Source organism: Nonomuraea sp. NPDC059194 (genome assembly GCF_042754765.1).
Lineage (GTDB): Bacteria > Actinomycetota > Actinomycetes > Streptosporangiales > Streptosporangiaceae > Nonomuraea.
Window position 1 is genome coordinate 172,134 of record NZ_JBHZBH010000002.1, and the last position, 55,043, is coordinate 227,176.

General features: G+C 71.2%; 54 protein-coding genes and 1 riboswitch (2 of these 55 cut by a window edge). Of the genes, 23 read left to right on the plus strand and 31 right to left on the minus strand.

Translation table 11 applies throughout. The features are described from left to right. From ACFXJ8_RS03495 to ACFXJ8_RS03525, 7 genes are all read left to right on the plus strand, one after another. A protein-coding gene (locus ACFXJ8_RS03495) for an amino acid permease (RefSeq protein ID WP_379642202.1) crosses the window boundary here: on the plus strand, window positions 1-903 show its 3' portion. 495 nt of this gene lie to the left of the window's left edge; only the last 903 of its 1,398 coding nucleotides appear in the window; the start codon falls outside the window, past its left edge; its stop codon occupies window positions 901-903. A 14-nt stretch (window positions 904-917) separates the two neighbouring features. Further along, on the plus strand, window positions 918-2,147 hold the full coding sequence (locus tag ACFXJ8_RS03500) for an arginine deiminase (RefSeq protein WP_379642203.1): 1,230 nt from the start codon (window positions 918-920) through the stop codon (window positions 2,145-2,147). 2 nt (window positions 2,148-2,149) lie between these two features. Then, complete coding sequence (gene argF, locus ACFXJ8_RS03505; RefSeq protein WP_379642204.1) at window positions 2,150-3,154, plus strand: ornithine carbamoyltransferase; 1,005 nt, start codon at window positions 2,150-2,152, stop codon at window positions 3,152-3,154. A gap of 74 nt (window positions 3,155-3,228) precedes the next feature. Next, complete coding sequence (arcC, locus tag ACFXJ8_RS03510) at window positions 3,229-4,164, plus strand: carbamate kinase (protein ID WP_379642205.1); 936 nt, start codon at window positions 3,229-3,231, stop codon at window positions 4,162-4,164. Between the two features lie 10 nt (window positions 4,165-4,174). Beyond that, the gene (locus ACFXJ8_RS03515; protein ID WP_379642206.1) at window positions 4,175-5,599 is read left to right on the plus strand and encodes an amino acid permease; all 1,425 of its coding nucleotides are present in this window, start codon (window positions 4,175-4,177) and stop codon (window positions 5,597-5,599) included. Next, complete coding sequence (locus tag ACFXJ8_RS03520; protein WP_379642207.1) at window positions 5,596-6,480, plus strand: universal stress protein; 885 nt, start codon at window positions 5,596-5,598, stop codon at window positions 6,478-6,480. The genes ACFXJ8_RS03515 and ACFXJ8_RS03520 overlap by 4 nt, the downstream gene beginning before the upstream one ends. Window positions 6,481-6,746: 266 nt before the next feature. Next, window positions 6,747-7,241 (plus strand): transcriptional regulator, encoded by a 495-nt coding sequence (locus tag ACFXJ8_RS03525; RefSeq protein WP_026214021.1) that lies wholly within the window; start codon window positions 6,747-6,749, stop codon window positions 7,239-7,241. A 290-nt stretch (window positions 7,242-7,531) separates the two neighbouring features. Here ACFXJ8_RS03525 and ACFXJ8_RS03530 read toward each other — a convergent pair whose 3' ends face one another. Continuing rightward, on the minus strand, window positions 7,532-8,311 hold the full coding sequence (locus ACFXJ8_RS03530) for an MBL fold metallo-hydrolase (RefSeq protein WP_379642208.1): 780 nt from the start codon (window positions 8,309-8,311) through the stop codon (window positions 7,532-7,534). 83 nt (window positions 8,312-8,394) lie between these two features. Between ACFXJ8_RS03530 and ACFXJ8_RS03535 the strand changes: the two genes are divergently transcribed. After that, on the plus strand, window positions 8,395-8,814 hold the full coding sequence (locus ACFXJ8_RS03535; RefSeq protein WP_379642209.1) for a MerR family transcriptional regulator: 420 nt from the start codon (window positions 8,395-8,397) through the stop codon (window positions 8,812-8,814). Between the two features lie 65 nt (window positions 8,815-8,879). Here ACFXJ8_RS03535 and ACFXJ8_RS03540 read toward each other — a convergent pair whose 3' ends face one another. From ACFXJ8_RS03540 to ACFXJ8_RS03555, 4 genes are all read right to left on the minus strand, one after another. Beyond that, window positions 8,880-9,680 carry a phosphotransferase gene (locus ACFXJ8_RS03540; RefSeq protein ID WP_379642210.1) on the minus strand — a complete coding sequence of 267 codons (801 nt, stop codon included), beginning with the start codon at window positions 9,678-9,680 and terminating at the stop codon, window positions 8,880-8,882. A gap of 768 nt (window positions 9,681-10,448) precedes the next feature. After that, on the minus strand, window positions 10,449-10,895 hold the full coding sequence (locus ACFXJ8_RS03545) for an SAV_6107 family HEPN domain-containing protein (protein WP_379642211.1): 447 nt from the start codon (window positions 10,893-10,895) through the stop codon (window positions 10,449-10,451). A 489-nt stretch (window positions 10,896-11,384) separates the two neighbouring features. After that, window positions 11,385-11,588, minus strand: a complete 204-nt coding sequence (locus ACFXJ8_RS03550) for a ferredoxin (RefSeq protein WP_379642212.1) — start codon at window positions 11,586-11,588, stop codon at window positions 11,385-11,387. Next, window positions 11,585-12,748: a cytochrome P450 gene (locus ACFXJ8_RS03555; RefSeq protein WP_379642213.1), complete on the minus strand. Its 1,164-nt coding sequence runs from the start codon at window positions 12,746-12,748 to the stop codon at window positions 11,585-11,587. Before ACFXJ8_RS03555 ends, ACFXJ8_RS03550 begins: the two co-directional genes overlap by 4 nt. Window positions 12,749-12,831: 83 nt before the next feature. Between ACFXJ8_RS03555 and ACFXJ8_RS03560 the strand changes: the two genes are divergently transcribed. After that, window positions 12,832-13,458 carry a TetR/AcrR family transcriptional regulator gene (locus tag ACFXJ8_RS03560; RefSeq protein ID WP_379642214.1) on the plus strand — a complete coding sequence of 209 codons (627 nt, stop codon included), beginning with the start codon at window positions 12,832-12,834 and terminating at the stop codon, window positions 13,456-13,458. Window positions 13,459-13,689: 231 nt separating this feature from the next. On the opposite strand, the gene bioD is transcribed toward ACFXJ8_RS03560, so the two are convergent. From bioD to bioB, 3 genes are read right to left on the minus strand one after another with little or no spacing between them, the layout of a single operon-like run. Continuing rightward, window positions 13,690-14,529: an ATP-dependent dethiobiotin synthetase BioD gene (bioD, locus tag ACFXJ8_RS03565; RefSeq protein WP_379642215.1), complete on the minus strand. Its 840-nt coding sequence runs from the start codon at window positions 14,527-14,529 to the stop codon at window positions 13,690-13,692. 19 nt (window positions 14,530-14,548) lie between these two features. Further along, on the minus strand, window positions 14,549-15,844 hold the full coding sequence (locus ACFXJ8_RS03570; RefSeq protein WP_379642216.1) for an adenosylmethionine--8-amino-7-oxononanoate transaminase: 1,296 nt from the start codon (window positions 15,842-15,844) through the stop codon (window positions 14,549-14,551). Further along, on the minus strand, window positions 15,837-16,910 hold the full coding sequence (bioB, locus tag ACFXJ8_RS03575; protein WP_379642217.1) for a biotin synthase BioB: 1,074 nt from the start codon (window positions 16,908-16,910) through the stop codon (window positions 15,837-15,839). Before bioB ends, ACFXJ8_RS03570 begins: the two co-directional genes overlap by 8 nt. A 122-nt stretch (window positions 16,911-17,032) precedes the next feature. Here bioB and ACFXJ8_RS03580 point away from each other — a divergent pair, with 122 nt between their 5' ends. After that, window positions 17,033-18,190, plus strand: a complete 1,158-nt coding sequence (locus tag ACFXJ8_RS03580) for an 8-amino-7-oxononanoate synthase (RefSeq protein ID WP_379642218.1) — start codon at window positions 17,033-17,035, stop codon at window positions 18,188-18,190. Between the two features lie 9 nt (window positions 18,191-18,199). Here ACFXJ8_RS03580 and ACFXJ8_RS03585 read toward each other — a convergent pair whose 3' ends face one another. Beyond that, a complete protein-coding gene (locus tag ACFXJ8_RS03585) occupies window positions 18,200-19,021 on the minus strand; it encodes a peptidoglycan-binding protein (RefSeq protein WP_379642219.1) in 822 nt (273 codons plus the stop codon). Window positions 19,022-19,119: 98 nt separating this feature from the next. Between ACFXJ8_RS03585 and ACFXJ8_RS03590 the strand changes: the two genes are divergently transcribed. Together ACFXJ8_RS03590 and ACFXJ8_RS03595 are read left to right on the plus strand one after the other, a co-directional pair. Next, window positions 19,120-19,599 carry a YbaK/EbsC family protein gene (locus ACFXJ8_RS03590; protein WP_379642220.1) on the plus strand — a complete coding sequence of 160 codons (480 nt, stop codon included), beginning with the start codon at window positions 19,120-19,122 and terminating at the stop codon, window positions 19,597-19,599. Continuing rightward, window positions 19,596-20,141: a GNAT family N-acetyltransferase gene (locus ACFXJ8_RS03595; RefSeq protein ID WP_379642221.1), complete on the plus strand. Its 546-nt coding sequence runs from the start codon at window positions 19,596-19,598 to the stop codon at window positions 20,139-20,141. The genes ACFXJ8_RS03590 and ACFXJ8_RS03595 overlap by 4 nt, the downstream gene beginning before the upstream one ends. A 139-nt stretch (window positions 20,142-20,280) precedes the next feature. On the opposite strand, the gene metF is transcribed toward ACFXJ8_RS03595, so the two are convergent. Further along, the gene (gene metF, locus ACFXJ8_RS03600) at window positions 20,281-21,201 is read right to left on the minus strand and encodes a methylenetetrahydrofolate reductase [NAD(P)H] (protein ID WP_379642222.1); all 921 of its coding nucleotides are present in this window, start codon (window positions 21,199-21,201) and stop codon (window positions 20,281-20,283) included. 99 nt (window positions 21,202-21,300) lie between these two features. Here metF and ACFXJ8_RS03605 point away from each other — a divergent pair, with 99 nt between their 5' ends. Continuing rightward, window positions 21,301-22,347 (plus strand): polyprenyl synthetase family protein, encoded by a 1,047-nt coding sequence (locus ACFXJ8_RS03605; RefSeq protein ID WP_379642223.1) that lies wholly within the window; start codon window positions 21,301-21,303, stop codon window positions 22,345-22,347. Window positions 22,348-22,387: 40 nt separating this feature from the next. Here the strand turns inward: ACFXJ8_RS03605 and thiE are convergent, their stop codons facing one another. Genes thiE through ACFXJ8_RS03620 form a run of 3 tightly spaced genes read right to left on the minus strand, consistent with a single transcriptional unit; the run spans window position 22,388 to window position 24,569 of the window. Beyond that, window positions 22,388-23,017 carry a thiamine phosphate synthase gene (gene thiE / locus ACFXJ8_RS03610; protein WP_379642224.1) on the minus strand — a complete coding sequence of 210 codons (630 nt, stop codon included), beginning with the start codon at window positions 23,015-23,017 and terminating at the stop codon, window positions 22,388-22,390. Beyond that, entirely contained in the window at window positions 22,995-23,369 is a 375-nt protein-coding gene (locus ACFXJ8_RS03615; RefSeq protein ID WP_379642225.1) for an Rv2175c family DNA-binding protein, read from the minus strand. Before ACFXJ8_RS03615 ends, thiE begins: the two co-directional genes overlap by 23 nt. A 30-nt stretch (window positions 23,370-23,399) precedes the next feature. Beyond that, the gene (locus tag ACFXJ8_RS03620; protein ID WP_379642226.1) at window positions 23,400-24,569 is read right to left on the minus strand and encodes an NAD(P)/FAD-dependent oxidoreductase; all 1,170 of its coding nucleotides are present in this window, start codon (window positions 24,567-24,569) and stop codon (window positions 23,400-23,402) included. Window positions 24,570-24,626: 57 nt separating this feature from the next. Then, a riboswitch (TPP riboswitch) is annotated at window positions 24,627-24,742 on the plus strand. Between ACFXJ8_RS03620 and thiO the strand changes: the two genes are divergently transcribed. The 6 genes from thiO to ACFXJ8_RS03650 all read left to right on the plus strand — a co-directional run bounded on the left by thiO (window position 24,731) and on the right by ACFXJ8_RS03650 (window position 31,515). Beyond that, on the plus strand, window positions 24,731-25,867 hold the full coding sequence (gene thiO / locus ACFXJ8_RS03625; RefSeq protein ID WP_379642227.1) for a glycine oxidase ThiO: 1,137 nt from the start codon (window positions 24,731-24,733) through the stop codon (window positions 25,865-25,867). It overlaps the preceding riboswitch by 12 nt. Continuing rightward, the gene (gene thiS, locus ACFXJ8_RS03630; protein ID WP_379642228.1) at window positions 25,867-26,067 is read left to right on the plus strand and encodes a sulfur carrier protein ThiS; all 201 of its coding nucleotides are present in this window, start codon (window positions 25,867-25,869) and stop codon (window positions 26,065-26,067) included. The genes thiO and thiS overlap by 1 nt, the downstream gene beginning before the upstream one ends. After that, complete coding sequence (locus ACFXJ8_RS03635) at window positions 26,060-26,815, plus strand: thiazole synthase (RefSeq protein WP_379642229.1); 756 nt, start codon at window positions 26,060-26,062, stop codon at window positions 26,813-26,815. The genes thiS and ACFXJ8_RS03635 overlap by 8 nt, the downstream gene beginning before the upstream one ends. 276 nt (window positions 26,816-27,091) lie before the next feature. Then, window positions 27,092-29,050: a Stk1 family PASTA domain-containing Ser/Thr kinase gene (gene pknB, locus ACFXJ8_RS03640; RefSeq protein ID WP_379642230.1), complete on the plus strand. Its 1,959-nt coding sequence runs from the start codon at window positions 27,092-27,094 to the stop codon at window positions 29,048-29,050. Between the two features lie 40 nt (window positions 29,051-29,090). Further along, window positions 29,091-30,344, plus strand: coding sequence for a hypothetical protein (locus tag ACFXJ8_RS03645; protein ID WP_379642231.1), 1,254 nt, complete (start codon window positions 29,091-29,093; stop codon window positions 30,342-30,344). Window positions 30,345-30,624: 280 nt separating this feature from the next. Continuing rightward, window positions 30,625-31,515, plus strand: coding sequence for a CAP domain-containing protein (locus tag ACFXJ8_RS03650; RefSeq protein ID WP_379642232.1), 891 nt, complete (start codon window positions 30,625-30,627; stop codon window positions 31,513-31,515). A 227-nt stretch (window positions 31,516-31,742) separates the two neighbouring features. On the opposite strand, the gene alc is transcribed toward ACFXJ8_RS03650, so the two are convergent. The 7 genes from alc to ACFXJ8_RS03685 all read right to left on the minus strand — a co-directional run bounded on the left by alc (window position 31,743) and on the right by ACFXJ8_RS03685 (window position 39,030). Beyond that, window positions 31,743-32,690, minus strand: a complete 948-nt coding sequence (gene alc / locus ACFXJ8_RS03655) for an allantoicase (protein WP_379642233.1) — start codon at window positions 32,688-32,690, stop codon at window positions 31,743-31,745. A 117-nt stretch (window positions 32,691-32,807) separates the two neighbouring features. Continuing rightward, window positions 32,808-34,112, minus strand: a complete 1,305-nt coding sequence (gene allB, locus ACFXJ8_RS03660) for an allantoinase AllB (RefSeq protein ID WP_379642234.1) — start codon at window positions 34,110-34,112, stop codon at window positions 32,808-32,810. Window positions 34,113-34,125: 13 nt separating this feature from the next. Then, window positions 34,126-35,289 carry a glycerate kinase gene (locus tag ACFXJ8_RS03665; protein ID WP_379642235.1) on the minus strand — a complete coding sequence of 388 codons (1,164 nt, stop codon included), beginning with the start codon at window positions 35,287-35,289 and terminating at the stop codon, window positions 34,126-34,128. Between the two features lie 93 nt (window positions 35,290-35,382). Next, entirely contained in the window at window positions 35,383-37,080 is a 1,698-nt protein-coding gene (gene gcl / locus ACFXJ8_RS03670) for a glyoxylate carboligase (protein WP_379642554.1), read from the minus strand. A gap of 2 nt (window positions 37,081-37,082) precedes the next feature. After that, window positions 37,083-37,907 carry an NAD(P)-dependent oxidoreductase gene (locus ACFXJ8_RS03675; protein WP_379642236.1) on the minus strand — a complete coding sequence of 275 codons (825 nt, stop codon included), beginning with the start codon at window positions 37,905-37,907 and terminating at the stop codon, window positions 37,083-37,085. After that, the gene (locus tag ACFXJ8_RS03680) at window positions 37,904-38,671 is read right to left on the minus strand and encodes a hydroxypyruvate isomerase family protein (RefSeq protein WP_379642237.1); all 768 of its coding nucleotides are present in this window, start codon (window positions 38,669-38,671) and stop codon (window positions 37,904-37,906) included. The genes ACFXJ8_RS03675 and ACFXJ8_RS03680 overlap by 4 nt, the downstream gene beginning before the upstream one ends. Continuing rightward, window positions 38,668-39,030 (minus strand): gamma-glutamylcyclotransferase, encoded by a 363-nt coding sequence (locus tag ACFXJ8_RS03685; protein WP_358123664.1) that lies wholly within the window; start codon window positions 39,028-39,030, stop codon window positions 38,668-38,670. The genes ACFXJ8_RS03680 and ACFXJ8_RS03685 overlap by 4 nt, the downstream gene beginning before the upstream one ends. A gap of 175 nt (window positions 39,031-39,205) precedes the next feature. Here ACFXJ8_RS03685 and ACFXJ8_RS03690 point away from each other — a divergent pair, with 175 nt between their 5' ends. Continuing rightward, window positions 39,206-39,547 (plus strand): hypothetical protein, encoded by a 342-nt coding sequence (locus tag ACFXJ8_RS03690; RefSeq protein ID WP_379642238.1) that lies wholly within the window; start codon window positions 39,206-39,208, stop codon window positions 39,545-39,547. A 297-nt stretch (window positions 39,548-39,844) separates the two neighbouring features. Here the strand turns inward: ACFXJ8_RS03690 and ACFXJ8_RS03695 are convergent, their stop codons facing one another. The 9 genes from ACFXJ8_RS03695 to uraD all read right to left on the minus strand — a co-directional run bounded on the left by ACFXJ8_RS03695 (window position 39,845) and on the right by uraD (window position 49,111). Further along, window positions 39,845-40,945 (minus strand): XdhC family protein, encoded by a 1,101-nt coding sequence (locus tag ACFXJ8_RS03695; RefSeq protein WP_379642239.1) that lies wholly within the window; start codon window positions 40,943-40,945, stop codon window positions 39,845-39,847. Further along, window positions 40,945-42,342: an NCS2 family permease gene (locus tag ACFXJ8_RS03700; RefSeq protein WP_379642240.1), complete on the minus strand. Its 1,398-nt coding sequence runs from the start codon at window positions 42,340-42,342 to the stop codon at window positions 40,945-40,947. Before ACFXJ8_RS03700 ends, ACFXJ8_RS03695 begins: the two co-directional genes overlap by 1 nt. Before the next feature lie 107 nt (window positions 42,343-42,449). Then, complete coding sequence (locus tag ACFXJ8_RS03705) at window positions 42,450-44,771, minus strand: xanthine dehydrogenase family protein molybdopterin-binding subunit (protein ID WP_379642241.1); 2,322 nt, start codon at window positions 44,769-44,771, stop codon at window positions 42,450-42,452. Beyond that, window positions 44,768-46,138, minus strand: a complete 1,371-nt coding sequence (locus ACFXJ8_RS03710; RefSeq protein ID WP_379642555.1) for an 8-oxoguanine deaminase — start codon at window positions 46,136-46,138, stop codon at window positions 44,768-44,770. Before ACFXJ8_RS03710 ends, ACFXJ8_RS03705 begins: the two co-directional genes overlap by 4 nt. Window positions 46,139-46,140: 2 nt before the next feature. Further along, a complete protein-coding gene (locus tag ACFXJ8_RS03715; RefSeq protein WP_379642556.1) occupies window positions 46,141-46,614 on the minus strand; it encodes a (2Fe-2S)-binding protein in 474 nt (157 codons plus the stop codon). Then, a complete protein-coding gene (locus tag ACFXJ8_RS03720) occupies window positions 46,614-47,474 on the minus strand; it encodes an FAD binding domain-containing protein (RefSeq protein WP_379642242.1) in 861 nt (286 codons plus the stop codon). The genes ACFXJ8_RS03715 and ACFXJ8_RS03720 overlap by 1 nt, the downstream gene beginning before the upstream one ends. Before the next feature lie 3 nt (window positions 47,475-47,477). Beyond that, window positions 47,478-48,341, minus strand: a complete 864-nt coding sequence (gene pucL, locus ACFXJ8_RS03725; RefSeq protein WP_379642243.1) for a factor-independent urate hydroxylase — start codon at window positions 48,339-48,341, stop codon at window positions 47,478-47,480. Then, window positions 48,342-48,641, minus strand: a complete 300-nt coding sequence (gene uraH, locus ACFXJ8_RS03730; protein ID WP_379642244.1) for a hydroxyisourate hydrolase — start codon at window positions 48,639-48,641, stop codon at window positions 48,342-48,344. Then, window positions 48,638-49,111, minus strand: coding sequence for a 2-oxo-4-hydroxy-4-carboxy-5-ureidoimidazoline decarboxylase (uraD, locus tag ACFXJ8_RS03735; protein WP_379642245.1), 474 nt, complete (start codon window positions 49,109-49,111; stop codon window positions 48,638-48,640). The genes uraH and uraD overlap by 4 nt, the downstream gene beginning before the upstream one ends. Window positions 49,112-49,205: 94 nt before the next feature. On the opposite strand from uraD, the gene ACFXJ8_RS03740 reads away from it, so the two are divergent. From ACFXJ8_RS03740 to ACFXJ8_RS03750, 3 genes are read left to right on the plus strand one after another with little or no spacing between them, the layout of a single operon-like run. Continuing rightward, window positions 49,206-50,768, plus strand: a complete 1,563-nt coding sequence (locus ACFXJ8_RS03740) for a PucR family transcriptional regulator (RefSeq protein ID WP_379642246.1) — start codon at window positions 49,206-49,208, stop codon at window positions 50,766-50,768. Window positions 50,769-50,806: 38 nt separating this feature from the next. Further along, on the plus strand, window positions 50,807-52,291 hold the full coding sequence (locus tag ACFXJ8_RS03745) for a beta-N-acetylhexosaminidase (protein WP_379642247.1): 1,485 nt from the start codon (window positions 50,807-50,809) through the stop codon (window positions 52,289-52,291). A gap of 45 nt (window positions 52,292-52,336) precedes the next feature. Beyond that, window positions 52,337-53,176: a deoxyribonuclease IV gene (locus ACFXJ8_RS03750; RefSeq protein ID WP_379642248.1), complete on the plus strand. Its 840-nt coding sequence runs from the start codon at window positions 52,337-52,339 to the stop codon at window positions 53,174-53,176. Window positions 53,177-53,521: 345 nt separating this feature from the next. Here the strand turns inward: ACFXJ8_RS03750 and ACFXJ8_RS03755 are convergent, their stop codons facing one another. Together ACFXJ8_RS03755 and ACFXJ8_RS03760 are read right to left on the minus strand one after the other, a co-directional pair. After that, on the minus strand, window positions 53,522-55,033 hold the full coding sequence (locus tag ACFXJ8_RS03755) for a cation acetate symporter (RefSeq protein ID WP_379642249.1): 1,512 nt from the start codon (window positions 55,031-55,033) through the stop codon (window positions 53,522-53,524). Next, window positions 55,030-55,043: the 3' portion of a hypothetical protein gene (locus ACFXJ8_RS03760; RefSeq protein WP_379642250.1), read on the minus strand. 277 nt of this gene lie beyond the right edge of the window; the window shows 14 of its 291 coding nt (coding positions 278-291); its start codon lies off the right edge, out of view — the gene reads right to left on this strand; the stop codon is at window positions 55,030-55,032. Before ACFXJ8_RS03760 ends, ACFXJ8_RS03755 begins: the two co-directional genes overlap by 4 nt.

The window sequence follows — 55,043 nt, forward strand, 5'->3', positions numbered from 1 at the left end:
CTGAGGGGCGCCAGGAACATGGCCGCCTTCCAGGTCGTCACCACCGTCCTGAAGTTCGCGCCGCTGCTGTTCGTGGCGGTCGTCGGCCTGTTCTTCGTCCAGGGCGCCAACTTCGGCCCCTTCAACGCCACCGGCGGCAACCTCGTCGCCGCCGTCTCCCTGGCGGGCGCGGTGGCCCTGTTCATCTACTCGGGTGTGGAGAGCGTCTCCATCGCCGCCGAGAAGGTCAAGGACCCGGTCCGCAACATCGGGCGGGCCAGCGTCATCGGCGTGCTCGCCTGCGCCGTGCTCTACATGCTGAGCACGGTGGCGGTCATGGGCACCGTGCCGTACGCCAGGCTGACGGAGTCGTCGGCCCCGTTCGCCGACGCGATCAACAACATGTTCGGCGGCTCGGCGGGCGGGGTCGCCATGGCCGCCTGCGCCATAGTCTCCGGCATCGGCGCGCTCAACGGGTGGACCATGCTGGTCGCCGAGATGCCCAAGGCCGCGGCCCAGGACGGGATGTTCCCCGACTTCTTCGCCAGGGAGTCGCCGCGCGGCGCGCCCGTCGTCGGCATCCTCGTCGGCAGCATCCTGACCTCGCTCATGCTGCTGGTGGCCTACTCGTCGAAGAACGCCTTCAACACGATCGTGCTGCTGGCCTCCTTCACCACCGTCATCCCGTACTTCTTCTCCGCGTGCGCCCAGCTGTTCTGGCTGGTGACGGGCGAGCGCGAGGTGCGCAGGGGACGCCTGGCCCGCGACCTGGTCATCACCGTCGTCGCGCTGGTGTTCGCGTTCTGGATGGCGTACGGCTCGGGCGCCGAGGCCGTGCTCGGCGGCACGCTGATGCTCCTGGTGGGGGTGCCCGTCTACATCTGGGTGAAATCCAGGCGCGGCGAGTACGGGCCGAAAGTCTAGGAAGGAACCTAGGTATGACCTTTCATGTCGATTCCGAGGTGGGCAGGCTCTCCCAGGTCCTGCTCCACAAGCCCGAACTGGCGCTGAAGCGGCTCACCCCGACGAACAAGGACGACTTCCTCTTCGACGACGTGCTGTGGGTGCAGCGCGCGGTGGAGGAGCACGAGGAGTGGCAGCAGACGCTGCGCGACCGGGGCATCAAGGTCCACATGCTGGCCGACCTCCTGCGCGAGACGCTCGACATCCCCGAGGCGCGCAAGCACATCCTCGACCACGTCGTCGACGAGCGCTGGCACGGGCCGCTGGCCACCGACGCCATCCGCAACACGCTCGACGCGATGGCGTCCAGGGACCTGCAGCAGTTCCTGACCGGCGGCATCACCAAGAGCGAGATCATGGAGCGCGGGGCCGACCCCAAGAGCGTCGCCTTCCACGCGCTCGACGGCAACGACTTCGTCCTGCCCCCGCTGCCCAACCACCTGTTCACCCGCGACACCTCCTGCTGGATCTACAACGGGGTGTCGATCAACGCGATGCGCAAGAAGGCCAGGCAGGCCGAGACGATCAACTTCGAGGCCGTCTACGCCTACCATCCGATGTTCGCGTCCGAGGCGGACAGGTTCCAGGTGTGGATGCCGGGCACCAAGGTCGCGCCCGCCACCATGGAGGGCGGCGACGTGCTGGTCATCGGGCGGGGGGCGGTGCTCATCGGGATGAGCGAGCGCACCCAGCCGCAGGCCGTCGAGATGCTCGCCCGCAACCTGTTCGCCAAGGGCGCGGCCAAGAAGATCGTCGCGCTGAACATGCCGAAGGCGCGGGCGTTCATGCACCTCGACACGGTCATGACCAACGTCGACGTGGGCGTGTTCACCAAGTACGCGGGCCTGGGCATGCTGCCCTCCTACACGATCGAGCCCGGCGACAACGAGAAGGAACTCAAGGTCACCGACCACCCGGCCGAGGACATGCACAAGGCCATCGCCAGGGCGCTCGACCTCGACGACATCAAGGTCCTCACCGCCACCCAGGACGTCTACGCCGCCGAGCGCGAGCAGTGGGACGACGGGTGCAACGTGCTGGCCATCGAGCCGGGTGTGGTCGTCGCCTACGAGCGCAACACCACCACCAACAACTATCTGCGCGACAACGGCATCGAGGTCATCACCATCCGCGGCAGCGAGTTGGGCCGCGGCAGGGGCGGGCCGCGCTGCATGAGCTGCCCGCTCGAACGGGAGGGCATCTGACCATGGGCTTCAACCTGCGCAACCGCAACTTCCTCAAGGAGCTCGACTTCACTCCCGCGGAGTTCGCCTTCCTGCTCACCCTCGCCGCCGAGCTCAAGCGGGCCAAGTACGCCGGAACCGAACGGCAGCGGCTCAGGGGCAAGAACATCGCGCTGATCTTCGAGAAGACCTCGACCCGCACCCGCTGCGCCTTCGAGGTCGCCACGCACGACCAGGGCGGGCACGTCACCTACCTCGACCCGTCCGGCTCGCAGATGGGCCACAAGGAGTCGGTCAAGGACACCGCCCGCGTCCTGGGCAGGATGTTCGACGGCATCGAGTACCGGGGCTCCAAGCAGGAGTACGTCGAGGAGCTGGCCGCCTACGCGGGCGTCCCCGTCTGGAACGGCCTGACCGACGAGTGGCACCCCACCCAGATGCTCGCCGACATGCTCACCATGCGGGAGCACAGCGACAAGCCGCTGCGCGAGATCTCCTTCGCCTACCTCGGCGACGCCCGCAACAACATGGGCAACTCGCTGCTGGTGACGGGGGCGATGTTCGGCATGGACGTGCGCCTCGTGGCGCCCAGGTCGCTGCAGCCGGACGCCGACATGGTCGTCAAGCCCGCCACCGACCTGGCCAAGCAGACCGGCGCGACGGTGACGATCACCGACGACGTCGACCAGGGCGTCAAGGACGTCGACTACCTCTACACGGACGTGTGGGTCTCGATGGGCGAGCCGAAGGAGGTCTGGGACGAGCGGATCAGGCTGCTGCGGCCGTACCAGATCAACGACGAGGTGGTGGCGGCGACGGGCAACGACGGCGTCAAGGTGATGCACTGCCTGCCCGCCTTCCACAACAGGGAGACCAGGATCGGCGAGGACATCTACGAGAAGACGGGACTCGATGCGCTGGAGATCACCGAGAGCGTCTTCGAGTCGCCCCGCTCGATCGTCTTCGACCAGGCCGAGAACCGCCTGCACACCATCAAGGCCATCATGGTGGCCACCTTGGGGAGCTGACATGCCTGCCATCACCGCCCCCGGGGCGTACACCATCAAGGCACCTGCACACTTCGCCACCCTGGGGAGCTGACATGCGAGTCTTGGTGGCCTTCGGGGGGAACGCGCTCATGCGGCGCGGCGAGCGGCCCGATGCCCACACGCAGCAGGCCAACGTCGCCGTGGCCGTCAGGACGCTCGCCAAGGTCGCCGAGCGGCACGAGCTGATCATCACGCACGGCAACGGCCCGCAGGTGGGCGTGCTGGCGATGGAGAGCGCCAACGACTCCAACCTGACCAGGCCCTACCCGTTCGACGCGCTGGGCGCCGAGACGCAGGGCATGATCGGCTACTGGATGCTGCAGGCGCTGCAGAACGGCCTGCCGGGCCGCCAGGTGATCGCGCTCGTCACCCAGACCCTCGTCTCCGCCGTCGACCCCGCCTTCTCCGACCCGACCAAGTTCGTCGGCCAGGTCTACGAGCAGGCGGAGGCGGAGAAGCTGGCCGCGGAGTACGGCTGGACCGTCAAGCCCGACGGCCAGTACTGGCGCCGGGTGGTGCCCTCGCCCAAGCCGCAGCGCGTGGTCGAGACCCGGCTGATCCGCAAGCTGGTGCGCGACGGCGTCACCGTCGTCTGCGCGGGCGGCGGCGGCGTGCCCGTCATCCGCGACGAGAACGGCCGCCTGACGGGCGTCGAGGCCGTCATCGACAAGGATCTGACGGGCTCGCTGCTCGCCGAGGCCCTGGAGTGCGACGCCTTCCTCATCCTGACCGACGTCCCGCGCGTCATGCGCGACTTCGGCACCCCCCAGCAGACCGAGATCGGCCACACCACGCCGCACGAGCTGCGTTCGATCGACTTTCCCGCCGGGTCCATGGGCCCGAAGGTGGAGGCGGTCTGCAGGTTCGTGGAGACCACGGGCGACATGGCCGCGATCGGGAAGCTGGACCAAGCCTTGGAGATCCTGGACGGCAAGGCGGGCACGATCATCACGCCCAACGCCACCTGGCCGCTGTCCAGCACGTTGTAGGGAGGGGCCCGTGGCGCTGGCCGAGCGGCTGTTCCGCACCAAGCCCACCGAGCAGATCGTGGCGGAGGGCGGGCATGGAGAGGGCGGCGACCTGCGCCGCACCATGTCCCTCTGGCAGCTGACGCTGTTCAGCGTCGGCGCCACGCTGGGCACGGGGATCTTCGTCATCCTCGGCCAGGCGGTCCCGAAGGCAGGGCCCGCGGTGGTGCTGGCCTTCGTGCTGGCCGCCGTCACGGCGCTGTTCTCGGCCCTGTCCTACGCCGAGCTGGCCGGGACCATCCCGGTGTCGGGCTCGTCCTACTCCTACGCCTACGCCACCCTCGGCGAGATCGTGGCGTGGGTGTGCGGCTGGTGCCTGATGCTGGAGTACGCGGTCTCGGTCGCGGCCGTGGCCGTGGGATGGGGCGAGTACCTCAACACCTTCCTCGAAGGCGCCTTCGGCTGGACGCTGCCCGCCGCGATCACCCACTCCCCCGGCGACCAGGGCGGTGTGGTCAATGTCACGGCCATCCTGATCGTCGTGCTGGCCACCTGGCTGCTGCTGCGCGGCACCTCCGAGTCGGCCACGGCGAACATGATCTTCGTCTACATCAAGGTCGCGGTGCTGGCCTTCTTCTGCGTGGTCGCCTTCACCGCCTTCAACTCGGGGAACTTCGCCCCGTTCGCCCCGATGGGCGTCGCCGGCATCACCGCCGCGGCCTCCCAGGTGTTCTTCTCCTACATCGGCTTCGACGCCGCCTCCACCGCGGGCGAGGAGGCCAAGAACCCCAAGCGGGACCTGCCGCTGGCGATCATCCTGTCGCTGGCCATCGTGACGGTGATCTACGTCGCGGTCGCCATGGCCGCGATCGGCGCCATGCCGTGGACCGACTTCGACCCCGAAAGCACCGAGGCCAGCCTGGCGCTCATCGTCGACCTGGCCACCGGCGCCACCTGGCCGGGGCTCATCGTCTCCTTCGGCGCGGTCATCGCGATCGCCAGCGTCGTCATCACCGTGCTGTACGGCCAGACCCGCATCCTGTTCGCGATGTCACGCGACGGGCTGATCCCCAAGATCTTCCAGAAGGTCAACCCGCGCCGCCAGGTGCCCATGGCCAACACGCTCATCGTCTGCCTGTTCGTCAGCGTCCTGGCCGGGTTCGTGAAGCTCGGGCAACTGGCCGAGGCGACCAGCATCGGCACCCTGTTCGCCTTCGCCATCGTCAACGTCGGGGTGCTGGTGCTCCGCCGTACCCGGCCCGACCTGCCGCGTAGCTTCCACACGCCGCTGTTCCCCGTCACGCCGGTCCTCGGCGTGATCTTCTGCCTGTACCTCATGTACGAGCTGGCGTGGGTCACGTGGGTGGCGTTCCTGCTGTGGATGGCCGTGGGCCTGCTGGCCTACTTCCTGTACGGCTACAGCCATTCGCGGCTCAACACCGGGAGCGTCCGATGAACCTCGATCACGTCCTGGCCGGGTTCCTGCCCGATTCGCGCGGCCACGACGGCCTGGCGCTGGCCGAACTGCTGGCCGTGCAGGCGGACGCGCGTCTGACGGTCGCCACCATCCAGCCCCCGCCATGGGGCTCGCCCGGCCCCGGCAAAGCCGACGAGAGCGCCTGGCGCGCCTACCTCAAGGAGCAGGCCGAGACGGGCTTCGAGCAGGCCCGGCAGCGACTGGGCGAGCGGGCCGACTATGTCACCCACTCCCACAGGGGCAGCGGGCGCGGACTGGTGGAGGTGGCGCGCTCCTGCGGCGCCGACGTCGTGGTGATCGGCTCGGGCCCGCGAGGAGCCAAGGGGCACATCTCCCTCGGCAGCACGGCCGACCAGCTGCTGCACGCCTCTCCCGTGCCGGTGCTGCTGACGCCCAAGGGCTACGCCGAGCGGATGCCGGGACGGATCGACCGGCTGACCGTGGCGTACCGGCGCACTCCTGGCTGCGACGCGGCGCTCACCATCGCGACGACGGCGGCCACCGAGCTGGCCGTACCGCTGCGCCTGGTGACGCTGGTCGTCGGCGCGGGCCGGGCCAAGATCGAGCAGCGGATGCTGGAGGGCCTGCGCGCGCAGGCCATGACCGACCTCGAGAAGGCGGCCTCGGGCCGGCTGCCGGACGTGGCGGTCGAGACGCTGGAGGGCAGGAACGTCGCCCTGGCCCTGGGCGAGACGGACTGGCTGGACGGCGAGCTGATCATCCTTGCCTCCAGCGAATCGGGACCCCTGCGGCGGGTCTTCCTCGGCGACACCTCGGTCAAGATCATAAGGGCGGCGCCGCGTCCTGTCCTGGTTCTGACCCGACAGCCTGTGGGCTCTCGGCAATCAGTGACGAAGTAGGGTTACCTACGGGACAACAGTGACGTTTGAGGCGGACCCTCCCGGACCGGATTCGGCATCTTTTTTCCAATCAGCTTGACCTTAGGCGTCCACAGCTTTACCGTCACTGTCCGTAACCACACCTCGCGGCGTTCTGGGGTAAACCCCCAGTCGCTCGGCTACCGAAGGTGCCCATACAGGCACCCACCCCCCGGTGGTCCAGGCATTCGTCGCAAGGGAGCACAATCTACTGAGAGCAGCACATACACGAGCCGGGGGGCCACACGATGCCGTCTGAGTACGCCAAGTCGCTGGGTGCACGACTCCGCGCCATCCGCACCCAGCAGGGCCTGTCCCTGCACGGAGTCGAAGAGAAGTCGCGTGGACGCTGGAAGGCCGTCGTCGTGGGTTCCTACGAGCGTGGCGACCGGGCGGTCACGGTGCAGAAGCTTGCCGAGCTTGCCGATTTCTACGGCGTGCCGGTTTCCGAACTGCTGCCCGGGGGTGCGGCGCCCAGCCCGCTCGGGCCGACGCCGAAGCTTGTCATCGACCTGGAGCGCCTGGCGACGCTGCCCAAGGAGAAGGCGGGAGCCCTGGCGCGCTACGCGGCCACCATCCAGAGCCAGCGTGGCGACTACAACGGCAAGGTCCTTTCGATCCGTCAGGAGGACCTGCGTTCGCTTGCCGTCATCTATGACAAGTCGCCCAGTGAGCTGACCGAGGAGCTCATCAGCTGGGGTGTGCTGGACGCCGAGGCCCGCAGGGCCGTCGAGTCCTTCTAAGGCTGGTCGAAAGGGCGCTTCCCGGAGGCTTCGGGAGGCGCCCTTTCGCACACCTGCCTTGACGGGGTCTCGCGGCTTCCCGACTTCCCCGGCATCCCGGCATTCCCGCATCCCCGGCATTCCCGCATCCCCGCATCCCCGGCATTCCCGCATCCCCGCACCCCCGCATCCCCGCACCCCGGCACCCCGGCTTCCCGCGGACCCGCGGGTGCTCGCGATGGCCGACGACGAGCGAGTCGAGCTGCGCGCGCCGTACGGATCGCAGGTCCGCGCGGCGGGACGACGCGGGGTCAGGCGCCTGCGTGGCGGGCGAACTCCCACGGGTCGTGCGCGGAGAACACCCGCACCTCGTCGGCGTGGTCGCGCACCAGCTCCCGCAACCGTTCCTGGTTGGCGATCCGCAGCTCGCCGTCCACCTGCGAGTCGAGTTGCACGATGTCGAACAGGGGGTGCGACTCGGGCTCCGCGGGGTCGACTTCCCTGTGGTAGAAGTACGCGTCGCCCGCGTGCAGCCACCAGCCGTCGCCGTCCCTGACGGCCACGGCGGCGTGCCCGGCGGTGTGTCCGCCCAGTGGCACCAGCAGGAAGTCGTCCGTCAGGCCGCGTAGTGGCTGGGTGCCCGCGAAGCCGTACCACTCCTCCCCCGCGCCCGTGCCGTACAGCTGCCAGATGGGCCCGTGCGACCAGTGAGCGGGACGGTAGCGGCGGCTCGGGGCCCCGGCCATCGCCGCGGCGTGCTCGGCCGCCAGGACGTGCACCTCGGCCTCGGGGAAGTCGGGCAGCCCGCCCGCGTGGTCGACGTCGAGGTGGGTGAGCACGATGTGGCGCACGTCCGCCGGATCGTGGCCGAGGTCGGCGAGCCGGCGGAGGGCGGTCTCGCCCCTGTCGAGCCGGGGGGCGACCAGTTCCACCCACTCCGGGTCGAGGACCCGGCCCGGCTGTTCGACCGAGTCGACGCCGAGGCCCGTCTCGACCAGGACGAGGCCGTGGACGTCGGTCTCGACCAGCAGCGCGTGGCTGACGGCGGCGGCTGGCTCGAGTCCTGCGTAGGTGGGGTCGACGGTGCGCATGGAGGCTAGGTTCAGATGGTGAACTTTCGTCATGGACCTAGACTGCGACTTGAAGCGCGGTTCAAGTCAAGGGGGCGTCACGGGTGCTGCTCGACATCGGCGAGGTGGCCCAGCGGTCCGGTCTGGCGCCCTCGGCGCTGCGGTTCTACGAGCGCAAGGGGCTGATCAGCGCGACGGGGCGGAACGGTCTGCGGCGCACGTACGAGCCGGAGACGCTCAGCCGGCTGGCGTTGATCGCCTGCGCGAGGAGCGCGGGGTTCACGCTGACGGAGATCGGCCGGCTGCTGCACGCCAAACCGTCCGACGAGGCGCTGCGCGAACGGATCGCGGAGAAGGCGAGCGAGCTGGACGAACGCATCGAGCGGCTCACCAGGATGCGCGACAGCCTCCGCCACGCGGCCTCGTGCACCCATGACCCGCTCGTCGCGTGCCCGGAGTTCAAGCAGGTGGTCCAGGGAACCGAGCCGGGGCTCGCGCCGCGTGTGCCCGCAGTTGGTGGTTGACGGAGCCGGGTGAGCAGCGGCCACGTCAGCCGCCGCAGCTCGTTCACGCAGTTCAGGCAGGTGGCTCAGGGAATCCGGTGAGCCGACGCAGATCGCGCGCCAGCGCTGCGGCTCCGACAAGGCGCTCCTTCTCGGCGCCCCAGCGTCGGGTTGGCTGATCGGATCGCCAGGGCCCCGTCGAGATCCACCACCTGCGAGGCTGCTGCGCCGAGCAGACTGGCCAGGACCGCGCGGGCCACTGGCGCCTCGACCCGCGGACCCACCGCGACCTCCGCCAGGATCAGCACCGACATCCCCCAGTCCAGCGCGGGCGGTCCCTGCCTGGCGTCGGCCCAGTCGATCACCACCGGCCCGCGTGGCGTCAGCAGCACGTTCTCCGGATGCAGGTCGAGGTGCAGGACGCTGCCCGCCGGACCGGTCGCGTCCAGCGGGGGGAGGGCGTGCAGACGGTGCAGCAACCCGGCGAGTGCCTCGCCGGCCTCGCCCGAGGTGATCACGCCGTCCTGGAGCGCTTCGGCCATGGTCGGGCCGGACAGCCGTTCCACGAGCAGATCGCCGTTCGCGCGCGGGCCGACGCCCGACGCCGCACAGCCGAGATCACCGTTCGCGCTGAGGTCGGCTCCCGACGCCGCACGGCCATGATCGCCGTTCGCGCCGGGGTAGACCCGCGGGACCGGATAGCCGTAATCACCGTTCGCGCCGGGGTCGACGCGCGGGACCGGATAGCCGTGGCGGAAGACGTGGGACATCACGGCCGCTTCGGCGGAGGCGTCGCGACCATCTCGGTAACGGCGCAGGACCCATGCGTCGTCGACCGCGAACACATCCGCGGTACGGCCGGAGCCGATGAGGGGACCGGGCTGCATGTCAGAAGCATAGGGCGGCCCTCCACCACCGCGATCTTGCCAACCCCGCGCGGTTGGCGGACGACCGCGGCGGCGCCGTAGCTCACATCCGCGGCTCGCCAGAGGGCGGCACCCGGCAGCGCTGCCCCAAGCGCAAGCACGGCGGCCGAGCCGGACGACCCGCGAGGCGTTTCACCCTCCCACCGACGAGAATGACGCGCCCTGCCGCAGGTGAAGCCAGAGATCCGGGGTCTCACCGTGTCAGGCGTTCAGGTACCGGGGTTTCCCGACCTGCCGGTGGTGCTGCGCTCCTCAAGCACCAGCATTCGGGTTTCTCGACCTGCCGATGGTGCTGGGCTCCTCAACCTTCCAGCATTGGGGGTTCTCGACCGGCTAGGGGGTTCTCGACCTGCCAAGCGTTCGGGTGCCGGGGTTTCCCGACCTGGCGGTGGCGCTGGGCTCCTCAACCCAGCATTCGGGTTTCTCGACCGGCCAGGGTTCAGGGGCTCTCGGCCTGCCAGGCGTCCGGGTGCCGGAGGAACGGGTCTCTTGGCCTGGCCGGGGCCACTGAGCAACGCCAGGGCGCGGGCTGCTTTTCGCGCCCGGACAGGCGGTCCTTCGACCCGCCAGGGGTAGGTGGTCCCCCAGCCCGCCAGGGTCACGGGCCTCGCACCGCGCCGAGGGCCTGGGGTCTCACCGGGGGGATGGAGGCTCTCAGCCCCCATCCGTCGAGGCGGACGCGGGCTTGATCGCGACGATGCCCTGGCTCACCGAGGGGGTTGGGGGCTCTCAGCCTGCCAGGGGGATGTGGACGGGAAGGGCCGGTTGCCCAGGGATGTCGAGGAGCTCCTCGACCGTCGAGACGAACGTCTCCGCCTCGGCCACCAGCTCGTCGGCGTCGGCAAGCGTCACGCCGCGCACCATGCCTGCCTCGGCGGCGGCGCGCTTTTCGGCGCTGACGGAGAAGTAAGCCGCCCACTCGGCGAGCCTGGGCTCGACCTCGGGCAGCAACTCCCACGCGCTGCGCAGCCTGCGCCTGCGCCCCTCCATCGGGCGGGGACGGGCGGCGAGGATCGCCGCCGCCGCGCGCAGGGCGGCGAGGTGCGCGGCGATGTAGCGGGCGGCGGGGGTGCGGGCCGTCACTGCGTCGGCCAGGCAGGTCCGTGAGTCGGTGAGGTGCGCCCTGACTGCGGGCGACAGGCGGGGCCCGCGCGGGTCGCTGAGCCTTGTCGTCATGCCAGCCTCCTTTGAGGGGTCTTGGCGGCTCCCGGCGTTTCCGCCGGTGAAGCCAACACTGGCAGACCCCACCGACATTTCCGCCGGGCGACCGGACGAGGAGCTTCCCCTCTCCCCGTCCGGTCAAGGCGCGCCCACTCGTCTCCGCCGACGACGAGGACGTGCCTTTCGCCCGTGGAACCTGACCGCGGGCCCCGCATGGGGGTAGCGGGAACCCGCGACCAGGCTCTTCGACGTGAGCCGCGAGCCTCACGTCACTCCGTCGAACATAATTTCGATGACCTTGAATGTCAACCGATTCCGCGAACACAGGTTCGATCACTGCGCCTCACCTGCGGAAACGACGGAACCCCCGGAGTGTCGCCGCCGGGAAGGTCCTCCGGGCGCCCGCGGCCCGACCAGGGCGGGCATGGCGCGAGCGCGGCACGAGCGCGGACAGAGAAGCCGGACGGCCGTTCGCGTACACGTAGGTCTGCGAATACGGGTGGCTCAGGGAGTCTGGTCCGCGCGGGTGAGGGCGCCGGAAGGGCACAGCGTGAGCGCGCGGGCGACCGCGGCCTCGGCCTCGGGAGGCACCTCGGCGACCTTCAGCACGACCAGCCCCTCGTCCTCGTCCTGGTCGAAGACCAGCGGCGCGGTCAGCACGCACATGCCCGCCCCGATGCAGACACTCCTGTCGGCGTTGACCTTCACCACGCCACCCGCAGGGAGTGGACGCCGTAGATGCTCATGTCCGTTCGCATGGGAACCTCCTCGGCCGGGACCGCCAGCCGCAACGTGGGGAAGCGCCTGAGCAGCGCGGGGTAGGCGACGCGCATCTCGATCCTGGCCAGCTGCTGGCCGAGGCACTGGTGGATGCCGTGCCCGAAGGTCAGGTGGCCGCTCGCGGGCCGCCGTACGTCCAGGACGGCGGGGTCGGGGAAGCGCCCGGGGTCGCGGTTGGCGGCGGGGATGGACAGCGCGACGCAGTCTCCCGCCCTGATGAGGGTGCCGTCGACGGTGACGTCCTCCGTCGCGGTCCTCATCGGGCCGAAGTGGATGATCGACAGGTAGCGCAGCAGTTCCTCCACCGCGTTGTCGATCACTGAGGGGTCGTCGCGGACGAGCGCGAGCTGTTCGGGGTTCTGCAGCAGCGCGAACGTGCCGAGCCCGAGCATGTTGGCGGTGGTCTCGTGCCCCGCCACCAGCAGCAGGAAGCCCATGCCCGCGATCTCGTCGTCGTTCAGCTCGCCCCCGCCGATCAGCCCGGTGAGCATGTCGTTCCCCGGCTCGGCGCGCTTGCGCTCGATGAGGGTGTAGACGTACTTGATCAGGTCGCCGACCGTCGCCGCGAGTTCCTCGGGCGAGCTCTCCAGTCGCAGCAGCCGCGACGAGTCGCGCTGGAACTGCTCCCTGTCCTCGTACGGCACGCCGAGCAGCTCGCAGATGACCAGCGAGGGGATCGGCAGCGCGAAGGACCGCACCAGGTCGGTGGGCGGCCCCTGGCGTTCCATGTCGTCGAGGCAGTCGGCGGCGATCTCCTCGATGCGGGACTTGAGCAGGTTCATCCTGCGCACGGTGAACTGCCCGGTGAGTAGCCGCCGGTAGTGCGTGTGGTCGGGCGCGTCCATGCGGAGGAAGAACCCCGGCGGCACCTCCCCCTCCGGCAGCCGCCGCGACGCGAGGAGCGGATGCATGCGCCGGGGGTTGTTGCTGAACCGAGGATCGGCCAGTACGGCACGGCCCGCCGCGTGCCCTGTCACGAGCCAGCCCTGGTGCCCGTCCGCGAACGTCAGCGGCCGCACCGGCGCGGGGTCGTCGAACAGCTCGTCGGGCGGGTCGAACGTGCGCTGACGGGTCATCGGGTAGGACATGCCGTACTCCTTCGTGAGATCCGCACTCCTCCCAGAAAACATCACCGAATGCAAAAATTCAATCAGTGCAATACATTGGTTGCATGATGGACGAGGCTGGGCTCAGAGCGCGCAAAAAGGCGAAGACCAGGCGGGCGCTCGTCGAGGGCGCGATGCGGCTGTTCGCCGAGAAGGGGTTCGAGCAGACCACTCTCGCGGAGATAGCCGCCTCGGCCGAGGTGTCGACCCGCACGTTCTTCAGCTACTTCGCCGGCAAGGAGGACGTCGTCTTCTTCGACGCCGAGGAGCGACTCGAACGGACCCTCGCCATCGTCGGCCGGAGGGAGGAGGGCGAGTCGGTGGCGCTGCTGCTGTTGCGGGTGGTCGAAGCAAGCGTCAGCTGGGAGGACGACCTCGCCCACCGGCTCGCGACCGAGCGCTTCCGGCTGGTGATGACGGTGCCCGCGCTCCAGGCGAGGGCGCTGCACCTGCTGTTCGAGAGCCAGCAACGGATGGCCGACGCCCTGTGCGCCGCCTATCCGGACGAGCTCGACCCGGTGTCGGCGGCGGCGGCTGTGGGGGCGATGGTCGGCGCGGCGAAGCTGGCGGCCGTCATGAGCCTGGCCAAGGGCGAGCCGTACCCGCAGGCGTGGGCGGCGGTGCGCAGGGCGGCCCAGGTCGTCGCCAGCGGCCTCGACTCGCTGAGCCACCCCGCGAGAGAGACCGTCTGACACCCCGCTCCTGCGCGCCGACGGCCCCACGACCGGCCAGGCACCCGGGGCCAGGGCAGGGATCCCCACGCGGGTCCTCACGAAGGCACAGGTCCTCACGAAGGCGCGGGTCCTCACGAAGGCACAGGTCGGTTCGGCGCGTCCCGTGTCAGTGGGACCCGCCCTCAGATCGGGGAGCCGCAGGGGCGTGTTCGGCCGTGAAGGACGCGTGTCAGGGAACCCGCCCTCCGATCAGGGGGCGTGTTCGGCCGTGAAGGCGGCGGCGTCCCATGTGCCGCCGAGCTGCCCCGCCAGAGCGGTTCGGGCGGTGGCCAGGAAGCTCTCGCGGTCGCCGTTCGCGCAACCCTGCGGCAGGGCACCCAGGAGCGGCGCGTCCGCGACGGCGGGAAGGTCGGCGAGGTTGCAGCGGGCCGCCAGATCGGGCGCGGTGGGCCAGCTGCCGATGACCAGGCCGCGGAGGGGAAGGCCGCGCGCCCTCAGCGCCTCGGCGGTCAGGGCCGTGGTGTTCAGGGTGCCGAGTCCCGCGGTGGTGACGACCAGGACGGTGACGTCGACACCCAGGTCACCGAGTTCCGCCACCACGTCGGCGAAGGTGGCGCCCTCGTCGTCGTAGCGGACCAGCAGGCCCCCCGCGCCTTCGACCAGGACGAGGTCGTGGTCCTCAGCCAGCTCGGCGGCTGCTTCGGCCGCCTGACGGGGGCGCACGACCGGCAGCCCGCTGCGGCGGGCGGCGGTGGCGGGGGCGAGCGGTTCGGGGTAGCGCGCCAGCTCGCGACGGGTCACGGGTCCCGCGAGGCGGGCGACCTGGTCGACGTCGCAGAGCTCGCCCGCGGCCAGGCCGGTCTGAGCCGCCTTCACCGCGGCGATGTCGCAAAGCTCGCTGGGAGCCGGGCCGCTCCGAGCCGGTTTCAGTACGGCGATGTCGCAGAGCTCGCCCGCGGCCAGGCCGGTCTGAGCTGGTTTCAGTACGGCGACGCCGCGCCCTGCCGCGATCGCCAGTGCGGCGATGGCGGCGGTGACCACGGTCTTGCCGATCTCGGTGCCGGTGCCGGTGACGGCGAGCACGCTCATGGGCTCTCTCCTGCGAAGGTCATCCCGCGGCCGCGGCCGCCGTCAGTGCGGTCGTGATCCGGGCCAGGTCGGTGTCGTCGACGACGTAGGGCGGCATGGTGTAGACGAGGTCGCGGAACGGGCGGATCCACACGCCGTGACGCGCGGCGGCGCGCGTGGCGGCGGTCCTGTCGACCTCGTGGTCGAGCTGGATGACGCCGATGGCGCCGAGCACCCTGACGTCACGCACCCCGCTCAGCTCGCGGGCGGGGGCCAGCCCGGTTCGCAGCCCCTTCTCGATCCGGTCGACCTGCCGCTCCCACGCCTGGTCCGACAGCAGGTCGAGCGAGGCGTTGGCGACGGCGGCGGCCAGCGGGTTGGCCATGAAGGTGGGGCCGTGAGCGAGCACGGGGAAGTCGCCGCGGCTGATGCCGCACGCCACCTCGGACGTGCACAGGGCGGCGGCCATGGTGAGGTAGCCGCCGGTGAGCGCCTTGCCCACGCACATCACGTCCGGCGCCACACCGGCGTGGTCGGCCGCGAACAGCGCGCCGGTCCTGCCGAAACCGGTGGCGATCTCGTCGAACACCAGCAGGACCCCGTGGGCGTCGCACAGCTCGCGCAGCACCCGCAGATAGCCGGGTGACAGGAAGCGCATGCCGCCCGCGTTCTGCACCACCGGCTCGACGATGACGGCCGCCAGCTCGTGCGCGTGCCGTTCGATCAACTCGGCCAGGTGCGCGGTGTAGGCGAGGTCGGGTTCGGTGTCGAACCCGGTGGGAGGGGCGTCGGCGAAGACCTGGCGGGGCAGGACGCCGGTCCACAGTGAGTGCATGCCGCCTTCGGGATCGCAGACGGACATCGGCTGGAAGGTGTCTCCGTGATACCCGCCGCGCCAGGTCAGCAGGCGGTGCTTGCCCCGGTGGCCGAGGGAGCGCCAGTACTGCAGGCACATCTTGACCGCCACCTCGACCGCGACCGAGCCCGAGTCGGCCAGGAAGACGTGTTCCAGCGGGTCGGGGGTGATCTCGGCGAGGCGGGCGGCCAGCCGTATCGCGGGCTCGTGGGTGAGCCCGCCGAACATCACGTGGCTCATCCGGCCCAGCTGGTCACGCACCGCCGCGTCCAGGACGGGATGCCCGTACCCGTGGATGGCGGCCCACCAGGAGGACATCGCGTCCACCAGCTCGACCTGACCCTCGATCGGCTGGGCCAGCCGCAGCCGCACCCCCGCCGCCGACTCGACCAGCAGGGGCGGCTCGATGCCCGGCATGGGCGCGTAAGGGTGCCAGACATGGCGGCGGTCCAGCTCCCGCAGCCGCCGCACGTCACGCATTGGGCGGCAGGTCGGTGCCGGCACCGCGGCGGCGCAGCGCCACCGAATCGGCGTGAGCCTCGCGGCGGTGCTCGGGCAGCGTGGCCGACCCCGCCGCCTCCACCTCGAAACCGGCGTCGGCGATCATGTCCAGGTCGGCCTTGCCCGGCTGCCCCTCGCTGGTCAGGTAGTCGCCGAGGAAGATCGAGTTCACCACGTGGAGCGCGAACGGCTGCAGGCTGCGCAGGTGGATCTCGCGGCCCCCGGCCAGGCGCACCTCCACGTCGGGGCAGACGAACCGCACCATCGCCAGGATCCGCAGGCACCGCTGCGGGGTCAACGTCCACGTCTGCGACAGCGGGGTCCCCTCGAAGGGGATCAGGAAGTTCACCGGCACCGAATCCACATCCAGCTCACGCAGCGCGAAGGCCACGTCCACCAGGTCGGCGTCGCTCTCGCCCATCCCCGCGATCAGGCCGGAGCAGGCCGACAGGCCCGCCGCGCGGGCGCGGCCGACCGTCTCGGCCCGGTCCTCGAAGGTGTGCGTGGTGCAGATGTCGCCGTACACCTCCTCGGAGGTGTTGAGGTTGTGGTTGTAGGCGTGCACCCCCGCCTCACGCAGCCGGGCCGCCTGTCCCTCGGACAGCAGGCCGAGGCAGGCGCAGATCTCCACGTCCTGGTCGCGTTCCCTGATCGCGGCGATGGCGGCGGCGACCCGCTCGACGTCCCTGTCGGTGGGTCCGCGCCCGCTGGCCACCAGGCAGACCCGGGTGGCGCCGCCGGCCGTACCCGCCGCGGCGGCGTCGGCCGCCTGGTGCGGTTTGAGCCAGGTGTAGGTGAGGATCCCTGCGGTGGAGCCCAGCCGCTGCGAGCAGTACGAGCAGTCTTCGGGGCACAGCCCCGACTTCAGGTTGACCAGGTAGTTCAGCTTGACCCTGCGGCCGAACCACCTCCTGCGCACCTTTCCCGCCGCGGCCACGACGTCGAGCAGTTCGTCGTCGGAGGTGGCCAGCACCGCCAGCGCCTCCTCGCGGGTCGGCGGCCGGCCGTTCAGTCCCTTGTCCACCAGCGTGGTCAGCAGATCCATGCCGTCGATCTTCCGTCGCGGCCGCCCCTGCGACCAATGAGCGAACAGGACAGCGCCACCGACCGAACTTTGTGGATCACCGCACGCGCGGCGCGCGCCCGGCCGGACTAGATTCCGCGGCCATGAGCTCTGACCCGTTCGACTGGATGGACCTCCAGGCCGCGGCGCGCCGCCGCGCGGGCCTGGTCCGCGCGCTGCGCCCGCGGCCCGCCGACTCGCCGCTGCTGGACCTGGCCAGCAACGACTATCTGGGCCTGGCCCGTCATCCGGAGGTGACGCGCGCCGCCGCCGACGCGGCGTTGCGATGGGGAGCGGGATCGACGGGTTCGCGGCTGGTCACCGGAAGCACCGAGCTGCACGCCGCCCTGGAGGCCGAGCTCGCGGACTTCACCGGCTTCGAGGCGGCGCTGGTCTTCGCCTCCGGCTACGCGGCCAACCTGGCCGCTGTCACCGCGCTGACGGGCCCTCGCACGCTCCTGGCCGCCGACCGGCACAACCACGCCTCGCTGATCGACGGCTGCCGGCTGTCCAGGGCCACGACCGTCGTCGTCGACCACGCCGATCCCGACGCGTTCGCCGCGGCCATGGAGCACCACGACGGTCCGGCCGTCGTCCTGACCGAATCGGTCTACTCGGTGGACGGCGACGCCGCGCCGCTGATCGAGCTCGCCCACGTCGGCAGGCGGGCGGGAGCGGCCGTGATCGTGGACGACGCGCACGGGTTCGGGGTGCTGGGTCCCGGCGGGCGTGGAGCGGCGGCCGAGGCCGGGCTCGCGGGCGCCGCCGACCTCGTCTGTACGGTCACCCTGTCCAAGGCGCTCGGCAGCCAGGGCGGGGCGGTGCTCGGCCCCGCGAGAGTGATCGAGCACCTGGTCAACACCGCCCGCACGTTCATCTTCGACACCGCCCTCGCGCCCGCGGCGACCGCGGCCGCGCTGGCCGGTCTGAGAGTGCTACGCCGTGATGACATGCTCGCGGCCCGGGCGCGCGGCGTCGCCCGCGAGCTGCATGCCAGGCTCGTCGAGGCCGGGCTGGACGCACCGCCCCCGCGGGCATGCGTCCTGTCGGTGCGCGCCAAGGACGCCGAGACCGCCGTGCGATGGGCGGCGAGCTGCCGTGACGCGGGGATCGCCGTCGGCTGCTTCCGCCCGCCGTCGGTGCCCGACGGGATCTCCCGGCTGCGGCTGTGCGCCCGCGCGGACCTGACCGGCCGCGAGATCGATCACGCCGCCGACGCGATCGTCCGCGCCGCCGTACGAGCCACGGGGCGCGGACGATGAACGCCGGGGTTAGCGCCTGAAGCGGCCGCGGACGTGCACCGGCACGCCCTTGCCGAGCATCCCCGGCAGCACCTCGGCCACGTTCATCGGCAGCCGCACGCAGCCGTGCGAGGCCGGGTACAGCGGCACCGACAGCGCCCCGTGGAAGGCGATGCCGCCATTGAAGAAGATCGGGTTGTAGAGCTGGCCCAGGTACGACTTGTGCCAGCCCTTCGCCCGCCACGTCGTCCTGAAGTTGCCCGCCGGCGTGGTCGCCGACCCGCAGAACCGCTGCGACTTGCCCTGCCACACGGCCGTCTCGCAGTACGGCACGCCGCTGCCGGAGGAGGTGTGGGAGATCAGCTTCACCTGGTCGTCGACGTAGTAGACCATGATCTGCTTGGTGAGGTTCACCTCGACCCTGGTCGGCTTGCCGTTCTTGACCAGGACCTGCGGCGTCTTCGGGTTCTCCAGCGCGTTCCAGGTGCGCCTGCCGACGGTGCTGCTCGGCTTGATCCCGTTGACCTTCTGGAAGGCCCACACCGCGGCGAGCGTGGTGCCGCCGTACCTGCCGTCGGCCTTACCCGGCATGTAGCTGAGCTCCTTGAGCCGCTTCTGCAGCCAGATGACCGCGCTGCCCTTGGAGCCGAGCTTCAGCGGCTTGTCCGGCGCGGTGACGGACCGCTCCACCTCCGCGACCGCGCCCGCTGCGGCGACGGCGACGGGTGCGGTGACGCGCGCGACCGCGGCGGCGGGGCGCGTCTCGTGCGGGACGGCCGACCCGCACGCTGAGAGAACGACGGTGCCCACCGTCAAGAGAGTGGCCAGGCCGAGCCGGCGTCGAGCTCCCATGCCATTCATCCCCTCAAATGATTAACAATCGAATCAAAGGACCCTAGCGCACCACCACGGACCGGCAATTCTTGGGTCAATCTGTTTAGAGTGGGCGCATGCCCGAAAAGTTCTTGCATCCGAACGCTGTTCGGGTGGCATCTTCCCTGCGTGAGCTCGGCGCCACGGGAGAGATCGTGGTCCTGCCTGAAACGGCGCCCACGGCCACCGCGGCGGCCGCCCAGCTCGGCTGCGAGGTGGGCGCCATCGCCAACAGCCTGATCTTCGACGCCGACGGCGCGCCCCTGCTGGTCATGACCAGCGGCGCGCACCGCGTGGACGTCGAGCTGATCGCCCGCACGGCGGGGGTTCAGCGGGTGCGCAGGGCCACTCCCGAGTTCGTGCGAGAGGCGACGGGCCAGCCCATCGGCGGCGTCGCGCCCGTCGGGCATCCCTCCCCCATCCGCACGTTCGTCGACACCTGGCTGGACAAGCACGACGAGGTGTGGGCCGCGGGCGGGCACCCGCACACCGTCTTCCCCACCACGTTCGACGAGCTCGTGCGCATCACCGGCGGCACGGCGGTCGAGGTCGAGTGATCGAGATCCGCGGCACGGGGACTGCGGAGTTCACCCACCGTCTCGACACGGTGATGGGCATCTACACCGCCGCCATGAACCCGCCCGTCGAGCAGATCACCGGCCGGCAGGCGATCATGCGAGGTCACGGCGCCAACCCCGCGTTCCGGTGCCTGTTCGCCGAGCTGCCCGACGGCCACGCCGTCGGCTTCGCCTACGGCTTCCACGGCCAGGCGGGACAGTGGTGGCACGACGTCGTCTACCGGGCGCTGTGCGAGCAGTCCGGCGTCGAGGCGGCCGACGCGTGGCTCGGCGACTCACTGGAGCTGGCCGAGATCCACGTGCATCCCGACTACCAGGGCAAGGGCATCGGCAGGACGCTCGTCCACGCCCTGTGCGAGGGACGGCCCGAGCGCTCGGCCGTGCTGTCGACGCACGACCTGCCGACGGCGGCCCGTCACCTCTACCGGGCGGTGGGTTTCACCGACCTGCTCACCCAGTTCGTCTTTCCCGGGGGCTACGAGCACTACGCGATCGCGGGCGCGCCGCTCCCCCTCCGCTGATCCTGCACGACAAGCCCGATCCGGTACGGCAGGCCGGTCTGGCGCCCGCCGTACCGCGCGGGGCGCCGCCCGTCGCGGGCGCGCGCCCAGCAGGACTCCGGTGCCGCTGTCACGGCGACGGCCAGGACCCCGAGCCCCGTCAAGCGGACAGGGCCGCCGGCTGCAGCAGCTGGAACACCTCGCGCGTCGCGCTCGACCGGTTGAAGGTGATGAAGTGGACACCGGGCGCGCCCTCGTCGAGCAGCCGCTGGCACAGCTCCGCCCCGAGGTCGATGCCCAGCCTGCGCACCGCCACGGGGTCGTCGGCGACGGCCTCGAAGCGGGCGGCCACGTCGGGCGGGAAGGGCGCTCCCGACAGCTGCTCCGACCTGGCGATCGTGCCGATGTTCGTGACGGGCATGATGCACGGGATGATCGGCGTCTCGCAGCCGCGCGCCACCACCCTGTCTCTGAGCCTGAGGTAGTCGTCGGCCCGGAAGAACATCTGGGTGATCGCGTAGTCGGCGCCCGACGAGCACTTCCTGACGAAGTACTCGGTGTCGCTCTCGATGGACGGCGAGCGCGGATGCTTGTAGGGGAAGGCCGCGACGCCGACGCAGAAGTCACCGGCCTGGCGGATCAGCTTGACCAGCTCCTCGGCGTAGAGCACGCCCTCCGGGTGCTGGGTCCACTCGCCGTTGGGGTCGCCGGGCGGGTCGCCGCGCACGGCCAGGATATTGCGCACCCCCGCGTCGGCGAAGCGGCCGACCAGGTGACGCAGCTCACGGATGGAGTGGTTGACGGCGGTGAAATGCGCCACAGGGGTGAGCGTGGTCTCGTGGGCCAGCCGCTCGACGATGTCGACCGTGCGGTCTCTGGTGGAGCCGCCCGCGCCGTACGTCACGGACACGAAGGTCGGCCGCAGCGCCTCCAGCTCCCTGATGGACCGCCAGAGCTGGCGCTCGCCCTCCTCGTTCTTCGGCGGGAAGAACTCGAAGGAGAAGGAACGGCCGCCAGAGGCGAGCAGATCGCGGACGGTGGGTACGCGATCGGGAAGGACGGAGGGTCGACCCAGAGCCATAATCCCAAGGTTACCGGTATGGATCCGGGCGCCGCGGCCATGTCCATATGGCGGGAGCGGGAGATCGAAACGCCGGCTACAGGCCGTTACTCTCATGGCATGAGCATGGACACCCTCCGCACCGAGGTGGATCGGTCCCTCGGGGAGTTCCTCGACCGGCAACGCCCCATCGTCAGCGGCCCGGACCTCGCCCCCCTGCTCAACGCGGCCAGAGAGCTGCTCGCGGGCGGCAAGCGGCTGCGCCCCGCCTTCTGCTACTGGGGATGGCGCGCGGCGGGCGGGTCCGACGAGCCCGGCATCTTCGTCGCTGCCGCCTCGCTGGAGCTGCTGCAGGCCAGCGCGCTGGTGCACGACGACGTCATGGACAAGAGCGACCTGCGCAGGGGCATGCCCTCGGCACACCGTCGCTTCGAGCGCCTGCACGACAAGAGCGGCTGGTACGGCTCGGCCGAGCAGTTCGGCGAGGGCGCGGCGATCCTGCTGGGCAACCTGCTGCTGATCTGGTCGGGCGAGATGTGGCGCTCGTGCGGCCTGCCCAACCTGGCCGTCACCCAGCCCTTCCACGATCACATGCGCACCGAGCTGATGTGCGGGCAGTACCTCGACCTGCTGGAGCAGGCCCACGGCGAGAACACCTTCGAGTCGGCGCTTCGGGTGGCGCTCTACAAGAGCGGCAAGTACTCGGTGGAGCAGCCGCTGCGGCTCGGCCTGACGCTCGCCGCGGGCGGCGGCGCGCCGTGGATCGACGAACTGTGCGTCGAGTACGGCAACCGCGTCGGCATCGCCTTCCAGCTGCGCGACGACATCCTCGGCGTGTTCGGCGACCCGGTGGAGACCGGCAAGCCGGCCGGCGACGACCTGCGCGAGGGCAAGCGCACGATGCTCATCGCCCGCACCCTGGCCGCGGCGACCCCTGATGACGCCGCGACCGTGCGCCGCCTGCTCGGCGACCCCGACCTCGACGCGGAGGGGGTGGCCAAGCTGCGCGGCATCATCGAGGGCAGCGGCGCGCTCGAGGCGTGCGAGAAGATGATCGGCGCCTACCTGGAGGAGGCGCTGACCTCGCTCGACGACGCGCCGATCACCGCCGAGGCCCGCGCCGCGCTGGCCGAGCTGGCGGTGGCAGCCACCACCCGCAAGACCTGAGAGCCGCTCGCCCCGGGGGTGGCCGCCGTCGACAGAGCCGTTACGCCAGCCGTTTGGCGAACTCGGCGGCCGCCGCCCCTGGGTCGTCGGCCTCGGTGATCGCCCTGACCACCACGACGCGGCGCACGCCGTACGACCTGACCTCTTCAAGGTTGTCGAGGTCGATGCCGCCGATGCCGAACCACGGACGGTCGCCGAGCGCGGCCGCGTGCCTGAGCAGGTCGGGGCCTGGCGCCGGCCGTCCTGGCTTGGTCGGGGTGGGCCAGATCGGACCGCAGCAGTAGTAGTCGACGCCCTCCTCGACGGCGGCGGCCGAGGCCTCCGCAGTCGAATGGGTGGACCTGCCGATGAGGATGTCGTCGCCGAGGATCTCTCGCGCGACGCTCACGGGCAGGTCGTCCTGGCCCAGGTGGAGGATGTCGGGGCGGGCCGCGAAGGCGATGTCGGCCCGGTCGTTGACCGCCATGAGCTTGCCATGGCGGTCGCACGCGTCGCGGAAGACCTCCAGGAGCGCGAGCTCCTCGCGCGCCTCCAGGCCCTTCTCCCTGAGCTGGACGATGTCGACGCCGTTGCTCAGCACCGCGTCGAGGAAGTCGGCCAGGTCGCCGCGTTTCCTCCTGCCGTCGGTGCAGAGGTAGAGCCTCGCCTCAGAAACCGAGCGCTTGGGCACGCCGCTTGACCTCGGTATGGCGACCTGCCTTGATCGCGTCGATGGGCGAGCCGGGCAGCGACTCGTCGGGGGTGAACAGCCAGCGCAGCGACTCGGCGTCGTCGTAGCCCGCGTCGAGCAGCAGCGTGAGCGTGCCCGCCAGGCCCTTCACCACCTCGTTGCCGTCGAGGAACACCGCCGGCACCTGCGGGCCGCCCGAGCCCCGCCGTACGCCGAGGAGCTTGTGGTCCTTCAGGAGCTGCTTGGCCCGCCCGATCGTCAGATCGAGGCGGTCGGCCACTTCGGGGAGCGTCAGCCACTCGCCGACGAGCTGGTCTGTCTCCCGGTCTATCTGTGCAACAGAAAGCGTCACGAATCCACCACTACCACATCGCATCCATCTTCAAACTACGCAGTCACGTATCGCGACCTCGGGATTTTCCAGCCTGAGGGGGTCGAGACGCTGTCCTGACTCGATGATCCTGCGCCCCTGGACGAGGTCGCGGGGCCTGTTGACGGTCAGCACCCCCGCCAGCCTGTCTTCGTCTGTCAACCAGCACACCGACCACTTGGCAGCCGTGGGATCGCCGCGGCGGAGCAGGCGGGCGCCCGCGTGGTGGCCCGCGTACTGCACCATGTGGCCGAACTGCTCCGACCAGAAGTACGGGACCGGATCGTACACGGCATCCTCGCCGAGCAGCGTCGCCACGGCGACCTCGGGGGCGTTGAGCGCGGTGTCCCAGTGCTCCACGCGCAGCCTGGTGCGGAAGCGGCGCGACCACCACGCGGCGCAGTCGCCGACGGCGACGACGTTCGGCAGGGAGGCGCGCAGGTGCTCGTCGGTGACGACGCCGTTGTGCAGGTCGATGTCGGAGCCCGCCAGCCACTCGACGGCAGGGCGGACGCCGATGCCCGAGACCACCACGTCGGACTCGACGAAACCGCCGTCGACCAGTGTGACGCCGCCCTCGTCCACGGAGGCGACCATGGTGTCGAGCCGCAGGTCCATGCCCTCGTACCAGGGGATGGTGTCGGCGCCGACCTCGCGGCCGACCACATGGGCGAGCGGGGCGGGCCCGGCCTCGATCACGGTGATCTCGCAGCCCGCCCTGCGCGCGGCGGTGGCCACCTCGGCGCCGATCCAGCTCGCACCGACGATCGTGACCTTGGCGTCGGGGACCAGGCGGGCGCGCAGGGACAGGGCGTCGTCGAGGGTGCGCAGCACGTGCTGGCGGCCCTCGCCGTGCAGCCTGATCGGCTCGGCGCCCGTGGCGATGACCAGGCCGTCGTAGGCGATCTCGCCCTCGGTGGTCTCCACCACGCCGTCGCGCAGCCCCTTGGCCGACACCCCCGGCCGGTGCTCCACCCGCATGGCGTCGAGGTCGGAGTCGACGAAGCTGGAGTCGGCGGTGCCGAGCAGCACGGCCTTCGACAGGGGCGGGCGGTCGTAGGGCCGGTGCGGCTCCTCCCCGATCAGCGTGATCCTGCCGTCGAAGCCGCGAGACCTCAGAGCCTCGACGCTGCGTACGCCTGCCAGTCCCGCGCCCACAACCACAACGTGATTCACGTTCATGACCTTAACCAATCCACCGCTGACGACCAGGGTCCGGGCGGTGAGTAGGCTGGATGGCGGAAGACGCGCGGGAGTCCGGCCGTACCGGGCTGAGAGGAAGGCTTCGACGGGCCTTCGACCGCAAGACACCTGATCCGGATCATGCCGGCGAAGGGAGCGAGATGGATCTGATCGTGGGCGGCGGCGTGGTGGGCCTGTCCGTCGCCTGGCGGCTGGCCCGCTCGGGCGCGCGAGTCACGGTGATCGACCCGGCCCCCGCCTCCGGCGCCTCGCACGCGGCGGCCGGCATGCTGGCGCCGGTCAGCGAGGTCTCCTACACCGAGGAGCCGCTGCTCAGGCTGGGGCTGGCGGCGCTGCGGCGCTGGCCCGCGTTCGCCGCCGAGCTGGAGGCCGACAGCGGCCACCCGCTCGACTTCCGCACCCAGGGCACGATGGACCTCGCCTTCGGCGCCGACGACCTGGCGGCGCTGGAGGAGCTGGCCGCGTTCATGGACAAGCTGGGGCTGCCGGTGCGGCGGCTGACCGGGCGCGAGTGCCGCCGCCTGGAGCCGATGCTGGCGCCGTCGGTCAGGGGCGGCGTGCTGGCCGAGGGCGACGCGTGGGTGGACCCCAGGCGCGTCACCGCGGCCCTGCTGGCCGCGCTGGAGAAGGCCGGTGTCCCAGTGGTACGGCGACGCGTGGCCGAGCTTGTCCGCGACGGCTCGGCCGTGGTGGGCGTACGGCTGGCCCCCGGTGGCGCGGGCGATTCTGGCGGCGTGGGTGGCTCCGCCGAGGGCGAGGTCGTGCTCGGCGAGCGGGTCGTACTGGCGGCGGGCGCGTGGAGCGGCGGGCTGGCCGACCTGCCCGTCCGCCCCGTCAAGGGCCAGATCATGCGCCTGCGCTCGCCCTCTCCCCTGCTCGGCAGGTGCGTGCGCGGCATGGTCCACGGCTCGCCCATCTACCTCGTGCCGCGCGGAGACGGCGAGCTCGTCGTCGGCGCCACCCAGGAGGAGCTGGGGTTCGACACCCACGTGACGGCCGGCGGCCTGTACGAGCTGCTGCGCGACGCCAGGGAGCTGGTCCCCGGCATCACCGAGCTGCAGGTCGCCGACGTCGTGGCGGGGCTACGGCCCGGCACCCCCGACAACCTGCCGCTCATCGGCCCGTACGGCCCCGGCCTCACCGTCGCGACCGGACATTTCAGGGGCGGCGTCCTCATGGCCCCGCTCACCACCGCGCTCCTCGACGGCGAGGAGGGCGAGCTCGCCGCCCTGTGCTCGCCGCAGCGGTTCTCGACAGTCGGACAAGGAAGTATCTGATGCACGTGACGATCAACGGGGCCGCGCACGAGGTGCCCGACGGCACCACGGTCGCCCAGGCCGTCCAGCGGCTGACGGCGCAGACCACCGGCGTCGCCGTGGCGGTCAACGACGAGGTGGTCACCAGGGGCACGTGGGCGACCACCGCGCTGGCCGACCGCGACAGGATCGAGATTCTCACGGCGGTGCAGGGTGGATGAGCTGATCATCGCCGGGGAGAAGTTCGCTTCCCGGCTCATCATGGGCACGGGGGGCGCGCCCTCCCTCGAGGTGCTCGACCAGGCGCTGGCCGCCTCCGGCACCGAGCTGACCACGGTCGCGATGCGCCGCCTCGACCCGGGCGCCAAGGGGTCGGTGCTCGACGTGCTGCGCTCGCGCAAGATCAAGGTCCTGCCGAACACCGCCGGGTGCTTCACGGCCGGCGAGGCGGTGCTGACGGCGCGGCTGGCCCGCGAGGCGCTGGGCACGAACTGGGTCAAACTGGAGGTCATCAGCGACGAGCGGACGCTGCTGCCCGACCCGATCGAGACGTTCGACGCGGCCGAGCGGCTGGTGGCCGAAGGGTTCGTGGTCCTGCCGTACATCGGGGACGACCCTGCGCTGGCGCGGCGGCTGGAGCAGGCGGGGTGCGCGGCGGTGATGCCGCTGGGCGCGCCCATCGGGTCGGGGCTCGGCATCCGCAACCCGCACAACATCGAGCTGATCGTCGAGGCGGCCTCGGTGCCGGTGATCCTCGACGCGGGCATCGGTACGGCCAGCGACGCGGCCCTGGCGATGGAGCTGGGGTGCGACGCGGTGCTGCTGGCGACGGCGGTCACGAGGGCGCAACTGCCTGACCTGATGGCCTCGGCGATGCGCGCCGCGGTCCAGGCGGGACGGCTGGCCCGCCAGGCCGGCCGCATCCCCCGCCGCCGCTACGCCGAGGCATCCTCCCCGACCACCCTCTGAGAAGGCGGGCCAGGCTCTTTCGAGGCAGAGCCTGGCAGGTTTCTTTCGAGGGAGAGCGACAAGGGGCGAGCCGACAGGTGGGAGAGCGAGGTCTTCCGAGGGAGAGGCCACAGGCGGGCGGCTGGGGTCTTTTGAGGGGCTTCGGGACACCCTCGGAAGGCCCGGCCGCTCGCCCACCTGCGGCCCCGTCAAGACATTCAAGATCATGAATCAAACGGGCATCGGTTTGGGACTGTCGGGCCCTGCCGGGGGCGAATCGCCCGTAAACTCGGCCAGGTGGACACGACGATCGCGGACCCCCTGGTAGGGCGACTGCTCGACGGGCGCTATCGCATCGAGTCCCGGATCGCCCGGGGCGGGATGGCGACGGTCTACCTGGCGCTCGACATCCGGCTCGACCGCACGGTCGCGCTGAAGGTCATGCACCGCTCGCTGGCCGAGGACCCTGCGTTCGTGCGCAGGTTCATCGGCGAGGCCAAGTCGGTGGCCAGCCTGTCGCACCCCAACGTGGTGCACGTCTTCGACCAGGGTACCGACGGCGACGTGGTGTACCTGTCGATGGAGTACGTGCCCGGCAAGACGCTGCGCGACGTGCTGCGGGCGCGGGGCAGGCTGCCCGCCCGCGAGGCGCTGGAGATCATGATCCCGGTGCTGGCCGCGCTCGGCGCCGCCCACCAGCAGGGCATGGTCCACCGTGACGTGAAGCCGGAGAACGTCCTGCTGACCGACGACGGCCGGGTCAAGGTCGTCGACTTCGGCCTGGCCAGGGCGATCGAGGCGACGAACCAGACGCGCACGGGCGTGATGATCGGCACGATCGGCTACATGTCGCCCGAGCAGGTGACCACCGGAGGGGCCGACGTCCGCAGCGACGTCTACGCGGCCGGCATCATGCTGTTCGAGCTCGTGACGGGCCGCCAGCCGTACGACGGCGAGACGCCGATGTCGGTCGCCTACCGGCACGTCCACGACACCGTCCCGCCGCCCTCGTCGCTGATCCCCGAGGTGCCGCCGCTGATCGACACGCTGGTGGCGCAGGCCACCGCGCGCGACCCTGACGACCGTCCCGCCGACGCCTCGGCGATGCTGGTGGCGGCCGTCGACGCGCACCGGATGCTGCCGAGGGAGTCGAGCCCGCCGTACTCCACGGGCCAGCACTACCTGCCCAACGCCTCGCAGCCGCACTCGCGGCCCTCCCAGCCCCCCTCGCAACCGCAGCCGAGGGCGTCAGTGCCGAACCCGACGCTGGTGGCGCCCCGCACCGAGGTGTTGACCGCGCCCGCCGGGCAGGCCGCCGAGCCGCCCGCGCGCAGGGGCGGGTTCAGGCCCAACTGGTTCCTGGTGACGCTGGCCGCGCTGATGGTGGTCGCGGTCGGCCTGACCGGCTGGTACTTCTCGCAGAGCAAGTACGTGATCGTGCCCGACCTGGTCGGTCAGAGCGTCTCGGTCGCCAAGAACGAGGCCGCCAAGAACGGCTTCGTGGTGAAGGTGGCGCAGGGGCAGTACGACGAGAAGATGGCCGAGGGCAAGGTGCTCAGCACCGACCCCGTCTCCAAGACCGAGGTGGAGATCGGCCAGACGATCACGATCGTGCCCTCGCTCGGCGCCAAGCGGGTGACCGTACCCAACGTCGAGGGCCTCGACCAGAACGACGCGGCGATCAAGCTGGCCGAGCAGGGCCTCGAGGTCGGCAAGGTGACCAAGGTCGCCAATCCGAAGGTGCAGCGCGGCCTGGTGACGCAGACCAGGCCGAGCATCGGTGACAGGGTCAAGGAGGGCACCCGCGTCAGCCTGGTGCTGAGCGCGGGCCTGGTGATGCCCGACGTCAGCGGCATGTCCAAGGACGAGGCCGCCCAGTTCCTCACCGAGCAGGGCTTCCAGGTGCAGGTCAACGAGGTCGACGACGACGCCGAGCCGTGCCAGGTCATCTCGCAGAACCCCAGGCCGAAGGCGGAGGTCGATCCCGGCACGATGACCAGCATCACGGTCTCGCGCTGTGGCGGCGGCTGGATCGACTGGTTCGGCAGGAACAACAGCGAGGCCGAGGACCAGGCCGAGTTCAGGATCGTCCCGAACGTGGTGTTCAAGAGCGTCAAGGACGCGACGACGGAGTTGCAGCAGCAGGGCTACCGGGTGCGGGTGCGCAACCTGACGAACGGCGCGCAGGTGCGCTTCCAGCGCCCGCTGGCCGGTGAGGAGCGACCGGCCAACACCACGGTGACGATCTGGCGCTGAGGTCCGGGAACGTTCGGGGGGTGGGCGCGGTGGAGGGGATGTGAGACTCGCTACCGCCCTGGCCGCGGCACTGGCCGTCGCCACGGGATGCACACCCGCCACGCCCGCGCCCGGCCAGGATGCTCAGGCGGCCGTCCCGAGCTCCGGTGCGGGGCTGGCCGTCCGCCACGGTCCCCGCGACCCCATGCCGCCCGTCTCAGGGCGTCCGCTGGAGCCCGGCAGCGGGCTGCGGCTGCTGGTCACCGGCGAGGGCGGTGCTTTCCGGCTCGACGTCGACTCAGGCGTCCGCACCCGCATCCGCGGCCTGCCGTACGGCGAGCGGGCGTGGGCCTTCACCGCGGGCTCTCGCGAGCTCGTCCTGACCACCCCGAGCGACGCTGGCGGCGACGGCCGCCTGTTCCTCCTGTACGGCGACCGCGCCCACCCGCTCGGCACCGCCGGCCGGTTCGAGGGCGACGGCGGAGGCGGCAGGTCCGGGGACGGCGGCGGAAACGATGGCACGTCCCGGCGCGGCACCGGGAGCGACCGCAGGGGCGATGGCGGGGGCGGGGACGACCGTGGGGGCGACGGGACGTCCGGGAGCGGGGCGCTGTTCGCGTTCGCCGCAGCTGACGGCAAGGGCGTGTGGGCGCTTCAGCGGGTCAGGGGCGACGACTGCCGTCTGCGCCCGCTCGACTTCCGCGGGCGTGAGCGCGGCAGGGCCCTGAGGACGGCCTGTTCGCGAGCTCCCTCCCAGGACACCCCTCAGGGCCTGCTGTCGTTCGCCGAGCAGGGGCGCGCGCGGCTGCTCGACAGGGCCACGGGCGAGGAGGTGTTCGCCGAGCAGAACGTGCACACCGTGACCCGCGACCTCGTCCTGGTCTCGAAGGGATCGCTGCTGACCCTGGTCGAGCCGGAAGCCGCCAGGCGCACGCCGCTACCCGCTCCCGACACCGAGGGCGCCCCTTCGAGGGCCGAGGTGAGCCCTGACGGGCGGCGGATCGCGCTCTGGTTCGCCGACCCCGCGTGGCCGGGGCCGCGGCAGTACCTCGACGTGCAGGTGCTGGACCTCGGCACGCGGACGTGGACGCGGTTGCCCTCGATGCCGGTGCCCGCGTCGATCAAGTCGACCTCGATGGCGTGGACCGGGGACGGCCGGCTGGTCCTGGCCGGTAACTTCGTCACGACCAGCGCGGTGATGCCCGCCGAGTCCGACTACGCCCCGTTCGTGATCGCCTGGCGACCCGGCGAGTCCCGGCTGTCGCTCCGGAGGCTGGATCTACCCCCGCACCACCAGTCCGTGCTCACCCCCTGAGACCCCCGCCCCACCTGCCGCCGCGCCATGCTGCCCTTGAGGCTCACCCCACCTGCCGCCGCGCCATGCTGCCCTTGAGGCTCACCCCACCTGCCGCCGCGCCCCGACTGGCATCGCTCCGTGAGGCCTTTCCCTGTCGCGGGTTCTTGCGTTGGGCCTGTGACCTGCAAGGATTCGTTCTGTGCCTTGTAGGGGACTTGCAAGCGGCACGGGTTAGCACTGACTCTCACAGCCCGGGGTCCGGCAGGGGGCCGGAGCGAGGGGGGCTGCTGGAGAGACGATGACCATGAAGTTCGCGCCGGGCTTGATCGCGGCTGCGGCCATGGGAGCGTTGACGCTGTCGGTGCCCGGCACCGCCGGCGCCTCGACCGCCGAGGTCTCCGCGCCGCCCGTCACGAGCGTGGCCGATCATCCCAGGCCCTGGGGGTACTACTACTCCGGCAACGCCCTCGCCAAGGCCCGCGGCAAGATCGCCGTCAGGAGCTACGGCGGGGACGACAACACGGCCGCGCAGGTCACCTTCAGCCTCTACGACCTGGACAACCGCTCCGCCACGGCAGGCGGGAGTTGCGCGTACGTCACCTTCAAGGCCCTCACGTCCGACACCCGCTGGAGCGACGCCTACGAGGCCAGGCACTGCGGCGGCGCGGTCCCCCGAACCCTCAGCTTCAGTGTCGACGGAGCGAAGGGCTTGCGGGTGCAGGTCTGCCAGGACGGACCCGCCAGGAACGGGATCGGGCACTGTGGTTACTCCGAGACGCTGTTCGACCTGGGCAGGCTCGACAATCGCGACGTGGGGATGGAGAACGAGGCCATCAGGCTGACCAACGAGGCGCGCGCCGCCATGGGCTGCAAGCCGGCGACCCCCGACCCGCGGCTGCGCACCGCCGCCGTGGAGCACTCGGCCGACATGTCGGTCAGGAACTACTTCAGCCACGCCTCCCCCGACGATCGCGGCGCCGCCGACAGGATCAACGCGTCAGGGTTCTCCCCGGTCAGCGCCTGGGGCGAGAACATCGCCAAGGGCCAGACCTCCGCCGCCGACGTGGTGAAGTTCTGGGTGAACAACCCGAGCGACGAGGCGAACCTCATGAACTGCGACCTCACCCACATCGGGGTGGGCTACGCCCCCTCGGGCGACTACTGGACGCTGCTCCTCGTCCGCCACTGACCCATCCGCTCCCCGGGTCCGGCGTACCGCTCACGGGCCGCCAGGCCGACCTGCCGACTCGCTCCCGTCGCCAAGCCAGCGCGCCAAGAAGGCGGGAAGGCGAGCCGGACGCGAGCCCACCCCTGCCACCGCCAGGCAGCGTGGCGAGAAGGCGGGACGTAACGGGCACGCGCCGTCAGGCCGACACGCCAAGGAGGTCCCGGGCATGCCGTCAGGCGGGCATGCCGTCAGGCGGGCATGCCGAGGAGGCGGATACGGGCCAGGCCGCCGTCGGGGTAGATGTCGACTCGGACGTAAGCCGCCGCGGGCGCGTCGTCCAGGCGGAAGCGATGCGGCGTGTCGGGCTGCAGTCGCGTCCTGGGCAGCAGCTCGAACCACGTCTCGCCGTCCACGCTGCCCTTCAGCGACACCGCGCCGGGCGCGTTGAACAGCAGGTTGGTGGTGTCGATCTCGACCAGCTTGATCACGCCGAGCGTCGCGAGGCGGATGACGAGCCAGTCGTTGCCGTCGTCGCGCCTGCGGGCGGTCTCCCAGCCCTCCGCCTGGTGCCTGGCCAGGCCGGGAGCCAAGGCGTTGTTGGGCGCGGAGTAGAACTCGTTCGAGCAGGCCGTGACGACCGCGCCGTTGACCAGCGCCGCGAGGTCGAGCCCGAGCCCTTCGTACACCGACAGGTCGGGACGGACCTCGCCGTGCACGCGCAGCCTGGCGATGCCGCCGTCGGGGAACATGTTCAGCCTGACGTGGGTGTAGCGGCGCTCGTCGGACACCTCGAAGGGGTGCTCGGCGTCGCCCTTCAGGTCGACCTTGGGGACGATCTCCACCCAGTCGGCCGCTGCCAGCTCGGCGGGGCTGGGGTAGCCGTCCACGGCGCAGGCCTCGACGGAGGCGTGGGGCGGGTAGTTGCCCTTGAACCAGGCCGTGTCGATCACCACGCCGCGGATCACGCCGGGCATGCCGAGGCGGACGATCGCCCAGTCGTGGCCGGGCTCGCGGCGGCGGCGGGTCTCCCACCCGTCGTACACCTGGCCCTTGTTGCCGAACGTCTCGGCCTGGAAGCCGGGACGGCCGGGCCTGATCAGGCTCTCCTTCTCGGCGAACGACTCGTCGTTGGCGGCGACGACCGAGCCGCCCACGGTGCGCAGGGCCAGGTCGGGAAGGGTGGTGAAGTCGGGCATGCGGTTCGCTCTCTCCTGATCGTGCTAGACGGGCGCTGGCTCGGTGGGCGGTTAGGCGGAGGTGGGCGGTGGCGGAGGTGGGCGGTGGCTGAGGCGGGCGGTCAGAGGTGTGGGCGGTCAGCGGAAGGTACCGCGGGGTGGCGCCGTGACGTCGACGGGGACGCCGCGCAGCCACGTGGTGCGGACCGCGCCCCTGAGCGTGCGTCCGTGGTACGGCGTGACGGGGTTCTTGTGGTGGAGGGTGGCGGCGTCGACGGGCAGGTCGGCGGCGGCGTCGAAGGCGACGAGGTCGGCGTCGTTGCCGGGCACGAGCCCGCCCTTGCCGCGGATGCCCGCCAGCTCGGCGGGCCCGGACGACATCCAGCGCACCACGTCGGCCAGGCCGTGCCCGCGGGTCGACGCCTCGGTCCAGATCGCCGGCAGGCCGAGCTGGAGCGAGGCGATGCCGCCCCACGCGGCGGCGAAGTCGGGCAGCTTGAGGTCGGCGGTCGACGGCGAGTGGTCGGAGACGACGCAGCTCAGCACGCCGTCGGCGAGCCCCGCCCAGAGGCGGTCGCGGTTGTCGGCGGACCGGATGGGCGGGCAGCACTTGAAGGCGGTGTCACCGTCGGGCACCTGCTCGGCGGTGAGCGTGAGGTAGTGCGGGCAGGTCTCGGCCGTGACGCGCACGCCGTCCCGCCGGGCCGCCGCCAGCGGCTCGAGGCAGTCGGCGCTGGAGACGTGCAGGATGTGGACGCGGGCTCCGGTCTGCCTGGCCAGCTCGATCACCTGCTCGACCGCGCGCCGTTCCGAGGCTCCGGGGCGCGAGTCGAGGAACTCGGGATAGCTCGGCCCGGTGGGCTCCAGCAGCAGGGAGGGGTCCTCGGCGTGGACGACCATGAGCCCGTCGAACTCGGCGATGACCTTGAGCGCCTGCCGTACCTCGTCGGGGGTCAGCGGGGGGAACTCCTCCACGCCCGACGGCGACAGGAAGCACTTGAAGCCGTAGACGCCGCGCTCGTGCAGCGGGCGCAGGTCGTCGAGGTTGCCGGGGATGGCCCCGCCCCAGAAGCCGACGTCCACGTAACACTGGCCGTCGGCGGCCTGCTGTTTGGCGGTGAGCGCGGCGGCGGTGACGGTGGGTGGCAGCGAGTTGAGCGGCATGTCGACGATCGTCGTCACCCCGCCCGCCGCCGCCGCGCGGGTGGCGGAGGCGAAACCCTCCCAGTGGGTACGGCCCGGCTCGTTGACGTGCACGTGGGTGTCGACCAGGCCCGGCAGCAGGGCCAGGTCGCCCAGGTCGACGTCCTGGGCCGCGTCGAGGTCGGCGTCGTAGGCGTGCAGGGCCGCGATCTTCCCCCCGCGTACGGCCACGGCCGCGGGGCGCTCGCCCTCGGGCGTGACCGCCGCGCGGGATCGGACGACGAGCTCGTAGTCGGTCATCACAGGCCTTTCCTCAGTTCAGCCGATCGGCGGCGACGCGGGCGGCGAGGCGTTCGAGGAGGGGGCCCGCCTCGGCCATGCAGCGGGCCGGGTCGGGCTCGAGGTCGGTGAGCGCGTAGGCGGCCTCGATGCCCGCCGTCTTGAGCTCCTCGTCGCTGAGCGTACGGCGGCCGCAGACGGCGACCACGGGGACCCCCGCCTTGGCCGCGGCCTGGGCGACGCCGACCGGGGCCTTGCCGCGCAGCGACTGCTCGTCGAGCGAGCCCTCGCCGGTGACGACCAGCCGCGCGCCCTGGACCTGGTCGTCGAAGCCGAGGAGTTCGAGCAGGTACTCGATGCCGGGGCGGATCTCGGCGTGCAGGAAGGCGAGGGCGGCGAAGCCCACCCCTCCGGCCGCGCCCGCGCCTGGCGCGCCCGCGACGCCCATGGGCCGGGGGGTGCCGTCGTGCTCGACCGCGCCGAGCAGGCCGTGGGTCTGGGTGGCGACGGCGGCCAGGCGGCCGAGGGCACCGTCGAGCAGGACGACGTCGTCGGGGGTGGCGCCCTTCTGCGGGCCGTAGACGGCGGCGGCGCCGTGCGCGCCGAGCAGCGGGTTGTCGACGTCGCTCGCGACGACGAACTCCACCCCAGAAATGTCGATAAATCCGGAAATGTCGATCTTGGCCAGCTCCCGCAGCGCCGCCCCACCCCTGCCCAGCTCGCCGCCCTCGGCGTCGAGCAGGCGAGCGCCCAGCGCCTGGACCATCCCCGCCCCTCCGTCGGTGGAGGCGCTGCCGCCCAGGCCGAGCACGATCCTGCGGGCGCCGCGCCGTACCGCGTCGGCGACGAGCTCCCCGGTGCCCCTGCTGGTGGCCGTCAGCGGCTCGGGGTCGCCGGGGAGCCTGCGCAGCCCCGACGCCTCGGCCAGCTCGACGACCGCGACGGGAGCGGGCCCGGCGGACGCGGCGGCCAGCCAGGCGTAGGAGGCGGTCACCGGCGCGCCCGTCGGCCCCGTCACCTCCAGCGTCACGCGAGTGAAACCGCAGGCCACGGCGGCGTCGACGGTGCCGTCGCCGCCGTCGGCGACGGGCAGCTCGACGGTCGGGACGCCCAGGCCGGCCGAGACCCTGGCGGCGACCTCCGCCGCCGTCAGCGACCCCTTGAACTTGTCAGGGGCGACAAGAACATGCTCAACCACTGCGACACTCCCTGGCCGATGATGAAGAATGGGCTGGCACGCCTTCCTGCCCGGTGCGAGCGGGCAGGAGGGCGTGCCTGCGATGTCCCATCATCACACCTCGGCGGGAAGCGGCTCGAACTCGCGTACCGCGTCGATGGACAGGCCGTGCGGGGTGTTGGCCTCCCGCTCGATCATGATCTCCACGAGCACCGGGCGCGAGGTGCGCGCGGCCTCCTTGGTCGCCCACTCCAGCGAGGAGCGGATCTCGGCCGGGTCGAAGACGCGGACGCCCGCGCAGCCGTACGCCTCCATGATCTTGACGTTGTCGGTGCCGTACTCGTCGAAGTGGATGTCCACCTGGTAGTTCATCTCGTACGGCAGCGACGCCTGCCTGATCAGCCCGAGATACTCGTTGTTGAGCATGACGAGCACGAACGGCACGTCGTACTGCGCGGCGACGGCGAGCTCCTCGACCAGATACTGGAAGCCGTAGTCGCCGACCACCCCGACCACCTGCGCCTCGGGCGCGGCCTTCTTGACGCCGATCGCGGCGGGGATCTCCCAGCCGAGCGGCCCCGCCTGCCCGCACACCTGGTAGCGGCGCGGCTTGAAAGCCTTCTGGTGCTGGCCGCCCCAGATCTGGTAGAGCCCGATGGCGGTGACGAAGTAGGTGTCCTCGTCGAAGAAGTCGTTGATCTCCTTGTAGACGCGGGGCGCCTTGACGGGGATGTGATCGAAGTCCTCGCGCCTGGTGAGCGTCCTGCGCAGCTCCTGCACGCGCTCGACCCACGCTCCCGGTTCGCGGCTGATGCCGCGCGCCTTCGCCAGGTCGATCATCGCCCGCAGGAACAGCCTTGTGTCGGAGACGATGCCGAGGTCGGGCTCGAAGACCCTGCCGAGCTGGGTGGGCTCGATGTCGACGTGGATGAACGTGCGCTCGCCCCGGTAGACGTCGAGCGCGCCGGTGTGGCGGTCGCCGAAGCGGGAGCCGAGGGCGAGCACGAGGTCCGACTCGAGGAAGGAGGCGTTGCCGTACCGCTGGGAGGTCTGGATGCCCGTCATGCCGCTGTGGAGCGGGTGGTCGTCGGGGATGGAGCCCTTGCCCATGAGCGTGACCTGCACCGGCACCTCCAGCAGCTCGGCCAGCTCCACCAGCTCGGCGGAGGCGTCGGCGCCGATGACGCCGCCGCCCGACAGCAGCAGCGGGCGTTCGGCGGCCAGCAGCAGGTCCAGCGCCTTCTCCACGCGCGGCAGGTGCGGCTCGACGGCGGCGACGGGCAGCGGGGCGTCGATGGCGGGGTCGTACTCGATGAGCTGGCGGGCCACGTCGACGGGGATGTCGATCAGCACCGGGCCCGGACGGCCCGAGCGGGCGACGCGGAAGGCCTCGCGGAAGATCCACGGCGCCTGCCCCGCCTCCTTGATCTGCACGGCCCACTTGGTGACGGGCGTGGCGATGGCGACGATGTCCACCGCCTGGAAGGCCTCCTGGTGCAGCTTGGTGGAGGCGGCCTGCCCGGTGATGCAGACCATCGGGATGGAGTCGGCGAAGGCGGTGTAGAGGCCGGTGATCATGTTGGTGCCGGCGGGACCCGAGGTGCCGATGGCCACGCCGACGCGCCCGTTGGTGCGGGCCCAGCCGTCGGCCATGTGGGTGGCGCCCTCCTCGTGCCTGACGACGAGGTGCTCGATGCCGCCGAGCTCCTCCATCGCCTTGTACAGCGGCAGAATGGCGGCGCCCGGGCAGCCGAAGGCGACGTCGACGCCCTCGGACTTGAGGACCTCCACGACCGCGTTCATCGCGGGCATCTTCATCGGCTGAGCCTTTCGATCACCAGGAGCAGGGCGGAATGGTCGAGCGAGCCGTGCCCCTGCGCGCGGGCGGCCGCGATGAGCTGCGCGGTGAGCGCGGACATGGGCAGCGCGACCTCGGCGGTGCGAGCGGCGTCGAGGATGATGCCCATGTCCTTGTGGTGCAGGTCGATACGGAAACCCGGCTGGAAGCTGCGGGCCAGCATCGACTCGCGCTTGAGGTCGAGGATGCGGCTGGCGGCCAGGCCGCCGGCGAGCACGTCGAGTCCCGCGGCGGCGTCCACGCCTGCCGCCTCCATCAGCACGATCGCCTCGGCGACGAGCGCGTAGGTGCCGCCGACGACGAGCTGGTTGGCGGCCTTGACGAACTGTCCGGCGCCGGGGCCGCCGACGAGCTTGAAGGTCTTGCCCACGGCCTCGAAGATCGGCCTGGCCACCTCGAAGTCGCTCTCCGCGCCGCCGACCATGATGGACAGGACGCCGTCGATCGCGCCCTTCTCACCGCCGGAGACGGGGGCGTCGAGCGTGCGCTTCCACTGCTCGGCCAGCTTGCGCGAGGTCTGCGGCGTGATGGTGGAGAAGTCGATGTAGAGCGCGTCCTGCGGGGCGTGCGCGGTGATCTCGGGGAAGACCGCCTCGACCTGCGGGTCGGCGGGGAGCATCGTGATGACGACCTCCGCCTCCCGCACCGCCTCGGCGATGCTCGCCGCGGTCGGGAACGGCCGCGGCACGACGTCGTAGCCCACGACCTCGTGTCCCGCCTTGACCAGGTGCTCGGCCATGGGCAGTCCCATGATCCCGAGCCCGATGAAACCAATCCTCACGTGACGAACTCCTGTTCATGTGTCGGGGCCGACCACCGCGAGACCCAGCCGAAGTCGAGGTCGGGGTCCTTGTACTCCAGGCCGACCCAGCCGTCGTAGCCGTCGAGCAGCTCGGCCAGGGGCAGGGAACCGGTGCCTGGACGGCCGCGGCCCGGGTTGTCGGCGATCTGCACGTGTCCTGTCAGGGGGTGGACGAGCGCGGCGGGCAGGTCCTCGCCCATGCGCGCCAGGTGATAGAGGTCGCACAGGAACCGCACGTTCGGCTCCCCGACGGCCTCGATCACGTCGGTCGCGGCCTTGACGGACACCAGCGGGTAGGACGGCGACTCGTAGGCGTTGAGCGCCTCGACGAGCACGACCGCGTCGATCGTGGCGGCCTTGCGGGCCGCCAGGGCGAGGTTCTCCAGCGCCAGGCCCGGCTCGGCGTTGTTGCCGTAGAGGGCGTTGAGCGCCTGGCAGCCGAGCCGCCCGGCGATCCCCACGGCGACGTCGAGGTTGTCCCTGAATCGCGCCGAGTCGCCGGGGCGGCCGACGAGGCCGCGTCCGCCCTCGGGGATGTCGTCGACGAAGTTCAGGCCGACCAGGCGTACGCCCGCGTCCCTGATCGCGTCGATGAAGGCGTCCACCTCCTTGTCGCCCGGCACGGCCGAGTCGAAGGGCCACCAGAACTCCACCGCGTCGAATCCCGCCGCCTTGGCCGCGGCCGGACGTTCGAGCAGCGGGAGCTGGGTGAACAGGATCGAGCAGTTGACGTCGAACCTCACGAAACCCACCTTCCTTGCGAGGTGATGTCGATGAGCGGCACGTGCGAGGTGACCGGCTTGCGCAGCAGCATGGCCAGCGACGAGCCGCCGTCGGCCAGCTCGATCACTCCGAGCTCCAGCTCGGGCGGCTCGGCCGGCAGCAGGCGGTCCCGCAGGACGTCCATGTCCACGTCGTACAGCTCGCCCGCGATGGCGGCGCCGCCGTGTGCGACGGGTACCAGCGCGGGGCAGCGCCCGCCGACCGAGTAGAACCGATACTTGGGCGCCGTCTCGGTCTGGGCGACGAGCGGCGCGCCGTCGAGGAGGTGGTGCAGCGGCCCGCCTCGCATCGCGCCGCCGTTGAGGAACATCAGGGCCATCGCAGGCTCCTCTCGTAGGGAGAGGCCCGTAGTTCTGCCGTACGGCAGCGCGGTACCTGGTGTGCCACCAGTAGACACACCCGCCCTCGGCCCGGTCTACCGGCAGGAAGTCCGAAGCTGCGGGGCCGGGAACGCGGCGGGATTGTGCGTTGGTCCAACCGCCGATGCACCGATCATGCGCATCGGTACGGCACAGCGCCGGGCCCGCCTCGGTGTCAGGCACCTGCTGTCCGAGCGGGGCGGGAGCGTCGAGAAGGCGGCCGAGGCCGTCGTGGCGATGCACGCCACCGACCCGGCGGCGGCGCGGACGGAGGCGAAGGGCCCCGAGCCGATGGAGCGGGCCCTGTACGAGGACAGGACGCTGGTCAGGATCTTCGTGGTGCCGCGCGCGCTGGCGCCCGTCGTCCACCACTCCAGCGCGCTCGCGGTCGCGGTGAAGGAGCGCAAGCTGCTCACCAGGGACTTCACGCAGAGCGGCGGCTTCGACGGCGAGTGGATCTCGCGGGTCGAGGGGTGAGGTGCTGGAGGCGCTGCGCAGGCACGGCAAGGCGACGGCGGCCACGCTGGGAACGCTGGTGCCCGAGCCGTGGGCGGCCTTCCTGCCCGCGCTCGACCCGACGCCGATGGGCTGGCAGCAGCGCGACCGCGGACGCCCGCGCGGCCGTCGGGCGGGCAGCGGCGGGCGTCGCGGCGTGGCTGGACGGCATGACGGTCACGCCACGCTTCAGAACCCCGCTCGAACGCGCACTGCGGTAGCCCGTCCACCAGCCGGTGACCGGGCCCGCTTGAACGGGCGCCGCGCTGAATGCGCCAGTTAGGCGTCCACGAGCCGGTCGCCGGTGAACGTGTGGATGGGTCCTTCCGTCCGCGACAGGGGCAGGCCGCTGCCGCCGCGCCGGGCGGCGACGATCTCCGCCACGATCGACACCGCGGTCTCCTCGGGCGTGCGCGCGCCGAGGTCGAGGCCAATGGGCGAGCGCAGCGCGCCGAGCTCCTGCTCGGTCAGCCCCTGCTCGCGCAGCCGCCGCATCCTGTCCCTGTGTGTACGGCGGGAGCCCATCGCCCCCACGTACGCCGCCCCGGTCCGCAGCGCCACCTCCAGCAGCGGCACGTCGAACTTCGCGTCGTGGGTGAGGACGGCGATGACCGTGCGGGAGTCCACCTCGGTGGCCGCCAGGTAGCGGTGCGGCCAGTCCACGACCACCTCGTGGGCGTCGGGGAAGCGCCGCCTGGTGGCGAAGACGGGGCGGGCGTCGCAGACGGTGACGTGGTAGCCGAGCAGGCGGCCTGCCTTGGTGAGGGCGGCGGCGAAGTCGATGGCGCCGAAGACGAGCATCCGCGGCGGCGGGGCGTGCGTCTCGACGAACAGCTCGACCCGCCGCTCGCCGCAGCCGACCTCGCGCACGCCGGTCAGGCCTGCGTCCAGCATCGCCCTGGTCTCCGCCACGACGACCTCGTCGAGCTCGACATCGCCCAGGCTCCCCTCATGCCTGTCGGGCCACACGACGACGGCACCGGCAGCCTCACCGAGGGCTTCCCGGGGGGCGCCGTCCAACGCCCTGGCCACTGCGACGCGCTCGCCCTGCCGTACGGACTCGAGGAAGCGGGGGCTGGGCCAGATGAGCACCTCGATGACGCCGCCGCAGGTCAGGCCCACCGCGAACGCGTCGTCGTCGCTGTAGCCGAACGTCTGGCGGACCGGGACGCCGCTGGCGGCGACCTGCAGGCACAGCTCGTAGACCGCGCCCTCGACGCAGCCGCCGGACACGCTCCCGACGGCCTCGCCGTCGGCGGACACCGCCAGCGCCGCACCCGCGGGGCGGGGGGCGCTGCCGGTGGTCGAGACGACGGAGGCGACGGCGAACGGCCTGCCGGAGGCGGCCCAGGCCTTCAGCTCCTCCAGGAGGTCGAACATCAGCCGATCAGGCTCTCGATGAAGCCGATGCCGAAGTAGCCGACGAAGATCGCGCTGATCACCCAGAGCAGCCAGTGGATCTCGTCGAAGCGGCCGCGGGCGGCCTTGATGACCGTGTAGGCGATGACGCCCGCGCCGACGCCGTTGGTGATGGAGTAGGTGAAGGGCATCAGCGCGATCGTCAGGAACGCGGGGATCGCCAGGTCGAGGGAGTCCCACTCGATCTTGCGGGCCGCGGTCATCATGAGCGCGCCGACCAGCACCAGCGCCGGGGCGGCCGCCTGGGCGGGCACGACGGCCGCCAGCGGGGTGAGGAACATCGCGGCCGCGAACAGCGCGCCGGTGACGAGGCTGGCGAGGCCGGTACGAGCGCCCTCCCCCACCCCTGCGGCCGACTCGACGACGACGGTGTTCGCCGAGGCCCCTGTGCCGCCGCCGATGATCGCGCCGAGGCCGTCGATCGTCAGGATCTTGCCGATGCCCTGGATGCGCCCCTGCTGGTCGGCCATGCCGGCCTCCTCGCCGACGCCGAGGATGGTGCCCATCGCGTCGAAGAAGCCGGACAGCACCAGCGTGAACAGCACGACGGTCGCGGTGAGGAATCCGGCCGAGCCGAACCCGCCGAACAGGTCGACGCCGAACAGCAGCCCGAAGTCGGGGGTGGCGATGATTTGCTCGGGCATCTCGGGCGTGACGACGCCCCACTTCTGCCCCGGCGCCATGGCGTTGACGACGATGGCGAAGACGGTCGCGATGATGATGCCGATGAGCAGCGCGCCCGGCACCCTCCTGACGAACAGGGCGATGGTCAGCAGCAGGCCGACGCAGAAGACCACGATCGGCCAGCCGGCCAGGTGGCCGCCGGCGCCGAGGGTCAGCGGCGTGCCCGCGCCCTTGCTGACGAATCCCGCGTCCACCAGCCCGATCAGCGCGATGAACATGCCGATCCCGACGCCGATGGCGTGCTTGATGGGCGTGGGGATGGCGTCCATGATGAGCTGCCTGACCCCGGTGAGGGCCAGGATCACGATGACCACGCCCTCCAGGACGACCAGGCCCATCGCCTGTGCCCAGGTCATGTGCGGTGCCGCCTGGAAGGCCACGACCGGCGCGACGCCCAGGCCGGAGGCGAGGGCGAAGGGGGCGTTGCCCACCAGGCCCATCAGGATCGTGGTGAGCGCCGCCGACAGCGTGACGGCGGTGGTGAGCTGCGGGATGGTCATCGAGGCGCCGGTCACGTCCTTGGCGCCGCTCAGGATGATCGGGATGAGCAGGATGATGTAGGCGACGGCCACGAACGTCGTGATGCCGCCGCGCACCTCTCTGCCCACCGTGGTGCCCCTGTTGGCCAGGTCGAAGAAGTCTCCGGCGACGGGCTTGGGCTTCAGCTGGGTCATGGTCGGGGCCCTCCTCAGGGCATGGTCGACCTGCGGCGGGGCATGACAGGCCGCGCCGCGGGGGGTGTGGTTGTGGGACCGCCGCAGGCAGCGGCGGCCCCCGTTGATCAACTCACTGCTGCGCCGAGCGTGATGTGCTCGGGGCGGACCGGCACCCGGTTGAGTGCGAGACCCGTCGCGTCGCGGATGGCCGCGACGATCGCGGGTGTGGAGGAGAGCGTGGGTGGCTCTCCCGCCCCGCGCAGCCCGTACGGCGCGCGCGGGTCGGCGTTCTCGAGGATCTCCAGCGGCATCGGCGGCACGTCCTGGATGGTCGGGATGAGGTAGTCGGTGAAGGACGGGTTGCGCACCTTGCCGTCGCGCACCACGATCTCCTCCATCACCGCCAGGCCGAGGCCCTGGGCGCTGCCGCCGTGGATCTGGCCCTCCAGGGAGAGCCTGTTGATGATCCGGCCGACGTCCTGGACGGCGGCCAGCTCGACGACCTTCACCAGGCCGAGCTCGACGTCGACGTCCACCACCGCGCGGTGGACGCACATCGCGAGCTGGGTGTGCGAGTCGCCCTGGCCCGTCACCTTGTCCACGTCGGTGGTCGGTTCGTGGTGGTACTCGCGGGTCTCCTCGATGACGTCGTCGCCGAGGATCTCCTCGATCGTGGCGAGCACGCCGGCGCTCGCGGAGACGACCTTGCCGCCGACCAGCGACAGATCATCGTGTTCCAGCCGCTCGAACAGCCGGTCGCGTACGGCCTCGCAGGCCGTTTTGACCGCGCCGCCCGTCATGTACGTCTGGCGGGAGGCCGAGCTCGACCCGGCGCTGCCCACCTGGTTGTCGGCGGGGTGGATGACGACTCGTTCGATGCCCAGCTCGGTGCGAGCGATCTGGGCCTCGACGGTGACCAGTCCCTGGCCCACCTCCGCCGCCGCGGTGTGCACCAGCGCGGTGGCCACTCCCCCCACGACCTCCAGGCTGACCCTGGCGGTGGAGTAGTCGTCGAATCCCTCGGAGAAGCAGATGTTCTTCAGCCCGACGCCGTAGCCGACGCCGCGCTTGACGCCCTCGCCGTGGGTGGTCTGCGACGCGCCGCCAGGCAGGTTCCTGATGTCGGTGGCGTCGAGGTCGGCGGGCATCGGCAGGGTGCGGGCCTGCTCCAGCATCTCGGCCATCGGCAGCGGCGCCCACAGCACCTGACCCGTGGCCAGCTTGGAGCCCTGGGAGGCGGCGTTGCGCTGCCTGACCGTGACGGGGTCGAGCCCGCACGCGTCGGCCAGCCTGTCCATCATCGACTCGTAGGCGAAGCATGCCTGCACCGCGCCGAATCCACGCATCGCGCCGCACGGCGGGTTGTTGGTGTAGACGCCGTACGCGTCGATCTTGATGTTGGGAATCACGTAGGGCCCGACCCCGAGGGAGGCGGCGTTGCCGACCACATTGAGCGTGGCCGAGGTGTAGGCGCCGCCGTCGAGCAGGATCTCCACGTCCGCGTAGAGGATCGTGCCGTCCTTGGTCGCGCCGTACTCGTAGCGCATCTCCGCGGGATGCCTGTGCACGTGGCCGAAGAACGACTCGTGCCGGTTGTAGACCATCTTGACGGGCCGTCCCGTCCTCATGGCCAGCATCGCGGCGTGGATCTGCATCGACAGGTCCTCGCGGCCGCCGAAGGCGCCTCCGACGCCCGACAACGTCATCCGGATCTTGGACTCGGGCAGTCCGAGGCAGGGTCCGATCTGCTTGAGGTCGTTGTGCATCCACTGGGTGGCGACGTAGAGGTCGACCCCGCCGTCCTCGGCGGGCACCGCCAGGCCTGACTCAGGTCCGAGGAACGCCTGGTCCTGGATGCCGACCTCGAAGGTCCCCGTGACCACGATCTCGGCCTCGGCTTTGGCCGCCTCGACGTCGCCCACCCGCACCGGCTGGTACCTGGCCGGGTTGGGCCGCTGCTGAACCTGCGGATAGGTCGGGTCGAAGGCGGCTCTGCGCGCGTCGATGAGCGGTTCGAGCACCTCCCACTCGATCGCGATCTTCTCCAGCGCCCTGCGCGCGACCTCGGGATGGTCGGCGGCCACCAGCGCGATCGGCTCACCCTCGTGACGGACCTCGCCGATGGCAAGGACCGGCTGGTCCCAGGTGAGGTCGAGCCCGAAGTGCTTGCGTCCGGGCACATCCTCCTGGGTCAGTACGGCGTGCACGCCCGGGTGCGCCAGGGCGGCGGACGTGTCGATGGACACGATGCGGGCGCGGGGATGCGGGCTGCGCAGCGTCGCGCCCCACAGCATCCCGTCGATCCACAGGTCGGAGGTGTAGGCGAACTCCCCCTTGACCTTGAGCGTGCCGTCGGGCCGCAGCGGGCTGTCGCCGACCCCGCCCTGACCGGGCGCGATGATCTCGTGGGGTGCTCTCAGCGGTGTGCTCTGTCGGGAGCCGGTCACGCGTGAACCTCCTTGGCGGCGCTGAATCCCTGTTCTGACGCCAGGCGCAGCAGCCTGCGGTGGGCGTCGGCCCCCGCGCGGCCCGCCACGTCATGCGGCACCGTGCGCAGCTCGTCGTCCTCGACGACCGTCTCTCCGCCGACCAGCAGCCTGGCCAGCGGCGGTTGCTTAGTGCCGAACACGAGCTGGCACACCGGGTCGGTGACGGCCGAGCCGTACGCGCCGTCCACGCGCCACAGGGCGATGTCGGCGAGCTTGCCCGGCTCCAGCGAGCCGAGCTCGTCCTGCCTGCCGAGGTTGCGCGCGCCGCCGAGCGTGGCCATCTCCAGCGCCTGCCTGGCGGTGAGCGCGGTGGGCCCGTAGCGGGCGCGCTGGAACAGCAGCGCCTGGCGCATCTCGCCGGCCATCGTGGTCAGCTCGGAGGAGGCGTTGCCGTCGACGCCGAGGCCCACGTTCGCGCCGCGCGCCAGCATCTCCGACACCCGGGCGATGCCCGCGCCGAGCCGTCCGTTGGAGGAGGGGCAGTGCGCCGAGCCGGTGCCGGTGCGGGCGAACTTGTCGATGTCGCCGTCGCTGAGGTGGACGGTGTGCGCGAACCACACGTCGGGGCCGAGCCAGCCGAGCTTCTCCATGTAGTCGACGGGCCGCATCCCGAGCTGCTTCATGCAGTGCTCGTCCTCGTCGAGGGTCTCGGCCAGGTGGGTGTGCAGGCGCACGCCGGCGGCCCTGGCCAGGGAGGCGGCCTCGGTCATCAGCTCGGCGCTGACGGAGAACGGCGAGCAGGGCGCGACCGCGACCCGCAGCTTCGAGGAGAAGGAGGGGTCGTGGTAGGTGTCGATCGCCTCCTGCGTGGCGGTGAGGATCTCGTCGAGCTTCTCGACCACGACGTCCGGCGGAAGGCCGCCCTGCGACTGGCCTCGGTCCATCGACCCGCGCGTGGGGTGGAACCTGATCCCGATCGAGCGGGCGGCCTCGACCGTGGCGCCGAACAGGTCGCCGCGGCCCTTGGGGAAGACGTAGTGGTGGTCGGAGGAGGTCGTGCAGCCCGACAGGGCGAGCCAGCCGAGACCCGCGGTCGCGGCGCCGTGGACGACCTCGGCGTCCATCGCGGCCCACACCTGGTAGAGCGACACCAGCCACTCGAACAGCGTCGCGTCCTGGGCCAGGCCCTGGGAGGCCCACTGGTAGAGGTGGTGGTGGGTGTTGACCAGGCCGGGCGTGGCCAGGCAGCCGCTGCCGTCGATCCGCTCGTCGCTGCTCTCGGGTGGCACTCCCTGGCCGACCTCGGTGATGACGTCCCCTTCGATCCGGATATATCCGGACTCGATCTCGGGGCCGACGACGGGCGCGATGCGGACGTTCTCGATGATCACCTGACTGCCGCCTTCCTGGCGGCGGCCAGCCGTACGGCATCGAGGATCTTCTCGTAGCCCGTGCACCTGCACAGGTTGCCGGCCAGCGCCTCGCGGATCTCCGCGTCGGACGGCTGGTCGTTGTGCTGGATCAGATCGTGCGCCTGGACGATCAGGCCCGGCGTGCAGAAGCCGCACTGCACGGCGCCGCACTCGACGAAGGCCTCCTGCACGGGGTCGAGCCGGTCGCCGTCGGCCAGCCCCTCCACCGTGCGGACCTCGCGCCCCTCGACCTGGCCCGCCGCGACCAGGCACGAGCAGACCGGCGTGCCGTCGAGGTAGACCGTACATGAGCCGCATTCGCCCTGCTCGCAGGCGTTCTTGGAGCCAGGAAGGCCCACCCGCTCGCGCAGCACGTAGAGCAGGCTCTCGCCCTCCCACACGTCGTCGACGGCCTCGGTGCGGCCGTTGACGGTGAAGTTCACGCGCATCACGCGGCCCTCACTTTCCTGTAGTCGTTCCAGGCCCACGTCAGGGTCCTGCGGGCCATGACCGCGATCGCGTGCCTGCGGTAGTCGGCCGTGCCGCGCACGTCGTCGATCGGCGAGGCCGCCGCAGCGCACAGCTCGCCGAACCGCCTGAGCACGGCGGGGTCGAGGCGCGCGTCCCAGTCGAGCTCGCCGGCCAGGAACTCCTCGGCCTCCAGCGCCCTGCGCGGCGTCGGGGCGGCCGAGCCGATCCCGGTGCCGACCCGGCGCTCCGCCGGGTGCAGCGCCACCGCGAACGAGCACACCGCGATCACCATCGCGTTGCGGGTGCCGACCTTCGAGAAGTACTGCGGGCCCTCGGCGGACTTCATGTGGAAGGCCCTGATCAGCTCGTCGGGGCGCAGCGCGCTGCGCTTGACCCCCAGGTAGAACTCGTGCGCGGGGATCAGCCTGACCCCGCCGTCGCGCGACTCCACTTCGATCACCGCGTCCGCGGCCAGCAGCGGCGGGTGGCTGTCACCGGCGGGCGAGGCCGCGCCGAGGTTGCCGCCGACCGACCCGCGGTTGCGGATCTGTGGCGAGCCGACCGTGCGCGCCGCCTGCGCCAGGCCCGGCAGCGCGCCGGGCAGCTCCTCGATGATCCGCACGTACGGCACGCCCGCGCCGACCCGGTACACGCCGTCGACCAGCTCGATCGTCTGGAGCTCGGCGACCTTGTTCAGGTCGAGCAGCGACACGGGCCGGTGCACGTCGAAGTTGATCTCGACCATTACGTCGGTGCCGCCCTGGATGGGCACCGCCTCCGGCTGGTCGGCCTTGGCCGCCAGCGCCTCCGCCCATGTCGTGGGTCGCAGAAAGTCCATGTCTCACTCCCAGGCGAAGGCCGCGTCGGGCGCGTCCTCGCGCAGCACGCTGCCCTCGATCAGGCCGTAGGGCCGGTCGGCGGCATAGAAGACTTCGTTGTCGTTGTCCAGGCCGCACGGTGTCAGATCCACCAGGAAGTGATGCTTGTTCGGCATCGCGAAGCGGATCTCGCACACCTCCTGCCTGGTCTCCAGCGCCCGCTGCCCCATGGCGTACAGGGTCTGCTGGAGGGACAGGCTGTAGGTCTCGGCGAAGGCGTCGAGGAGGGCCTGTCGCACCTCAGCGTAGGACTTGCCGAAGTCCGCGCCGACCGAAGCGTGCCGCCACTGTGCGGTCACCGCGGTGGCCAGGATCCGGTCGTCGGTCGGCTGCAGGGTGGTGTACTCGTCGACGATGTAGCCGTGGAACTCCGAGTCGGTGGAGTTGAGCACCACCAGGTCCTTCAGGCCGGAGACCACGCTGGTGCGCCCGTCGCGGTCGTGGTGGACGACGCAGGTGCGCACCTCCCTGCCGCTGCGCACGAAGGAGTGGCCGCCGCTGATGCGCTCCCACGCGTACTCCTCGATCTCCACCCTCGCGTGGTGGATGGTCGGCTGGGAGTCGACGAAGTGCCTGGCCAGCAGGATCGCGAAGTCCTCGATCTGGTCCACGCCGTGCTTCTTGGCGAAGGCGTAGGCGGTGTTCTTCTGCGTGTCGGTGGGCAGCACGGCGGCGTTGCTGCCGGTCAGGTGGACCGACTCCATCTCACCCGACAGGGAGCTGCTGACGTTGATGTCCTTGAGATGGTGGACCTCACCGTCGCGGACGACACGGACGAGCCTGGTCTCGGCCTTGCCGTACCGGTTGGGTCCGAGGATGACTGACATCTAGCTCCCTCTGTAGGTGGAGTAGGCGAACGGGCTGAGGAGAAGGGGGACGTGGTAGTGCTCGGCGGGGTCGGCGACGGTGAAGGTGATGACGACCTCCGGGTAGAAGGTGTCCTGGAGGTAGGAGCCGGTGTCGAACACCACGCGGTGCACGCCCGCTCCCGGGTTCCAGCCCTTGATCCGGCCGTCGTCGTCCGTACGGCCCTGCGCCACGACCTGTCCCTGGTGCTCCAGCCGTACCTGGACACCCACGGCGGGTCGTCCTGTGACCGCGTCGAGCACGTGCGTCGAGAAGCTCATATCTTCGCCACCCTCAACTTGGTGATCTTGGCCAGTTCGTCCCGCACGACCTCGCGCTCGATGGCGGGGTCGTTGGCGAGGCGTTCCTTCAGCCGGGCGAGCATCTGCCCGCCCGACAGGCCGGTGGCGCAGATCAGATAGACATGGCCGAACCTCTCCTCGTAGGCGCGGTTGCCCTCCGCCAGTTCCTGGCGCAGGTGCTCCTCGACGCCCGACTGCTCCTGCCTGCTCCAGGCGGACTCGCGGTCGGCGCCCTCGGCCCGCTCCCCGATCCGAGGGTGGGCCGCCAGCGCCTCCTCGACATCCGCCCAGGCCAGGCCGCGCACGGCGGTCTCGGCGGCGGCGGTCAGCGCGGCCAGGTCCGCGTACGGACGCAGCGCCGCCACCTCGCGGGCGAAGGAACGGGAGGCACAGCAGGCCAGCAGTTCCTTCTCCGCGTCGTCGGCGCTGAGTTCGTTGAGGTTCGGCATGTCATGAGTACACACAGCGCAGATGTCCCCGGTCCAGCAGCAAGAACTCCGAAGTGCACGGGGGGTTGGTCAGGTCTTTTCGTGTCATGCTCCAATGCACGTTCTGTTCACCTATCGGTTACTCTCCAGCATGCGGCTCAACGCGTTGCTCGACATGCCTGAGCTGGGCCTGTCTGTCGTGGCCGGCCACGACGAGCTGGAGCGGCCCATCAGGTGGGTCGTCACCACCGACCTGCTCGATCCCGGCCGCTATCTCGGCGGCGGCGAGCTGGTCCTCACCGGGCTGATCTGGCGGCGCGCGCCCGCCGACAGCGAAACGTTCGTCAGGGCGCTGGCCAGGGCGGGCGCCTCGGGGCTCGGCGCCTGCGACGCGCGCAGCGGCGACCTGCCCGCCGACCTGGTCGAGGCCTGCCGCAGGTACCGGATGCCGCTGTTCCACGTGCCGCAGGCGCTGTCGTTCGCCGAGGTCACCGAGCACATCGTGCGCCACCTGTCGACCGCCCGCGCCTCCGACGTGACCGCGGTCCTCGACCGGCACCGCCAGCTCGTCTCGGGGGCGGGGCTCGACCCCGTCCTGGAGATGATCGGGCGGGACCTGGGCATGCGCTGCTGGGTCCTCACCTCCTCGGGGCGGCTGGTGTCGGGGTCGAGCCCGCTGGACCGCGACACGGCCAAGGCCATGGCCAGGACGTTCCTGACCGTGAAGCGGCTGCCGTGCTCGCGCAACGGCTACTCGATCTTCCCGGTGGACGAGCAGACCACCTCCAGGGTGGCCGACTGGTTCGTCGCGGTCGAGGGCTGCTTCACCGACTGGCCGGAGGAACGGCAGGCGCTGGCGGGCGAGCTGGCCGCGGTCGCCGCGCTGGAGCGCATCCGCCTGGACGACCGGCTCAGCCCCGAGGGGCGCATCGCCCAGGAACTGGTCCGCCTGGTGTTCACCGAGGGCAAGCCCAGCGACATCCTGCCCAGGCTGGAGGTCACGGGCCTGTCGGGGGCGCCGGGCTACATCGTGCTCGCCGCCGCGGCGCACGGCGGCCTGCGCCCCGCCGAGCTGCGCGCGGTCGTCAAGGAGATCCTCCACGCCGCGCTCCTGGACGACACGGGCGCGCTCACACCGCTGGCCATCGGGGTCGTCGGGGAGGAGGCGATCGCGCTCGTCCCGTCGGACGATCGCGAGCTGACCGGGCGCGTCCGCGTCGCCGTACACGAGCTGGCCCCTGGACTGGCCGGAGGCAGGCTGACCGTCGGTGTCAGCGGGGTCGCCCAGGTCGAGGGGCTGCGCGGCGCGGTCGAGGAGGCCAGGTACGCCCGCCGGATGGCCGAGGGCAAGCCGGAGCCCGACGCGGTCGTCGGCCAGGATGAGCTGGCGACGCACGTCCTGCTGCTGGCCTCGGTGCCCGACGACGTGCGCCACATGTTCAGGGTGCGGCTGCTCGATCCGCTGCGCTCCTACGATCAGGTGCACAAGGCCGACCTCGTCCGGACGCTGGAGGCCTTCCTGCAGTGCTCGGGCTCGTGGACCAAGTGCTCGGAGCTGCTCCACGTCCACGTCAACACCCTGCGCTACCGCATCCAGCGCATCCAGGACCTGACCGGGAGAGACCTCTCCCGCCTGGAGGACAGGGTGGACTTCTTCCTCGCCCTCCGCCTGCAGTAGGTGATATATGTAAACAAACCTTACAATGGGGGGCGTCCGTGCCGCACCGTCGACTCGCCGCGCTGATGACGGCGTCCACTCTCGCCGCCGCGTGCGCCGCCGACGTGCCGGAGCCGACGGGTCCGCCACTGATCCCGCTGCCCGCCTCCGTGCGGATGACAGAGGGCACGTTCTCCCTCGACCCCGGCGCGCGGATCGGCCTGCGCTCGGCCGGGGCCGCGCCCGTCGCCGAGGAGCTGGCCCGGCTGCTGCGCCGCTCCACCGGCTACCCGCTGCCCGTGGTCCGGCAGGAGGCGGAGATCACCCTGGAGGAGAGCGGCGGGCGCGATCTCGGCCGGGAGGGCTACACCCTGGACGTCACCTCTGACCAGGTACGGCTGGCCGCCGCCACGCCCGAGGGCCTGTTCCGCGGCGTGCAGACGCTGCGCCAGCTCCTTCCTGCCAAGGTCGAGAGCGCCACCCCGCAGCAGGGCCCGTGGACGATCGCGGGCCTGACGATCGAGGACCGGCCGCGCTTCGCCTACCGCGGCGTCATGCTCGACGTCGCCCGCCACTTCTTCACCGTCGAGCAGGTCAAGCGCTACATCGACCTGGCCGTCGGCTACAAGGTCAACCATCTGCACCTGCACCTCACCGACGACCAGGGCTGGCGCATCGAGATCAAGAGCTGGCCCAGGCTGGCCACCGACGGCTTCTACACCCAGGACGACTACCGCGAGATCGTGCGCTACGCCGCCGAACGGTTCGTCACCGTCGTGCCCGAGATCGACACGCCGGGGCACACCAACGCGGCCCTGGCCGCCTACGCCGAGCTGAACTGCGACGGCAGGGCGCGCGAGCCGTACAAGGGCAGGGAGGTGGGCTTCAGCTCGCTGTGCACGGACAAGGAGATCACCTACCGCTTCCTCGACGACGTCGTGCGCGAGGTGGCCGCGCTGACGCCGGGGCCGTACCTGCACCTGGGCGGCGACGAGGCCGACAGCACCGCGCCCGAGGACTACGAGCGGTTCGTCGCCCGCGCCCAGCGGATCGTCGACACGTACGGCAAGCAGCTGATGGGCTGGGCGGAGATCACCTCAGGCGCGGTGGCCCAGCACTGGGACCCGCGCGCGGGCGATCGCGCCGTGGCCGCCGTGGCCAGGGGCGCCAAGCTGGTCATGTCCCCCGCCGACCGCTCCTACCTGGACATGAAGTACACCCGCGACACCGAGTACGGCCTGGACTGGGCCGGGCTCGTCGAGGTGGGTGACAGCTACGCGTGGGACCCCGCCACCCTCGTCGAGGGCGTGCGGGAGGAGGACATCCTGGGCGTGGAGGCCCCGCTGTGGACCGAGACGCTGGACCGGCCCGACGAGCTGGAGTACATGGCCTACCCGCGCCTGCCCGGCATCGCCGAGATCGGCTGGTCCGCCGCCTCCGACCGCTCGTGGGAGGACTACAGGGAACGGCTGGCCGCCCACGGGCCGCGCTGGGAGGCTCAGTCGGTGGCCTTCTACCGCTCACCCGACGTCGCCTGGCGCTGATCACCAGCGGGAATGTCGGCCGGTGCGCCTAGACTTGGCCCCATCATGAGCCCTACCTCTCTCATCGGCGGACACGTGTCCGTCACCGGCGGCCTGGCGACGGGCGGCCTGAAATACATGGCCGAGATCGGCGCCGAGATGGTCCAGGTGTTCGTCACCAACCCGCGTGGCTGGGCGCTGACCGTGGGCAAGCCCGAAGAAGACGCCAAGCTCGTCGAGTCGGGCGTGGTGTCCTTCATCCACACGCCCTACCTGGTCAACTTCGGCTCGCCGAGCCCGGAGACCCTGGCCAACTCGGTCGCCATCACCCGCCACACGCTGCTGCGGGGCGTCGCGACGGGGTCCAGGGGCGTGGTCGTCCACACCGGCTCGGCGGTCAGCCAGTCGCGTGACGACGCGCTGCGCCAGTTGCGCGAGCACCTGCTCCCGCTGCTGGAGGAGATCCCCGACGACGGGCCCGACCTGCTGCTGGAGCCGATGGCGGGCCAGGGCGCGATGCTGTGCGCCACCGTCGAGGACCTGGAGCCCTACCTGGCGGCGCTCGAGTGGCACCCGAAGGCCGGCATCTGCCTCGACACCTGCCACGCCTTCGCCGCCGGCCACGATCTGGCCGCACCCGGCGGGGTCCAGGAGACCTTCGACGCGCTCCACCGGATCGCTCCAGGGCGGCTCAAACTGGTCCACGCCAACGACTCCAAGGACGTGTGCGGGTCGAAGAAGGACCGCCACGAGAACATCGGGGCCGGCCACATCGGCGCCCAGCCGTTCGCCGACCTGATGCGGCACCCGGTGGCGGCGGGCGTGCCGATCTGCATCGAGACGCCCGGCAAGGCCGACAAGCACCGCGAGGACATCGAGCTGCTGAAGAAGCTGCGCGACTCCTGAGACCCGCTGGCGTGCCATCGGAGGCGACGGGAAGGGGCGCCGCTCGCGCGACCCGGCCGCCCCCGTATGGCCGGATCGCGGTCCGGCACGCAGCTACAGCGGGCGCCCCTTCACGTCTTCGACGGGCGGGCCCTACCCCCCGGTAAAGGGCCCGACCACCGTTTCGGTGACCAGAGGTCACCGGAGGATCCGCGCATCAGGCCTGTGTGAGCCTCGCGGCTCGTCCCCCCCGATGCGACGGAGTGGCTCTCCGATGCGGAAACACTACGGATGCGATCTTGAACGTGAAACCCCGTTCAAGAACAGCTCGCTGAACGGTCAGTAGTCATCGACGTACGGAGAGTGTCAAACCGGCGAGCGGCCGTCCTCGGGCGACGAACGGTCGTCGAAGGGGCCCGCGATCTCCTCCGGCAGGTGCATCCTGGCCATCATCCGATCCACCCCCATAGGTACCCGACCTGGTGTGACCAGGGAAAACACCACCATCGCGACGAAGGCGAGCGGCACGGCGAAGGGTGCGGGAAACGCGGACAGCAGCCCCAGATTCACGCCCATCACGTCGTGGACGACCGGGGCCGCGGTGAGCCCGCCGCCCACCGCGAACCCCGCGCCCGCGCCCACGGCGCTCAGCCGCCGCCACCAGAGGCCGAGCAGCAACAGCGGGCAGAGCGTCGCCGCCGACAGGCTGAACCCGAGCAGGACGCCCAGCACGGAGCTGCCGGGCGTGGTGAGCGAGGTCAGCGACAGCGTCGTCACCGCCACGGCTGCCGTGACGAGGCGGAAGGCGCCCACGCCCGCGCGTGTCACGCACGACGACACCGCGCCGCCCACGGCGGCCAGCACGCCGCAGGAGGTGGCCAGGAAGGCCGCGAAGGCCCCCGCCGCCAGCAGCCCGGTCAGCACGTCGCCCGCCGGGCCCGGCAGCATCGAGCCGGGCAGCAGCAGCACGACCTCCTCGTCATGGGCGTGGGGCACGTGGACGCGGCCCAGGATGCCGTACAGCGGCGGCACCAGGAAGAACAGGCCGAGCAGCACCTGGGCGGCCACGACGGCGCGCCGCGCGGCGCGCCCGTCGCGGTTGGTGTAGACGCGGGTGATGATGTGCGGCAGCCCCATGGTGCCCAGGGCGCAGGCCAGCAGCACGGTCAGCACGCCCGGCAGCGAGGGGTCGCCGGAACCGGCCAGCAGGTCACCGTACGGCGCGACGAACCCCGCCGTCTCCAGCGGCCCCGTCACCGCCCCGCACCGCCACGTACACCACAGCACCAGCGCCACCCCGGTGAACACGATCAGCTTGAGCCAGTACTGCACCGCCTGCACGCTCGTCACGCTGCCCATCCCGCCGGCGAGCGTGACGACGACGGAGACGAGCGTCACCGCCAGCCAGCCCGCCCACGGCGGCATCCCGGTCAGCAGGTGCAGCACCACCCCCGCCGAGTGGAGCTGGGCGACCAGGTAGAGCAGCCCGATCGCCAGCACGTCGAAGGCGACGACGTTGCGCAGCGCCACCGAGCCGAGCCGCCACTGCGCGAAGTCGGACAGCGTGTAGGTGCCCGAGCGGCGCAACGGCGCCACCACGAGGGCGAGGATCACGACGTAGCCCGCCGCCGCGCCCACCGGGAACCACAGCGCGGGCGCGCCGTGCGTGACGATCAAGCCCGCCAGGCTCAGGCAGGCCACCGCCGAGGTGAACTCCGAGCTGATCGCCGCGCCGTTCCACCACGGCCGCACCGCCCGCGCCGCGACGTAGAACTCCGACACCGTCACGTAGCGCCGGGGCCGGACCACGCCGACCATCACCGAGATGATGACCACGAACGCGATGCCGGCCGCCGATGCGGCGACGGTGCCGTTCACCGCTCGCGTT

Excerpts from the sequence above, each read along its gene's own strand:
- ACFXJ8_RS03605 (WP_379642223.1), top strand. The coding sequence starts at position 21,301 with ATGAGCATGGACACCCTCCGCACCGAGGTGGATCGGTCCCTCGGGGAG.
- allB (WP_379642234.1), bottom strand. The coding sequence starts at position 34,112 with ATGACCGACTACGAGCTCGTCGTCCGATCCCGCGCGGCGGTCACGCCC.
- ACFXJ8_RS03695 (WP_379642239.1), bottom strand. The coding sequence starts at position 40,945 with ATGTTCGACCTCCTGGAGGAGCTGAAGGCCTGGGCCGCCTCCGGCAGG.
- ACFXJ8_RS03555 (WP_379642213.1), bottom strand. The coding sequence starts at position 12,748 with ATGTCCTACCCGATGACCCGTCAGCGCACGTTCGACCCGCCCGACGAG.
- ACFXJ8_RS03650 (WP_379642232.1), top strand. The coding sequence starts at position 30,625 with ATGACCATGAAGTTCGCGCCGGGCTTGATCGCGGCTGCGGCCATGGGA.
- uraD (WP_379642245.1), bottom strand. The coding sequence starts at position 49,111 with ATGCCGAACCTCAACGAACTCAGCGCCGACGACGCGGAGAAGGAACTG.
- ACFXJ8_RS03525 (WP_026214021.1), top strand. The coding sequence starts at position 6,747 with ATGCCGTCTGAGTACGCCAAGTCGCTGGGTGCACGACTCCGCGCCATC.
- ACFXJ8_RS03520 (WP_379642207.1), top strand. The coding sequence starts at position 5,596 with ATGAACCTCGATCACGTCCTGGCCGGGTTCCTGCCCGATTCGCGCGGC.
- ACFXJ8_RS03690 (WP_379642238.1), top strand. The coding sequence starts at position 39,206 with ATGCGCATCGGTACGGCACAGCGCCGGGCCCGCCTCGGTGTCAGGCAC.
- ACFXJ8_RS03700 (WP_379642240.1), bottom strand. The coding sequence starts at position 42,342 with ATGACCCAGCTGAAGCCCAAGCCCGTCGCCGGAGACTTCTTCGACCTG.
- ACFXJ8_RS03715 (WP_379642556.1), bottom strand. The coding sequence starts at position 46,614 with ATGCGCGTGAACTTCACCGTCAACGGCCGCACCGAGGCCGTCGACGAC.
- metF (WP_379642222.1), bottom strand. The coding sequence starts at position 21,201 with ATGGCTCTGGGTCGACCCTCCGTCCTTCCCGATCGCGTACCCACCGTC.
- uraH (WP_379642244.1), bottom strand. The coding sequence starts at position 48,641 with ATGAGCTTCTCGACGCACGTGCTCGACGCGGTCACAGGACGACCCGCC.
- thiO (WP_379642227.1), top strand. The coding sequence starts at position 24,731 with ATGGATCTGATCGTGGGCGGCGGCGTGGTGGGCCTGTCCGTCGCCTGG.
- ACFXJ8_RS03585 (WP_379642219.1), bottom strand. The coding sequence starts at position 19,021 with ATGGGAGCTCGACGCCGGCTCGGCCTGGCCACTCTCTTGACGGTGGGC.
- ACFXJ8_RS03720 (WP_379642242.1), bottom strand. The coding sequence starts at position 47,474 with ATGGACTTTCTGCGACCCACGACATGGGCGGAGGCGCTGGCGGCCAAG.
- pucL (WP_379642243.1), bottom strand. The coding sequence starts at position 48,341 with ATGTCAGTCATCCTCGGACCCAACCGGTACGGCAAGGCCGAGACCAGG.
- ACFXJ8_RS03740 (WP_379642246.1), top strand. The coding sequence starts at position 49,206 with ATGCACGTTCTGTTCACCTATCGGTTACTCTCCAGCATGCGGCTCAAC.
- arcC (WP_379642205.1), top strand. The coding sequence starts at position 3,229 with ATGCGAGTCTTGGTGGCCTTCGGGGGGAACGCGCTCATGCGGCGCGGC.
- bioD (WP_379642215.1), bottom strand. The coding sequence starts at position 14,529 with ATGAGCGTGCTCGCCGTCACCGGCACCGGCACCGAGATCGGCAAGACC.
- alc (WP_379642233.1), bottom strand. The coding sequence starts at position 32,690 with ATGCCCGACTTCACCACCCTTCCCGACCTGGCCCTGCGCACCGTGGGC.
- ACFXJ8_RS03620 (WP_379642226.1), bottom strand. The coding sequence starts at position 24,569 with ATGAACGTGAATCACGTTGTGGTTGTGGGCGCGGGACTGGCAGGCGTA.
- gcl (WP_379642554.1), bottom strand. The coding sequence starts at position 37,080 with ATGCCCGCGATGAACGCGGTCGTGGAGGTCCTCAAGTCCGAGGGCGTC.
- ACFXJ8_RS03590 (WP_379642220.1), top strand. The coding sequence starts at position 19,120 with ATGCCCGAAAAGTTCTTGCATCCGAACGCTGTTCGGGTGGCATCTTCC.
- ACFXJ8_RS03750 (WP_379642248.1), top strand. The coding sequence starts at position 52,337 with ATGAGCCCTACCTCTCTCATCGGCGGACACGTGTCCGTCACCGGCGGC.
- ACFXJ8_RS03545 (WP_379642211.1), bottom strand. The coding sequence starts at position 10,895 with ATGACGACAAGGCTCAGCGACCCGCGCGGGCCCCGCCTGTCGCCCGCA.
- ACFXJ8_RS03560 (WP_379642214.1), top strand. The coding sequence starts at position 12,832 with ATGATGGACGAGGCTGGGCTCAGAGCGCGCAAAAAGGCGAAGACCAGG.
- bioB (WP_379642217.1), bottom strand. The coding sequence starts at position 16,910 with ATGGATCTGCTGACCACGCTGGTGGACAAGGGACTGAACGGCCGGCCG.
- thiS (WP_379642228.1), top strand. The coding sequence starts at position 25,867 with ATGCACGTGACGATCAACGGGGCCGCGCACGAGGTGCCCGACGGCACC.
- argF (WP_379642204.1), top strand. The coding sequence starts at position 2,150 with ATGGGCTTCAACCTGCGCAACCGCAACTTCCTCAAGGAGCTCGACTTC.
- ACFXJ8_RS03530 (WP_379642208.1), bottom strand. The coding sequence starts at position 8,311 with ATGCGCACCGTCGACCCCACCTACGCAGGACTCGAGCCAGCCGCCGCC.
- ACFXJ8_RS03685 (WP_358123664.1), bottom strand. The coding sequence starts at position 39,030 with ATGGCCCTGATGTTCCTCAACGGCGGCGCGATGCGAGGCGGGCCGCTG.
- ACFXJ8_RS03570 (WP_379642216.1), bottom strand. The coding sequence starts at position 15,844 with ATGCGTGACGTGCGGCGGCTGCGGGAGCTGGACCGCCGCCATGTCTGG.
- ACFXJ8_RS03540 (WP_379642210.1), bottom strand. The coding sequence starts at position 9,680 with ATGCAGCCCGGTCCCCTCATCGGCTCCGGCCGTACCGCGGATGTGTTC.
- ACFXJ8_RS03580 (WP_379642218.1), top strand. The coding sequence starts at position 17,033 with ATGAGCTCTGACCCGTTCGACTGGATGGACCTCCAGGCCGCGGCGCGC.
- ACFXJ8_RS03500 (WP_379642203.1), top strand. The coding sequence starts at position 918 with ATGACCTTTCATGTCGATTCCGAGGTGGGCAGGCTCTCCCAGGTCCTG.